Source organism: Marinobacter sp. (genome assembly GCF_034669625.1).
In the GTDB taxonomy this organism is placed as follows: Bacteria; Pseudomonadota; Gammaproteobacteria; order Pseudomonadales; family Oleiphilaceae; genus Marinobacter.
Map to the genome: position 1 here is coordinate 172,214 of NZ_JAXMOY010000004.1, position 57,671 is coordinate 229,884.

Annotated in this window: 47 protein-coding genes (2 of these 47 running past the window's edge); 25 read left to right on the plus strand and 22 right to left on the minus strand. The window is 52.3% G+C overall.

Features of this window, described 5'->3' with window-relative positions; translation table 11 throughout:
- Window positions 1-573: the 5' end (the start) of a sensor histidine kinase gene (locus VOI14_RS05415; protein ID WP_323751012.1), read on the minus strand. The gene continues 1,149 nt to the left of window position 1, outside the view; 573 of the gene's 1,722 nt are visible here — the first part of the coding sequence; it begins with the start codon at window positions 571-573; its stop codon lies beyond the left edge, outside the window.
- A gap of 330 nt (window positions 574-903) precedes the next feature.
- Window positions 904-1,944: a zinc-binding alcohol dehydrogenase family protein gene (locus tag VOI14_RS05420; RefSeq protein ID WP_323751013.1), complete on the minus strand. Its 1,041-nt coding sequence runs from the start codon at window positions 1,942-1,944 to the stop codon at window positions 904-906.
- Window positions 1,945-2,045: 101 nt separating this feature from the next.
- On the opposite strand from VOI14_RS05420, the gene VOI14_RS05425 reads away from it, so the two are divergent.
- A complete protein-coding gene (locus VOI14_RS05425) occupies window positions 2,046-3,002 on the plus strand; it encodes a LysR family transcriptional regulator (RefSeq protein ID WP_323751014.1) in 957 nt (318 codons plus the stop codon).
- Here VOI14_RS05425 and ccoG read toward each other — a convergent pair.
- From ccoG to VOI14_RS05450, 5 genes are all read right to left on the minus strand, one after another.
- Window positions 2,982-4,376, minus strand: coding sequence for a cytochrome c oxidase accessory protein CcoG (gene ccoG / locus VOI14_RS05430; RefSeq protein ID WP_323751015.1), 1,395 nt, complete (start codon window positions 4,374-4,376; stop codon window positions 2,982-2,984). The genes VOI14_RS05425 and ccoG overlap by 21 nt on opposite strands.
- Window positions 4,377-4,485: 109 nt before the next feature.
- Window positions 4,486-5,892 (minus strand): PLP-dependent aminotransferase family protein, encoded by a 1,407-nt coding sequence (locus VOI14_RS05435; RefSeq protein ID WP_323751016.1) that lies wholly within the window; start codon window positions 5,890-5,892, stop codon window positions 4,486-4,488.
- A 134-nt stretch (window positions 5,893-6,026) separates the two neighbouring features.
- Entirely contained in the window at window positions 6,027-6,764 is a 738-nt protein-coding gene (locus VOI14_RS05440) for a copper resistance protein B (RefSeq protein WP_323751017.1), read from the minus strand.
- On the minus strand, window positions 6,761-8,485 hold the full coding sequence (locus VOI14_RS05445; protein WP_323751018.1) for a copper resistance system multicopper oxidase: 1,725 nt from the start codon (window positions 8,483-8,485) through the stop codon (window positions 6,761-6,763). The genes VOI14_RS05440 and VOI14_RS05445 overlap by 4 nt, the downstream gene beginning before the upstream one ends.
- Window positions 8,486-8,525: 40 nt before the next feature.
- The gene (locus VOI14_RS05450; RefSeq protein ID WP_323751019.1) at window positions 8,526-9,053 is read right to left on the minus strand and encodes a cupredoxin domain-containing protein; all 528 of its coding nucleotides are present in this window, start codon (window positions 9,051-9,053) and stop codon (window positions 8,526-8,528) included.
- A 204-nt stretch (window positions 9,054-9,257) separates the two neighbouring features.
- Between VOI14_RS05450 and VOI14_RS05455 the strand changes: the two genes are divergently transcribed.
- Entirely contained in the window at window positions 9,258-9,923 is a 666-nt protein-coding gene (locus tag VOI14_RS05455) for a response regulator transcription factor (protein ID WP_323751020.1), read from the plus strand.
- A complete protein-coding gene (locus VOI14_RS05460) occupies window positions 9,910-11,238 on the plus strand; it encodes an ATP-binding protein (RefSeq protein ID WP_323751021.1) in 1,329 nt (442 codons plus the stop codon). Before VOI14_RS05455 ends, VOI14_RS05460 begins: the two co-directional genes overlap by 14 nt.
- Before the next feature lie 16 nt (window positions 11,239-11,254).
- Here VOI14_RS05460 and VOI14_RS05465 read toward each other — a convergent pair whose 3' ends face one another.
- From VOI14_RS05465 to VOI14_RS05485, 5 genes are all read right to left on the minus strand, one after another.
- Window positions 11,255-12,913 carry a bifunctional diguanylate cyclase/phosphodiesterase gene (locus VOI14_RS05465; RefSeq protein WP_323751022.1) on the minus strand — a complete coding sequence of 553 codons (1,659 nt, stop codon included), beginning with the start codon at window positions 12,911-12,913 and terminating at the stop codon, window positions 11,255-11,257.
- 472 nt (window positions 12,914-13,385) lie between these two features.
- Complete coding sequence (locus tag VOI14_RS05470; RefSeq protein WP_323751023.1) at window positions 13,386-15,515, minus strand: putative bifunctional diguanylate cyclase/phosphodiesterase; 2,130 nt, start codon at window positions 15,513-15,515, stop codon at window positions 13,386-13,388.
- Window positions 15,516-15,642: 127 nt separating this feature from the next.
- Complete coding sequence (locus tag VOI14_RS05475; RefSeq protein WP_323751024.1) at window positions 15,643-17,112, minus strand: sigma-54 dependent transcriptional regulator; 1,470 nt, start codon at window positions 17,110-17,112, stop codon at window positions 15,643-15,645.
- 30 nt (window positions 17,113-17,142) lie between these two features.
- Window positions 17,143-20,223: a PAS domain S-box protein gene (locus VOI14_RS05480; protein WP_323751025.1), complete on the minus strand. Its 3,081-nt coding sequence runs from the start codon at window positions 20,221-20,223 to the stop codon at window positions 17,143-17,145.
- A gap of 51 nt (window positions 20,224-20,274) precedes the next feature.
- Entirely contained in the window at window positions 20,275-21,024 is a 750-nt protein-coding gene (locus tag VOI14_RS05485) for a phosphate/phosphite/phosphonate ABC transporter substrate-binding protein (protein ID WP_323751026.1), read from the minus strand.
- Window positions 21,025-21,426: 402 nt separating this feature from the next.
- Here VOI14_RS05485 and VOI14_RS05490 point away from each other — a divergent pair, with 402 nt between their 5' ends.
- From VOI14_RS05490 to VOI14_RS05505, 4 genes are read left to right on the plus strand one after another with little or no spacing between them, the layout of a single operon-like run.
- Window positions 21,427-22,701, plus strand: a complete 1,275-nt coding sequence (locus VOI14_RS05490) for a PP2C family protein-serine/threonine phosphatase (RefSeq protein WP_323751027.1) — start codon at window positions 21,427-21,429, stop codon at window positions 22,699-22,701.
- On the plus strand, window positions 22,698-23,108 hold the full coding sequence (locus tag VOI14_RS05495; protein WP_323751028.1) for an ATP-binding protein: 411 nt from the start codon (window positions 22,698-22,700) through the stop codon (window positions 23,106-23,108). Before VOI14_RS05490 ends, VOI14_RS05495 begins: the two co-directional genes overlap by 4 nt.
- A 19-nt stretch (window positions 23,109-23,127) precedes the next feature.
- Complete coding sequence (locus VOI14_RS05500; protein ID WP_323751029.1) at window positions 23,128-23,472, plus strand: STAS domain-containing protein; 345 nt, start codon at window positions 23,128-23,130, stop codon at window positions 23,470-23,472.
- A gap of 28 nt (window positions 23,473-23,500) precedes the next feature.
- Window positions 23,501-24,796, plus strand: a complete 1,296-nt coding sequence (locus VOI14_RS05505; protein WP_323751030.1) for an oligosaccharide flippase family protein — start codon at window positions 23,501-23,503, stop codon at window positions 24,794-24,796.
- 42 nt (window positions 24,797-24,838) lie between these two features.
- Here the strand turns inward: VOI14_RS05505 and VOI14_RS05510 are convergent, their stop codons facing one another.
- Both VOI14_RS05510 and VOI14_RS05515 read right to left on the minus strand, forming a co-directional pair.
- A complete protein-coding gene (locus tag VOI14_RS05510) occupies window positions 24,839-26,335 on the minus strand; it encodes an LruC domain-containing protein (RefSeq protein WP_323751031.1) in 1,497 nt (498 codons plus the stop codon).
- Entirely contained in the window at window positions 26,332-26,808 is a 477-nt protein-coding gene (locus VOI14_RS05515) for a hypothetical protein (RefSeq protein WP_323751032.1), read from the minus strand. The genes VOI14_RS05510 and VOI14_RS05515 overlap by 4 nt, the downstream gene beginning before the upstream one ends.
- A 369-nt stretch (window positions 26,809-27,177) precedes the next feature.
- Here VOI14_RS05515 and VOI14_RS05520 point away from each other — a divergent pair, with 369 nt between their 5' ends.
- The 7 genes from VOI14_RS05520 to VOI14_RS05550 all read left to right on the plus strand — a co-directional run bounded on the left by VOI14_RS05520 (window position 27,178) and on the right by VOI14_RS05550 (window position 36,392).
- Window positions 27,178-28,443: a polysaccharide biosynthesis/export family protein gene (locus tag VOI14_RS05520; protein ID WP_323751033.1), complete on the plus strand. Its 1,266-nt coding sequence runs from the start codon at window positions 27,178-27,180 to the stop codon at window positions 28,441-28,443.
- Window positions 28,440-29,858 carry a hypothetical protein gene (locus tag VOI14_RS05525; protein ID WP_323751034.1) on the plus strand — a complete coding sequence of 473 codons (1,419 nt, stop codon included), beginning with the start codon at window positions 28,440-28,442 and terminating at the stop codon, window positions 29,856-29,858. The genes VOI14_RS05520 and VOI14_RS05525 overlap by 4 nt, the downstream gene beginning before the upstream one ends.
- Window positions 29,828-31,096 carry an O-antigen ligase family protein gene (locus VOI14_RS05530; protein ID WP_323751035.1) on the plus strand — a complete coding sequence of 423 codons (1,269 nt, stop codon included), beginning with the start codon at window positions 29,828-29,830 and terminating at the stop codon, window positions 31,094-31,096. Before VOI14_RS05525 ends, VOI14_RS05530 begins: the two co-directional genes overlap by 31 nt.
- Complete coding sequence (locus VOI14_RS05535; protein WP_323751036.1) at window positions 31,093-32,316, plus strand: glycosyltransferase family 4 protein; 1,224 nt, start codon at window positions 31,093-31,095, stop codon at window positions 32,314-32,316. The genes VOI14_RS05530 and VOI14_RS05535 overlap by 4 nt, the downstream gene beginning before the upstream one ends.
- Before the next feature lie 46 nt (window positions 32,317-32,362).
- Window positions 32,363-33,385, plus strand: a complete 1,023-nt coding sequence (locus VOI14_RS05540) for a glycosyltransferase family 2 protein (protein WP_323751037.1) — start codon at window positions 32,363-32,365, stop codon at window positions 33,383-33,385.
- Between the two features lie 168 nt (window positions 33,386-33,553).
- Window positions 33,554-35,050 (plus strand): WecB/TagA/CpsF family glycosyltransferase, encoded by a 1,497-nt coding sequence (locus VOI14_RS05545; RefSeq protein WP_323751038.1) that lies wholly within the window; start codon window positions 33,554-33,556, stop codon window positions 35,048-35,050.
- Between the two features lie 16 nt (window positions 35,051-35,066).
- The gene (locus VOI14_RS05550; protein WP_323751039.1) at window positions 35,067-36,392 is read left to right on the plus strand and encodes an NDP-sugar synthase; all 1,326 of its coding nucleotides are present in this window, start codon (window positions 35,067-35,069) and stop codon (window positions 36,390-36,392) included.
- A gap of 42 nt (window positions 36,393-36,434) precedes the next feature.
- On the opposite strand, the gene VOI14_RS05555 is transcribed toward VOI14_RS05550, so the two are convergent.
- Together VOI14_RS05555 and VOI14_RS05560 are read right to left on the minus strand one after the other, a co-directional pair.
- Complete coding sequence (locus tag VOI14_RS05555) at window positions 36,435-37,352, minus strand: pirin family protein (protein ID WP_323751040.1); 918 nt, start codon at window positions 37,350-37,352, stop codon at window positions 36,435-36,437.
- A 29-nt stretch (window positions 37,353-37,381) separates the two neighbouring features.
- Window positions 37,382-38,842, minus strand: a complete 1,461-nt coding sequence (locus tag VOI14_RS05560) for a malate:quinone oxidoreductase (protein WP_323751041.1) — start codon at window positions 38,840-38,842, stop codon at window positions 37,382-37,384.
- A gap of 270 nt (window positions 38,843-39,112) precedes the next feature.
- On the opposite strand from VOI14_RS05560, the gene VOI14_RS05565 reads away from it, so the two are divergent.
- From VOI14_RS05565 to VOI14_RS05600, 8 genes are all read left to right on the plus strand, one after another.
- Window positions 39,113-40,168 (plus strand): NAD(P)-dependent alcohol dehydrogenase, encoded by a 1,056-nt coding sequence (locus VOI14_RS05565; RefSeq protein WP_323751042.1) that lies wholly within the window; start codon window positions 39,113-39,115, stop codon window positions 40,166-40,168.
- Between the two features lie 81 nt (window positions 40,169-40,249).
- Complete coding sequence (locus VOI14_RS05570; protein WP_323751043.1) at window positions 40,250-41,218, plus strand: beta-ketoacyl-ACP synthase III; 969 nt, start codon at window positions 40,250-40,252, stop codon at window positions 41,216-41,218.
- Window positions 41,219-41,327: 109 nt separating this feature from the next.
- Window positions 41,328-42,329 carry a thiosulfate ABC transporter substrate-binding protein CysP gene (cysP, locus tag VOI14_RS05575; protein WP_323751044.1) on the plus strand — a complete coding sequence of 334 codons (1,002 nt, stop codon included), beginning with the start codon at window positions 41,328-41,330 and terminating at the stop codon, window positions 42,327-42,329.
- 9 nt (window positions 42,330-42,338) lie between these two features.
- The gene (cysT, locus tag VOI14_RS05580) at window positions 42,339-43,211 is read left to right on the plus strand and encodes a sulfate/thiosulfate ABC transporter permease CysT (RefSeq protein ID WP_323751045.1); all 873 of its coding nucleotides are present in this window, start codon (window positions 42,339-42,341) and stop codon (window positions 43,209-43,211) included.
- Window positions 43,212-44,069: a sulfate ABC transporter permease subunit CysW gene (gene cysW, locus VOI14_RS05585; RefSeq protein ID WP_323751046.1), complete on the plus strand. Its 858-nt coding sequence runs from the start codon at window positions 43,212-43,214 to the stop codon at window positions 44,067-44,069.
- A 1-nt stretch (window position 44,070) separates the two neighbouring features.
- Entirely contained in the window at window positions 44,071-45,192 is a 1,122-nt protein-coding gene (locus VOI14_RS05590) for a sulfate/molybdate ABC transporter ATP-binding protein (RefSeq protein ID WP_323751047.1), read from the plus strand.
- Window positions 45,193-45,313: 121 nt separating this feature from the next.
- On the plus strand, window positions 45,314-46,798 hold the full coding sequence (locus tag VOI14_RS05595; protein WP_323751048.1) for an NAD(P)/FAD-dependent oxidoreductase: 1,485 nt from the start codon (window positions 45,314-45,316) through the stop codon (window positions 46,796-46,798).
- A gap of 14 nt (window positions 46,799-46,812) precedes the next feature.
- Window positions 46,813-47,835 (plus strand): bile acid:sodium symporter family protein, encoded by a 1,023-nt coding sequence (locus VOI14_RS05600; RefSeq protein WP_323751049.1) that lies wholly within the window; start codon window positions 46,813-46,815, stop codon window positions 47,833-47,835.
- On the opposite strand, the gene VOI14_RS05605 is transcribed toward VOI14_RS05600, so the two are convergent.
- On the minus strand, window positions 47,788-48,411 hold the full coding sequence (locus tag VOI14_RS05605; protein ID WP_323751050.1) for a J domain-containing protein: 624 nt from the start codon (window positions 48,409-48,411) through the stop codon (window positions 47,788-47,790). The two genes, VOI14_RS05600 and VOI14_RS05605, sit on opposite strands and share 48 nt — an antisense overlap.
- Window positions 48,412-48,536: 125 nt before the next feature.
- On the opposite strand from VOI14_RS05605, the gene VOI14_RS05610 reads away from it, so the two are divergent.
- From VOI14_RS05610 to VOI14_RS05620, 3 genes are all read left to right on the plus strand, one after another.
- On the plus strand, window positions 48,537-50,732 hold the full coding sequence (locus VOI14_RS05610; RefSeq protein WP_323751051.1) for a TonB-dependent receptor plug domain-containing protein: 2,196 nt from the start codon (window positions 48,537-48,539) through the stop codon (window positions 50,730-50,732).
- A 167-nt stretch (window positions 50,733-50,899) separates the two neighbouring features.
- Complete coding sequence (locus tag VOI14_RS05615; RefSeq protein ID WP_323751052.1) at window positions 50,900-51,706, plus strand: ABC transporter substrate-binding protein; 807 nt, start codon at window positions 50,900-50,902, stop codon at window positions 51,704-51,706.
- Window positions 51,699-53,210: a sensor histidine kinase gene (locus tag VOI14_RS05620; protein WP_323751053.1), complete on the plus strand. Its 1,512-nt coding sequence runs from the start codon at window positions 51,699-51,701 to the stop codon at window positions 53,208-53,210. Before VOI14_RS05615 ends, VOI14_RS05620 begins: the two co-directional genes overlap by 8 nt.
- Here VOI14_RS05620 and gorA read toward each other — a convergent pair.
- The 5 genes in view from gorA to gspJ are tightly spaced (at most 35 nt apart) and all read right to left on the minus strand, a layout consistent with a single transcriptional unit that may run on beyond the window.
- A complete protein-coding gene (gene gorA / locus VOI14_RS05625) occupies window positions 53,188-54,549 on the minus strand; it encodes a glutathione-disulfide reductase (protein WP_323751054.1) in 1,362 nt (453 codons plus the stop codon). The two genes, VOI14_RS05620 and gorA, sit on opposite strands and share 23 nt — an antisense overlap.
- Before the next feature lie 35 nt (window positions 54,550-54,584).
- Window positions 54,585-55,118: a type II secretion system protein M gene (locus VOI14_RS05630; RefSeq protein ID WP_323751055.1), complete on the minus strand. Its 534-nt coding sequence runs from the start codon at window positions 55,116-55,118 to the stop codon at window positions 54,585-54,587.
- A gap of 3 nt (window positions 55,119-55,121) precedes the next feature.
- Window positions 55,122-56,429 (minus strand): type II secretion system protein GspL, encoded by a 1,308-nt coding sequence (gene gspL, locus VOI14_RS05635; protein WP_323751056.1) that lies wholly within the window; start codon window positions 56,427-56,429, stop codon window positions 55,122-55,124.
- A gap of 2 nt (window positions 56,430-56,431) precedes the next feature.
- Complete coding sequence (gene gspK, locus VOI14_RS05640; protein WP_323751057.1) at window positions 56,432-57,439, minus strand: type II secretion system minor pseudopilin GspK; 1,008 nt, start codon at window positions 57,437-57,439, stop codon at window positions 56,432-56,434.
- Window positions 57,436-57,671: the 3' end of a type II secretion system minor pseudopilin GspJ gene (gene gspJ / locus VOI14_RS05645; RefSeq protein WP_323751058.1), read on the minus strand. 508 nt of this gene lie beyond the right edge of the window; only the last 236 of its 744 coding nucleotides appear in the window; its start codon lies off the right edge, out of view; its stop codon occupies window positions 57,436-57,438. The genes gspK and gspJ overlap by 4 nt, the downstream gene beginning before the upstream one ends.

Here is a 57,671-nt window from a genome sequence, read left to right on the forward strand (position 1 = left end):
CGTTTCGCCCGCGTTCATTGGGAGCGGCGCTGCCAACAGGAACCAGCCTGAAAGACCGGGCCGAGGTTCTTGGGGCCCGATTAACCAGAAATCAGCAAACTTTCGTCTGGGCAACCCATCCAGAGAAAGCTCCATGCCTCCCCAATAAGGTGGCCCCGACGATGCCACACCCGGTAACGCCGTTTGTAATTGCCATTGGGCGTCAAAGAAAAGCACGCCATAGATATCGAAACTGTCGGTTTCAAAGCTGATGAGCGCATGCGTCGGTTCCAGTTCCGAAGACATGGGATCCTCAGACACGAACCGTTCGATATTGGGTAAATCGGCAATCGTTTCTAGCTCGAACTTCCGTGCTTTCAGAAAACCAGACAGCGCAGCGCGGGTGGCGTTCATGGAATATTGAACTTTCTGCTCGCCTAAATCTTCAAGCAATTCGCCGGTGAATCGATCATAGAGCCAGGTGACCACTACCAGTGGAAGCACCGCTATCAATAACGCAATGACCAGGTAACGCCGTACAAAACTGTGGCGCCACAAACTGATTTTCTTTTGGCTTCCGGTAAGTTCCTGCACAGTCGAATCACTCTCAAATATTGGCCTGAGCCAGGTGGTTAACTCTCAAGTGACAAGCAATTTATGGGCCAGCGGGAGTGCCTGTGTTGCTCTGGACACCCTGTGAGCATACACCCGCACGGCATCCCGGGACACCTGTAGCAGGCAGCATCGGCGATACTCTGAGTAGACAGATTCCCATTTCAGGCAGATGTCATATTGCTTGAAATGGGAATCTAGTGAGGCCGTGGTGCGGTGTGAGAGCGACCTGCTCCGAAACAGTTCGCCCGCGCTGCTATCAACAGATAGCGGTCACGGGCTAAAGCCAGGCATTATATCCAGAAGTTCTGATTACTCGAAGCCTTCCAGAACGATCTTGCCTACCGCTGTTCCTGCTTCCAATTCGGCATGTGCTGCACGCAGATGTTCAGCATTGATTGCCCCCAGATTCTTCCCGGCGGTGGTGCGAATGTAGCCCTGTTCCACGAGACTCGCGACCTTGTCCAGCAGCTCGTGCTGAACCTGCATGTCTTCGGCGCTATGCATGGAACGGGCGAACATAAACTCAATGTGAAGCGACAGACTCTTCGGTTTCATCTTCATTACATCCAGGGCCGCTGGATCGTCAATCAAGGCAATTTTCCCGAACGGCCGGAGCAACTCCACATAATCATCAAAGTACTGATCGGTGGCGTTCAAACTGGCCACGTGAGAGATCGAGGTGATTGATCCCTCCAACACCAGTTTCTCGATCTGCGGCTGCAGCGGCTCACGATGATTCACGACAAAATCTGCCCCCAATGATTCCACCCATTGGCGCGACTCAGGCCGCGAGGCGGTCGCCACCACGGTGGCACCGGTCAGTTTCTTGGCCAACTGGATCAGTATGGAACCAACCCCTCCGGCGGCGCCAATCACCAGGACTACCTCATTACTTGGGGTAATGTTCCCTGGGTCCTGCTGCACAAGACCGAGATGGTCGAAAAGCATTTCCCAGGCGGTGATGCTTGTCAGGGGCAGTGCTGCCGCCTCCGAATCGCTCAGGCTCGCGGGCTTTCGGCCGACGATGCGCTCATCAACGATCTGGTACTCCGCGTTACTGCCCTGACGGGTAACATCGCCTGCGTAGTACACCTGATCGCCAGGCTTGAATAATGAGACGCCCTCGCCCGTCGCGACGACTTCTCCGACGGCGTCCCAGCCCAAAACCTTAATCTGACCCGCCTCTGCTTCGGCACGCTGGCGCACCTTGGCATCAACCGGATTGACGCCAATCGCCCTAACCCGGACCAACAGATCCCTTCCTGTAGCAACTGGCTGTGGCAGTTCAACGTCCTGCAAAGATTTTGGATCGTTGATGGGTAAAGAGTCGGTGTATCCAACAGCTTTCATGGGCTTCTCCCGAGTGAGTTGGTAGTGGCACTCAGTTTGATCCTTAATTACACTACGAAAAACAGGCTAATCTCATAAACATATTCAAATAGTTTTTGAAAATGACCTTCGACGATCTGACCGTTGTGCTCAAAGTGGCCGAATTCCGAAACATTACGGCGGCCGCTACCAGCCTTGATATGCGCCCTGCGACCGCAAGCGCGGCCGTCAAACGCGTTGAACAGACATTGGGGCTTGAACTGTTTGTTCGCTCTACCCGCCACCTTCGTCTTTCAGCGGCCGGCGAAAAGTATCTGCCTCAATGCGAGCAGGCACTGGCATTGCTGGACGAGGCCCGACAGAACATTCGCTCCGGCGAAGAAGCCGTTGCAGGAGAAATTCGGCTATCGGTGTCATCCGATCTTGGCCGGAACCGGGTAGTCCCGTGGATCGACCAATTAATGACCTCTCACCCAGGGCTGAGCTTGCGCGTTCAAATTACCGACAGCAACGTCGATTTTTTCCGGGATTCCGTCGATATGGCTCTTCGCTACGGCTCGCCCGATGACTCCAATCTGTATGGTTTCAAAATCTGTGACATTCCACGCCTCCTCTGCGCTACACCGAGTTACCTGAGCGAGCATGGAACCCCCGCGCACCCACACGATCTGGCCAACCACAACGGTCTCTTCTATCAACTGCAGGACATTCCCTACGATTTGTGGACCTTTAAGCGGGGCGACGAGGAGTTTCGAGTAAAAATGAAAGGCAACCGGGCGTCCAACGATGGCGATCTGGTTCGGCGCTGGTGTGCGGCGGGACACGGCCTGGCCGTGAAATCCTGCCTCGACATCTCGGACGACCTGCTGGCGGGAAGAGTCGTCAATGTCATGCCTGAGTATGCGCCACCGGTCTCAGAGTTATGGTTGATTTGCCCAACACGGCAATCGATCACGCCAGCAGTGCGATTGCTGAGGGATGCTCTGAAAGAGCATTGCCAGGACATCATCCAAATGATGAACCTTAAAGGAATGCTCTCAGGGAAGAGCCCATTACCCTCACCGGGGAGCGGGCGTTAAAAACGTAGTAGGTGCGACAATCCGCCGATCGGGCTCTTCGAAAGTGGTCACTTCAAAGGAAACATCGGTAACGGCCCCTAGGACGCTTGAGGCATCTTTTTCCAGTACAACCGGAACTTCCCTCTGTTCGCCGGCGTTAAGAGTCACTCCATCCGGCCCACGCATGTTGAATCCTTCGGCACCGTAGACCGCAATGAAGGTATGCCGCGTTTCATTGGATTTATTGGTTAAGTTGAGTAGGTAACTGTTTTCAATCAGTCCCGAGCCGTTATAACGGAAGAGCCCCCTATCTTTTTCAACCTCCATTGTTAATAAAGGCCGAGAGACCAAAGCCCAGGAAAACAAACCAATCATGGTTGCCAGTATAAAAAAGTAGGCGACAAGGCGAGGCCTGAGGATATGCCTCGTGCCGCTATTCAGCTCATTGAAACTGGCGTAACGAATCAGTCCCTTTTCGTAGCCCATTTTGTCCATGATCGAATCACATGCGTCGATGCATGCGGCGCATCCAATACACTCCATTTGCAGGCCATCACGAATGTCGATGCCAGTCGGACACACCTGCACACACATTTCGCAATCTATACAATCGCCCAGCCCTTGAGCAGACGGATCTGTGCCCATGGATCGGCTACCGCGAGGGTCGCCCCGGCCAGCATCGTACGCGACCACCAATGATTCATTATCAACCATGGAAGACTGGAAACGACCGTATGGACACATGTGTAAACACACTTTTTCACGAAACCAGCCAGCATTCACGTATGTTGCTGCGGTGAAGAAAAATACCCAGAAGAGCGCTGACCCTGAAAGATTAAACGACAGAAGATCCGGCACTAAGTGGCGTATCGGGGTGAAATACCCAACAAAGGTCACCGCGGTCACGACACTGATTAGCAACCAAAGGCTATGCTTCAGCACTCGTCTCAGGATTTTTTTCTGACTCAATCTTGCGTCATCTAACTTCATGCGCTGACGACGGTCGCCCTCAGCCAGTTTTTCAGACCAGAGAAAGATCCACATCCAAACACTTTGTGGGCAAGCATATCCGCACCAAACTCTGCCTGCGACAGCGGTTATGAAGAAAAGTCCGAACGCGCAGATGATCAGGATGGCCGACAACAGAACGAGATCCTCCGGCCAGTAGGTCGCGCTAAATATGTGAAATTTTTTGTCTGCGATATCCCATAGAACAGCCTGTCGTTCGCCCCAGTTCAACCAGACTGTTCCAAAATACAAAGCGAACAGAATGGCGCCGCCGCCCATTCGGATTTGACGGAATATGCCTGAAAAGCTTCGTGGGTAGATCTTGCTGGACGCCCGACTTGGCGAGGAGCTCGGTGAAACCTGTGTGACCGGGATCAGTCGATTCATTGACCGTTTACCTTCCCAAAGTTGTATGAAACTGATCGGGAAAGTATGGAGGCCTGCTAAAACTAGAGACAGGCCCAATTTTTTTAAGTTTTATAGGTACAGTCAGCCGTCACTGGTCTTGAACCAGCTCCAATATGCGTTTGAGGGCGCGCGTCCTTTGCTCGTCCCAAGGGTGAGCAAAGCTGATTCTTAAACAATTACCAAACCGCTCTGACACTGAGAAGAGGCTTCCTGGTGTGATGACGATGCCCTCATCCAGCGCGTTAGAATAGACATCAATTGTATTGATCTGTTCTGGTAATTCGACCCAAACGGCTAAACCGCCTTGAGGAGCCGTTGTCCGCACAGCCAATGGCCATGCAGCCAAATGCTCCAGTAACTGGTCCCGCTGCTCTCGTAATCGAAGACGAAACTTGCGCACGAACGCAGCGTAATCGCCCTCTTGGATAAAGCTTGCAACACCTTGTTGAACGAAGCGACTGCTCGCTAATTGAGAGGTCAGTTTCATTTGCAGAATGTGAGCGTGCCACCGGCCCCCACTTACCCAGCCGAGCCTAAGATCGCGAGAAAGTACTTTTGACAGCGAGCTGCAATGAATAACCCGGCCCGATTGGTCCAGAGATTTAAGTGTGTCTGGCACACCAGACCAGCCCGTTTCGGCGTAGATATCATCCTCGATAATGGCTAGGTCATGCTCCTCGGCTAGTTCGAGTAGCCGACTTCGGGCGGCTCTTGGCATAACCGCACCTCCTGGTGTCGCGAACGCGGGTTGTACTACGCAAGCGCGAACGTCCCAATGGTCCAGAATATCGGATAACGCAGCGACATCCATGCCTGTCTGCAAAGAGGTTGGCACCTCGATAACCTTTAATCTCAATTGCTCCAGCAACTGCAGAACGCCATAGAAGCCCGGTGATTCTACGGCGACAACATCGCCTTCGGAACAAACCGTAAGCAAGGCCAGAAATAGAGACTGTTGGCATCCCGAGGTAATGCAAAGTTCGGATGCATCCGTCTTCCAGCCTCTTTTGGAAAATAGCGTCGCAAGCTGATGTCTCAGGCCGGGGTCGCCCGCGGGTTCATCGTAGTATTGAAAATCGCCTTTCTGACGCCGTAATGCCCGACCAATTGAACGGTTAAGCTGGACGATGCCTTGAGGCATTTCTCCCGAGTGAAGACTCGGCGTCAAATCAAACGCCGCACTTCTCGTCATAATATCCCGAAACAGCTCGCTTACCGATACGGGCTTGGGTGATTCAATGCGCTCCATCCGGCAGGGCGTGTCGAATTCTTCGTTCTGATAAGTAACAAAAAAACCGGCCCGCTCACGGGATTCTATCAATCCCTTGGCTTCGAGCCGTTGTAGCGCGTGCTGAATGGTTATCTTTGCGCAACCGTGCAGGTCGCACAGCGTTCTGATGGAGGGCAATCGCTCGCCACATTTCCACCGGCCAGCCACGATACCTTGCTCTATTTCATCTTCCAGTAATTGGTACTTCGGGAGGCTACTATCCATGGTGTCGGCTCAACAGGTACAACGTCGGGCCATAATATAGATTCAAACGATCTTCCAAGGCTACACCGAGTTCCAAAACGTCGCCGTCACCGAATGGGCCTCGATTCGGTGACGGCGACGCGACTAGCGAACGGTCAGAAAGAGATTCTGGCTCCAACAGCCACAAACCAGTCCTCAGTGCTACTTCCTTCAGATTCTGCGAAATCTGCCGAATCGCCATACTTTCGCTCGTGGACAACGCCTAAATAGGGTGAAAAAGAGCGGTCGATCAGATCATAGCTCAACCTCAAGCCCGTTTCGGTCGAAACCAACCCTTTGCCGATGCCTATTTGCCGATCCTCACTGAAGGCTATAGAAGCATCCACGGTTGCAGCCAAGATCCAGTGGTTGGTCAACAGAAGTTCGTATTCAGCGTCCAGCTCGGCGGATGCGTCTCCCTCATCGCTCACATACAGGCTCGCGTCGATCTCAAACCACTGGGGAGCCAGTCCGGAAACACCCAATACTGCGTAAGTGCGATCTGGACCTTCCGGCGTGTCAAAGCGCACACCTGCCTTGGCGTCAAAGAAGGTTGAAATTGGAATCTGACCGACCACCTGATTCTCCAGGCCTTCATAGCCTTGCTCCTCGATAGCGTATTCACCCTTGGACAGCCAGCGAATTTTTAGATCGTCAGTGCCATAGAAGAAATCGCCATTCCAGACCCCCCACTCTTCATCGTCATCGCTGTAGCGGTATTCAAACTCTTCAAACTGGACACCCCAGATCTTCAACGGTTGCTTGCGCTCAGTGTCGTCTTCGATCATTCCCTGAGCGGCGGCCAAACCAGGCATTAGCACCAGAGCGCTGAGCCAGAATTGAGAAAGCCTCATACGCCTTCTCCTTCGTTCGTCACCCTCTCGGCGGATGCCTGTGAGGACTGCGGGCCACCTTCAACAACGACCTTACGGAACATACCGGCAGCCGCGTGATAAGACAGATGACAATGGAAGGCCCATTGCCCGGGTGCATCCACTTCAGTTTCCATGAAGACAGTGGTGCCGGGCTGAACGCTCACAGTATGCTTCACCGGGTTCCACTCACCTGCTCCCACATCGAGAATGGACCACATGCCGTGGAGGTGCATAGGGTGTGTCATCATGGTTTCGTTGACGAATTTAAAGCGGACACGCTCGCCGTATTGCAGCCGGATTGGGTCTGCATCCTCGTATTTGATGCCGTTTATGCTCCAGGTATACCGCTCCATGTTACCCGTCAGGCGAAGTTCAATTTCACGGGTCGGCTCCCGCTCTTCATACAAGGGATTCTGAGCTTTAAGGTCAGCATAGGACAGGAACTTCCCTCCGTTGGCGGCTTCGGGCGTGATGCCGCTGCCTTGGGCATAGAACGGATCATTTGGCTTTTGCTTGTCGGTCCCCATGTTGCCGTGGGCCGAGTGGTCCATGCTCTCCATCGATCCATGGTCCATCCCGGCCATATCACCATGATCCATTTCACTCATGGTCCCGTGGTTCATGTCTCCGTGACTCATGCCGCCATGATCCATGCCGTGCATACCACCCATATCGGCCATCGTGAGTCGTGCTGGCTCCCGCATGGTTGGAACTGGCGCTTCCATGCCTTCTTCCGGGGCCAGCGTTGCGCGAGCATACCCAGAGCGCCCCATGGACTCGGCAAAAATCGTATAAGCCTGTGCGTCGCGGGGCCTAACGATCACATCGTAAGTCTCGGCAACCCCGATGCGGAATTCATCCACGTTAACCGGCTGTACGTTATTGCCATCAGCCTGAACCACGGTCATATTCAGTCCGGGAATGCGAACGTCGAAGTAGGTCATGGCAGATGAGTTAATGAACCGCAACCGAATACGCTCACCCGGCTCAAACAATCCGGTCCAGTTCTGCTCTGGTCCCCTTCCGTTAATCATGCCGGTGAAACCCTGAACATCCTCGACATCAGCCTTCATCATCCGCATATCGCCCCAAGCCATGCGATCCTTGAGCGTATTTAAAAAGCCTTTCGTCTTGGCATCATCAAAGAATTCCCCTACCGTTTGCTGCTCTCGATTGTAATAATCCGGCATCTTTTTCAGGTTGCGCATAATCCGGTCCCCGGTGTGGGGGTGTTTGTCCGTTAACTGAATGACGTATTCCCGGTCATAACGGAACGGCTCGCGTCCTTTGGGCTCAATAACGATAGCGCCGAACGCCCCATCGGGCTCCTGGAAACCAGAGTGGCTGTGGAACCAGTATGTACCCGCCTGGGCCACCGGGAATTCATAAGTAAAGGTCTCACCGGCTTTAATGCCTGGAAAGCTAATACCCGGAACACCATCCTGTTGGAACGGCAGAATAAGCCCATGCCAGTGAATGGAGGTCATCTCATCCAAATTGTTGGTGACATTGATTTTGACCGTTTCCCCTTCTTTTAAGCGCAGCACGGGCCCCGGGGATTTGCCGTTATAGCCAATACCTTCTTTGATGAAATCGCCGGTATCAATCTGTACCCGGTCGACCGTCAGGTTGTATTCGCCAGCGAACACCAATGCCGACAAAAAAAGCCCGAAAAGCCCTGCCAGAAGGCGTTTTGTCATGGGATTACTCCGTATATTTATTAGCGACTGAAGAAACGGCTTACTTAAAGGTTATTTCGCCATACATTCCAGCCTGATAATGGCCAGGGACATTGCAGGCAAATTCAATGTTGCCTTCATTACTGAACGTCCAGATGATCTCCTCGCTCTTGCCGGGTTCAACCAAGACACTGTTGGGATCATCGTGTTTCATGGTGTGGCCATTCCCCATGTCCATTTCCATCATGTGGTGATTGAGCGTGCCACCCTGAATGACACCGTGCTCGACCATCATCGCCATTTCTTCTTGATGTGCTTCATGCATTGATGGGGTTCCGATATTGAACTCGTGAACCAAGTTCCCCTTGTTGGTCAAGACAAACCGAACCGTCTCCCCTGCACTCACTTCAATTTGCTCAGGCTCGTAATAGTTATCGTGCAGCTCCACCGTGATCGTACGACCGGCTTCCGAAGCCATCGCGGGTTCACCAATCGGAGACCCGTGGCCCTGACCATGGGTTCCCGCTGCAAAAATTGCCGGTGACAATGAGACTGCGGTTGCCAGAACCATGCTTTTTGCCAGAGTCATAACTATTCTCCTATCAAGGGTTTCGAAGTGCGCCAATTCGTGGGGTTTTCCAACCACATGCGTCACCAGGAATTAAGAGCTTCATACTTTCTCGCACCAACCTGAATTCTTGCTGAAAATTTCAGACGTTTTATCATTCAGCCTCGATTCAGGAAGCTCCCCCATACTTGCCGACAACAGATCTCAAGGAGTAAGAACCAATCCATGCGCCTACTATTGGTAGAAGATGATCATTTGTTAGCCGACGGGCTTATGAGCCAACTTGAAAAGGCGGGGTTTAGGGTCGATTGGGCAAGAACAGCAAGAGAGGCCATAAGCTTGGGTGTGCAAGAGGACTATCGCGCTGTCGTGCTGGATCTGGGTTTGCCAGACGGAAATGGGTTGGAAGTGCTCAAAAAGTGGCGTGGGCATCAAATCGGTTTTCCGGTACTGATTCTCACAGCTAGAGGTGACTGGCAGGACAAGGTCGGCGGTCTTAAAGCTGGTGCAGACGACTATCTGGCCAAGCCTTTCCAAATGGAAGAGCTCGTTGCCCGGCTCAATGCCATCATTCGACGCAGCGAAGGACGTGTGGAGTCCACGCTTAAATCCGGTCGTTTCGAACTGGACGAGAATCGCCAGATTTTAAAAATGACCGACGGTAATGAACACACTCTGACAGGCACCGAATTTCGTTTATTACGCTGCCTGATGAGCCGCCCAGGCCAGGTGTTTTCGAAAGAACAGTTAATGGAGCAACTCTACAGTCTGAATGACACACCAAATGAAAACGTTATCGAAGCTTATATTCGAAGGTTGAGGAAGCTGGTAGGAACTGACTCCATCCTAACGCGCCGCGGTCAGGGGTATCTTTTTAATGAAGTTGTTTGAGAGACCATGGTCTGTAAAAGGCACTCTGTTCGTGTGCTTGCTGCCTGCCGGCATTGGGTTGATGGCACTCGCTTGGATGGTTCACGGCTATTTGCTCGACCGAATGTCCCGGGATTTTGTTGAGGAACGGCTCAAAGATGAGGTCGCCTTTCTGGAACACCAAATACGAAAAACCGACGGGAAGGTTGATCTGCTTAATACCGGCGATTACTTTCAGGACGTGTTCCACCATGCGTTCGCCATACAGTCTCCATCACAAACCCTCGTTTTGCCAATAAGTTGGAAACCACTTTTGATTCCATTTCTGGGAAATGAGGTAAGCGGAACCATTCGTGTTCAAGGCAAAACGACGGCCGAAGCACCGTCGGATGTGCTGGCCTACCGAAAGGCTTTGTCAGTGAGCGGAATGCCGATTGTTATTATTGTGGCGGAAGATTTTGGTGCTCTGAAGCACAGCCAAATGGAACTTCATGTTTGGACCGCTGTTATTTCCATTGTCTTAATTTTGATGTTAATCGTCGTGATATGGCTCGGAATCAGCTTGGCCATGCGCCCTGTCACCAAGATTAAGAGAGATTTAGCGAGCCTACAGAGTGGCCAAATCAATCGTATTGACATGCAGGCTCCAGAAGAGTTCGCCCCCTTGGTCAAACAACTTAACCAGTTAATGGACTCCCTTGACCAGCGACTCGAGAAATCACGAGATGCCATGGCCAATCTCTCCCACAGTATCAAAACTCCGATTGCCGCCGTCCGTCAGGTCCTTGAGAACACTGATCGACCGCTAGATTGCGCGCTGCGTAAGCAACTGGCTGAACGGCTGGACGGTATCGACACTCAACTTGAAGCCGAGCTGCGCCGCAGTCGGTTCGCAGGGCCTCAGGTCGGGATGAGTGCCGACCCTCTAAAGCAGGCCCGTGATTTGCTCTGGATGCTGGGTCGTCTCTATCCCGACAAGTCCTTTGAACTTTCCAGTACGTTACCGGAAGGCTGCCGCTGGGCCATTGAGGAACACGATCTGAACGAAATCATCGGAAATCTTCTGGATAACGCAGGAAAATGGTCGACAAATTACGTCGAACTGTCTTTAGCCCAATCGGCAGGAGTCCCGCAGATCATTGTGACCGATGACGGCCCAGGGGTTCAGAAAACCGAACTTGCTATGCTTGGAACACGAGGCCTGAGACTGGACGAACAGACACCAGGCCATGGCTTGGGTTTGGCTATCGTTCGGGAAATCGTTGGACGCTATGACGGTAACCTGAGTTTTTCAATGTCTGGGCATAGGGGCTTAAAAGTCTGTGTGAATCTCTAAACCCGTGCCATGGGCACTATCCTGCAGCCACCAGCAGTGGAGCCTTAAACTCATTCGTCTTCGGGCAGACATTACTCTCAAGCCAGTCCGAAAACTGACTAAGCGGTAAAGGCCGGGATAAAAAATAGCCTTGTATGGTGTCGCACTGATTTTCACTCAACCACTTAAGTTGCTCCGGCTTCTCTACACCCTCGGCAACGATAGGCATGCCCAGGCTGTGAGCCATAGCAATAACAGTAGACACAAACGAAGCTTGGCGTTGGTTTTCAGGTATCGGGTCAATGAAGGACTTATCCAGCTTCAGCCTGTCGGCCGTGAGGCTGGTCAGATAACTCAGAGAGGAATAGCCTGTACCAAAGTCGTCCAAGGCGATCTTAACGCCCAGCTCAGAGACCCTCCCCAGGATCTTTCTGAAAATAGCCTCATCAGTTATCATCATACTTTCGGTAATCTCAAGCTCCAGCGTGCGGCCGGTGCCGTGCAGCTGACGAGCGAATTCCTGAATATCGGGGACAAATCGTGGGTCGGCCAGCTGCTTGACCGATACATTCACGGCTAACGAGAACTTTGACGGTAAGCTTGTCCCCCTCAATATACGAGTCGCTTCCTTCAGCACCCACCGGCCTAACGGCACAATGTCGCTGGTTGATTCAGCAACGGGTATAAATTCTGCCGGGCTAACCATTCCCATCGTCGGGCTATTCCAACGAACCAGCACTTCAGCACTATCCACCGTATTCGATTGAAGATTCAGCTTCGGTTGAATGTGTAACGAGAACTCTTCGTTTTTTATGGCGTTTGCTAGCTGGGAGCGAACAAAAGCTCTGCGATTCAGCTGGATCGCCATGTCGTCGGTGTACAGTTCCAGATGATTCCCCGCGTGACTCTCTGCAGCTTTGAGCGCGGTTAACGCGTATGGAATCACGCCCTGTTTGCTCGTGGAATGCTCGGGGTAAAGCGCACAACCAATCGCCAAACTAAAGGTCATCGGGCCTAGAAGACTGTTGAAGGGCTCTTCGAAAAGCGTAAAAAAATCCTGCCCGAATGAATCCAGATTTTCGCTGTCCGCTCCCGGCACCAAAACCAGGAACTCGCCCAAACCCAAGTGAGCGATTGTTTTTTGATCGAAACTACAACCTTGCAAACGGGCCGTAAGATCGCGAATAAGATCGTCGATGGACGCCTTACTATGGCTTGAATAAAGCGTGTCGACATCCCGAACTTTCAACGCAAAAATCATGAAGGTTGAATAATCCTCGCCGGTGCTGCGCAGATAGGTTATCAGCCCCACTTTATTGAATAGATCGGTCACTGAGTCGTGGTATCTATCGCGTTTTAGCCGCCTAATGGTTATTCCACTTGTCTTTAAACGACGCTTATCTTCGGCGGAATTGAGGATTTCTTTTGCAATCCCCCGCTGCTCATACAAATAAATCAATGAACCCAACAAAACGACCATGACGAACACTGAATGGCGATCAAACCCCTCATGATGCGACAGGAAAGCAATAGCGACTAACAAGATCAGCAGGGTTGAGTAAATCATGATGAGAGGTAAACAGCGGGAAAGCGCTGGCGCCGGAACCGACAGTATGGCGAACAACATCATGATCAGTGCCAACTGCTCCGAATGACTTATAGACGGAAAGATAATCGTTGGAAACAGGCCCCACATGAGCCCCGCCAACCAGCAGGTAGCGGAGAAACTCCAGGTCCAGGATATGTAGGTTTCGCTACAGGGTTTCGCAGCCTTGCCAAAAAAACGAAACTGCATGAACAAGTAGATAACAGTGAATGTCGCAACCCAGGATATTAACGGAAAACTGATTTCTGGCTTATAGAAGTAGCTCGATAACAAAAATACAACAGATAATCCAAGTGCCGGTATAAATTTCGCGCGCAAATGAAGCTCTCTCGCGAGCTCCAACCGGAAATATTTCGTTGCCCAGCCATCTGCGTACCTTCTAAATAACGCCATAGTCGAATCGTCCCAGAAATAGTCTTACATCTTCCCTACCGAAACGAGCTAACCGAGATGGCGAGTCTTGCGGGGTTCGCTTCGAGAATCTCCTCTTAAGACTATACACCGACTTTTTGTTACGCAAACTACATGATCTTTAACCGGTGCAGAAAACGCCTCTTACGGCTTAGTCTGCGCTATCAAAAAAGCGAGTAAATTCTGCACTCGCAACAGGGCGCCCGGTGAAGTACCCCTGCACTGAGTCGCAACCCAAATTTGTTAGGCATTCAAGCTGTTCGTGGGTTTCCACACCTTCAGCAATGACGTGGAGGTTTACGTCGTGGCCTACCGTAATGATCGCTTTTGCAATGGCTTGTGCCGTGGAGCACGTGGTGATGGAACTTACAAAACTTCGGTCAATCTTCAGGCAGTCAATCGGCAAGGAACGTAGGTAACTCAGGGACGAATAGCCGGTTCCAAAATCATCAATCGCAACTCGGACCCCCATGTCCCTCAGGTCTGTCAGGTTTTTAAGCGCCTTCCCGGTGCCATCGATCATGATGCTCTCGGTCACTTCCAGCTCTAGCAAATGAGGCGGAATATTCCGTTGTTTGATGCCGGCCTGCAGTTCTTGGACAATGGTGCGGGTGTTTAGGTGAATACCGGAAATGTTGATCGAAACAGGCACCTGTTTACGATCTTCTACTCGCCAAACCATCATCTGATCTAATACTTTCTCAACCATAACGTGACTTAACGAAACGATGAGTCCGGATTTTTCAGCAATTGGTATGAAGCGTGCTGGTGACACAACCCCCAGTTCGCTGTTTGTCCAGCGCATCAGTGCCTCCATCCCGATTAGTCCGAGGCCGGACAGGTCAAATTTCGGTTGGTAATGCATTTCAAGCACACCATCCGCAATATCTCGGCGGAGAAGCCTCTCTATTTCAATATCCTGACACACCCGTTCACGAAGCTCGGTGTTATAGCGGTGGATTCTGCGCCCACTGGCAAGGGCGCCTTCAGATTGAATTGCATAAGCGGTCGCGCTAAGTATCCCGTCGGGTGTCGCTGAACTGTCTATGCTGTCAGCGACCCCAACAGCCCATTCAACCGAACAAGTGAAACCATCAATTTCGATGCCCGCGGTCACCCTCCTCAGCAATACGTCTGCAAGTTCATCGGCAAACCCCACCTCCTCGAGTCCGGACAGAACTACGATATAGTCAGAATCCGAAAGGCGTGCGATCAATGCGTTACCGGGTTCTGAAATCTGCTCCCGTGTAAGCAGAAAATTTTCGACACCGACGCCCAAACGTTCAACGATCGTCCGGGCCAGCCTACCCATACCTTGGCGCCCAATTCGCGGCTCAAAACAACGTAAATCCGAAGCCGAATACCGCAACAAAACGGAGTGTGTATTGGTTTCTACACCATCCCTCAGACGCTGCCGCAGTTCGGACATCAACTGTTTTTCGTTAGCCACACCGGTGGACGGGTCCTTATGGACCAAGTCGAACATTTGTTTCTCAACCACAAACGCTTCACTTTGATCCTGAAGTAAGCAGATGAGTTCATTCTCTGAACCGGCAATAAAGCGCCCTTGTACCGTGTGTGCCAATCCATCCTGTGAACTGTAAACCACAAACGAATCGAAGCTATCTCCCTTCAGAGCCTCTGCTCTGGCTTGTTCAACCACCAAGGCGGAATCCGTTTGCAGGCAATCAATCAACCGGTTACCGGGGGTCACATTGCGGCTCAATTCCGAGGGCAAGCGCTCCAGCAAATGCGAGGCCTGGATAACACCGTTATCATCCAGAACCAGCATCGCTTCAGAGGATGTTTTGAGCATCGAGGAAATCTGATGGCTACGGTCGTTTAGATTTTTTTTGACCGCACGAGCACCAATTAGTGAGTTAAGGCGCTTGGTAATGATGCGCCAATTCAGAGGCTTGGTGGCAAAATCGGTGGCGCCACTTTCGAACGCTGCATCGACGGAGTCTTCGTCGTCCTGACCGGTCGCAATGATAATAGGGAAGGAATCATCATTGAGGAGTTCGCGAATCTGCCGACAGGTCGCGAAGCCGTCGATACCCGGCATCCTGGCATCCAGTAATACCGCATCAAAGGCATGGGATTTCAGCCAGCTTAACGCAGTGAAGCCATCGGAGGCGTCGGTCACTCCAAAGCCCGATTTCTCCAGGGCATACCGGGACACCATACGTACCGCCAGATCGTCATCTACAACCAGCAAACGATGGGCTTCTGAATGAGTTGACGATGAATCAAGGGTGACTGAAAGTTCAGACTGGAACATGGTTATCTCCGTTAGCGTTATTGCTAACAAAGAGATTGCACGTTGTGTGCCATTTTAAAACATCGTTTTAAAACAGCTAATTGCAGGCTTAAGTTTTATTGAAGACAATCTTTTTGCATTTTGCGAATCAAATTGAATCGCTGGATAGTTCGGCTTTTTCCCACTGCAGTTTCTTGCGATAAATCGTCGACGCACTGATCTCCAGAAAAGCTGCGGCTCTGGGCACGTTGCCTCCACAGATATCGATGGCTGACTCGATGATGCGTTTTTCTTCAAGCCAAAGTGGAATAATCTCCGAACTCTGCGCCTGCCCCTGACGCGGGGGCCGGTCGACCGACAGCCCATCCGCGGCTGTCCAACCTGTTGAACTCTCTTCGCGCGCCGAACGATCAATAGGCGTATCACTAGCGATCGGCGTTGCTGTCGCTGCGATGGTGGGAAGCATCGACATTCCCACGCTCGTCCCGTCGTTCAATACCACAACATTACGAACTACGTTACTGAGTTCCCGTACGTTTCCGGGCCACGAGTAATGGGTAAAAAACTCTTCTACCTCGCGGCTGAACCCTTGAAAGGATTTACCCTCATCGCTGGAGTATTGTCGTAAGAGCGCGCGCGCAATGAGTAAAATATCGCTGCCACGCTCCCGAAGCGCGGGCATGTGAATAGGGATGACGTGCAGGCGATAGTATAAATCTTCCCGAAAGCGCCCTTCCCTAACTTCCTTGAGCGGGTCGCGATTGGTGGCGCAGATGAACCGAATATCCACTTTAACTTCTTTGCTGCTCCCAACCGGCTGGAAGGTGCCGGACTGGATCAAGCGCAACAATTTACTTTGCAGATCGAGCGGCATTTCACCGATCTCGTCGAGGAACAGCGTACCCCCGGATGCCCTCAACGCAGCGCCCTCTCGTGAGGCCGAGGCCCCGGTGAAGGCCCCTTTTACATGACCGAAGATTTCACTTTCAATCAATTCTCGGGGAATCGCTGCACAGTTAAGAGCGATAAAGGGTTTGTCTGATCGAATACTTTCAGCGTGCAACGCCTCGGAACACAGCTCCTTGCCGGTACCGCTTTCGCCGGTAATAAACACTGAGGCACTGCTACCAGCAGCGCTCTCCACAATCCGGTAAACGTTCTGCATCGGCAGGGAGGCGCCGATCATGCTATGGAAGAATTCTCTGCGGTAAACCTTTTCAAACTCCTGAACCACTTCTTCGAGGTGATGTTTCTTCAGGATATTGTTCAGCGTTACGCTGAGACGGGCCTTATCGAAGGGCTTGGTGATGAAGTCGCTGGCGCCGCGTTGCATCGCATCAACGACCATGTCCACCGAGCCATGGGCGGTAATGACGATAACCGGCAGCGTCGGCTTCTCAACTTGCACTTTGTCGAGAATCGCCAGTCCACTCATGTCCGGCAAACGCACGTCGGTGATCACCACATCGAAGCTTGCTTGGTCCAGGTAATCCTGCGCATCGCGCCCGGTGTTGGCGACCTTAACCTCGTAATCGTCTTGGAGATAGCTGCGATAAACCATTGCATTGGAGGGGCTATCTTCTATCAACAACACACTCGGGCGGTTTACACTCGGCATTCAAATTCCTTTTTGTTTGACACAATCCGTTCAGGTAAATTCTGACTCTAAGCGTTTGTGATATTCAGAATAAGCCATGAGCGTGTCATCTGCTACTTTTCCAACCTGACGAATCAATGCGGGATTCTCACAGGCTTTGGATTCACCGGCCACATCTTCCAGATCTTTTGCTGCAGCCTGCAAACGCAAGCCGCCAAAAGTGCCTGCGCAACTTTTCATGGCGTGAGCCTGTTCCCGGATTTCGCCTTCATCTTTGCTATTGTGCGCCTGAGCAATGCCTTGGGCGCGCTTTTTGATTTCATTGATGAACACCGTAAGCATCATCGGTACAGCTGCCTCCGAGGTATCCCTGGCCAACTGTTTCAACACTCCGGCAGACATTACCTCAAACTCCGCGTACTTCGTCTCCATGTCTATCATCGGGTCATCTCCCGAGCCTGACTCCTGCGGGCAACTTTCGATAACCGCCGTGAGTTGCTCAATTTTGAAGGGTTTGCTGACAAAGTCATTCATCCCAACCTTGTAACAACGCTCAATTTCAGACTTCTCGGCATTTGCCGACAGTGCAATGATGGGCGTTCTGGCATTCAATCCGCCCGTTGAACGGATCTGCTCGGTCGCCTCCAAGCCATTCAAGCGTGGCATTCTCATATCCATCAAAATGACGGAGTAAACTTTTTCGCTGGCCAATTCAACAGCTTCCACACCATCGCAAGCAATATCGACGCGGTACCCTTTGCTTTTCAGAAGCTCTGCTCCAATGATCAGATTGGCGTATACATCATCGACCAACAGGATTGTGCTGCCTTCAGAAACACGGGGGCTTGATGAATCATCCAGATTTGTCGAAGCCGGTGTATGCTCTGAAGTGGCGGTGTTCGTCAGATCCGCTTCTTCCTCGTTAGCTTCTGAATACGGTATTTCCACGAAAAAGGTGGTACCAATACCCACGGAGCTTTCCAACCAAATCGTACCGTCCATACCTTCGACCAGTTTTCGTGCGATGGCTAATCCGAGGCCCGTGCCTCCATAGCCTGTGTCGCGCATGGCATCGACCTGCTCAAATTCGGAGAATACATTCTCGGCGAGATCTGCCGGAATGCCCGGCCCCGTGTCGCGAACTTCGATCCGCATCCGGTTTTCATCAGACTCGGAATCGGTGGCCGCTACACTTGATACATGCACGGCCACTTCACCCGCCTCTGTAAACTTGTAAGCATTGTCCATAAGTATGGTCAGCACCTGCCGCAAGTGATCTCGGTCAGCCTCAACTTGCTCTGGTAGTTCAGCGCTCACTTCAGTGCGAATATTCACCTGTCCCTTAATACCTTTGGCTTTAATCGATGCCGTCACACCGCCAAGAAGGTCTTCTACCGGGAACGTCACTTTTTCAAAAGCGATATGGCCCGCTTCGATTTTCGAAAAGTCGAGAACTTCATTTACAACCTGTAAGAGCGCATCCCCGGATTGACGGGCGAGATGCACATACCGCGTGCCGGCTTCGCCCAAGCCGGCCTGATCTTGGATCAAAGCAAGCGAGCCCAATACGGCGTTGAGCGGTGAGCGTATTTCATGACTCATATACGACAGAAAGCGAGATTTCGCAGTAGAGGCCTCCTCCGCCTGCGCTTTTGCTTCGATCAGTTCTTCTTCCCGGTTTTTTCGTTCTGTAATGTCTCGAATAGCGGCGGTTACGAAGATCTCGTCATCAATCTTAGTGGGCGTTAACACCATTTCGATAGGAAAAGATTGACCACCTCTGCGCTGAGCTCTGGTTTCGATCCGCATACCAAGTATCGGCCCCTCGCCTGTGGCAAGATAATGCTGCATCCCTTTGTAGTGAGCTGGCCGGGATTCCTCAGGAATTACATGGTCCGCCATAGGCTTGCCAATGATTTCCTGCTTGCTCCACCCGAACAACTCCTCGGCTGATTGGCTGAAATCGGTTACTAACCCATCCTGGTTGATGGTGATCAGTGCATCCAGGCTGGTCTCGATCAAATTGGCCCTCAGTTTGTCACTGACCTGGGCGGCATGGGCTAATTCATGCTCTCGAGTTCGGTCGCGGATGATCAGAATCGACAAGCCGGAACTGCCGGTCCGGAATGAAGACACGCTGATTTCCAAACTAAGTCTGCGGCCCGCAAAGGATGAGAGTTCAGTAATCGTTCGGCGGGCCGGCCCTTCATTTTTTGTTGGACCGGAATCAAGCGCCAACACTGCGTCCTCACCCAGAAACTCGGAAATCGGCTGGCCAACGAGCGTTTGCTCTTCAATCTCAAGCAGTTCGCCCAGAACTTTATTGGCATACACAACACAGTTGTTTTCGTCGATGGTTGCGATCCCGTCAGGTGCACCCGCTAACAATGCCTGAACATCATCGTCGCGCTGGATTAACTGCTCGTTTTTGTTCACGAGCTCGTCATTGAGCCGGTTCAAAGCTTGTTCCCGATCCAACAGTACCTTCGACATGTTGTTGAAGGCGTGCATCGTCTCGGAAACCTCATCTTTGCCCCGGACAACAACAGGCTCGGTGAGTTCTCCCGCCTGCAGTTTTACGCTGGCGTCGCGCAACACCAGAAGCCTCTTTGTGAGGTAGTGCCCTAAAAACCAGGCAGCCAGAGCAACGAGCAGAGCTTGGGGAACCGCGATAAAAAACAGACGGGATTTTGCCTCACTTGCGAGTGCATACAGCTCTTCCAGGGAAAAACCTATGCTCAGTACGCCAAAGGTTTCGCCCCCGGCCTTCAACTCATGCTGTACATGGTGAATACCGTCCTCTACGGCACTCAAACCAGTATCTGATATCACCGTTCCGTCAGCGCTCAGAGAGACGTCGGCTAATGTTTTACCGTAGCCCTCTACCTTTACATAGCGGACGCCATCCAGCGTACCGATTTGGAGAACATGCTCCTCCAATGAGGCCAGGTCGTAGGAAATCAGTGAATCCAATATGACGGAGCCAGCCAGAAATGTTGTGTCATCAGCACGCTTTTGGATATCCGTCTCCCCCACACTCTGGATAAACTGGGAGGCCTGCCATACGAGTATCACGAGAAAGAACAACTCGATCAGCGCTATACCAAGAATGGTTTTCCATCTGAATGACATCAATATATCTCCGTATACTATTGGCCCTGCATACGCAGGTCTCGGAAAACGCTACTCAGGCTGACCAAGACCCAGTTCACGAACATCGTCCCAATCCGAATCCTTAGCGGTCTGCAAAGCCTTCATCCCTAATCCTTTAAGGATATCTCTGCCTGTCTCAGAATCCGCCAGCTCAATCATGGCCCGTTGGACCGTCGCTGCAATATCTTCTGGTACGCCTGGATGAACAGTAATAGCGTGCCCGGTATAGCCGGGAGACAACCAAAGAACTTCAAGCTTTTTTCTAATTTCGTCAGGCATCTCATTGAAAGTTCGCACTATTCCTCCACCACCCATTAACAGACCGCTGGCCACTGCCCGGTACACCGAATCATGGGATTTTACGAAAGTTGCCGTGTAACCCGGTGCCGCGTCATCCAGAAATGCGCGTGTAATCATGGTGGCGGCAAAGGCTCTGGGAGCCGGAAATGCCAGGTCAGCACCGGCCAGATCCTCAAGCGTTTCCGCCTCAAGACTGGCCGCAACAACGATAATACCTCTGATCACGTGATTCTTCTGGCGCGCTATCGCCCGGTATCCGGAACTCTCGTTGAACAGCACAAAGTGATAAGGGTTCATGTATGCGAAATCGTACTCTCCCGCAGCAAGCCGTTTTTCAAATTCGGGGATATTAGGCGCTGTGGCGAACTGAATGTTGTAACCGGTCTTCTCGGACAAATAACGTGTTAAGGGTAGCCAGTTTTGAGCCAGTTTCTCCATGGCCTGTTGCGGCACCACGCCAAAAGTTAGGACGTCATCCATTTTATGCGCTGAGGTCACATGCCCACTGAATAACATTAGCCCACTCAGTAACAATGCAACGACATATCTTGGCAAGGTCAACATACAATTACTCCACTTAATTAAATCCCCTACAGCCGAATCGCAGCACGTCCGTAAGACTCAAGCATAGACAAAGCATAATTCGAACCAAGTCATGGAATACCACTGTTACACAGTTGGTTAGAGTTCCAATTTGCAAACAACTATAAGTTAAAAGCCCAATCTGATTTGCAAATTGCGAATCAAACTACGAGAAACCCACACAAACTAACCCTGTTTTTTCCTTCCAGCCCGCTCAGAAACCACAGCGCACAGCGTTGGCACCAAACTTGCGATAGCTGTCCTGACCTGAACGTTTCCCGAGGGACTTACACGATGCACGTGGCAGAGCTGTCAAAACAAAATCCAACAAGTGTTGGCTGTCAGGTGCTGGTGGTTGAGGATTCCGTCGCTGAACGATTGAGGCTGGTCGCAATGCTGAATAATTTGGAGTACTCCGTGACGGAAGCCTCCAACGGCATCGACGCTATGTCCAAAATGCAAGCCACACGATTCGACATCATCATTAGCGACTGGCGCATGCCGCTCATGACCGGGTTCGACTTCTGTAAAGAGGTTAAGAAAGAACCTGAAACGGCCCCGTATTTTATCTTGCTGACTAGCCAAAAAACGATACAGGATCTGGTGGCCGCTATGGACGCCGGTGCGGACGACTTTATCGCCAAACCTTTTGCGGTCGAAGAACTTCGGGTGCGCCTGGAGGCCGGCCGGCGGGTTATTGAATTGCGTCAATCTCTCGCTGTACAGAACCAGGAAATCCAAAAAACATTAACCCGTGAGTCGTCTGTTTTAACGAAACTTCGGGATGACCTGACAGCGGCGGAAACGTTGCAAAGGGCGCTGTTGCCAGATGCAATCGATCTGCCCGCCGGTGTCGATATTCTGCACTACTTTCGTGGTGCCCACGGGGTGGCAGGAGATGCCTACAACATCATCAAGCTCAGCCCTACGGCGCTCGCGTTTTATTTGCTCGATGTGTCTGGCCACGGAGTCAAAGCAGCCATGCTGTCGTTCTATGCAACCCAGTTACTGACCAGTGTTAGCCGACTTTCGTCAGACACAGACGCCATGCCAAACCCGGCAGAGGTTGCTCACGAACTTAATGAGCGGTTCCTTAACGAATTTAACGGCAACGATTACCTGACCATGGTGTATGGCGTGCTCGACCTTGAAACGGGCGAGGGTTCTCTGTGCCAGGCCGGGCACCCCCACCCTTTTATTCTTGAACAGGATTCAGGCGACACCTGCACACTGGGACAGGGTGGCTATCCGGTTGGCATGCTGCCCCATGCCACGTTCGACTCAATCTGCTTCGAAGTGAAGCCCGGCGATGGCATCGTGCTTAGCTCAGACGGCATTTTCACGGTAAGGATGAAGTCTGGCGCAGAGATACAACAGCGACATCTTGCAGGGCTTCTAAACCTTGTCTCCTGCGTCGAGCCGAGCCATCAACAAAGCAAGCTTTCGAATGTACTGGACGCTTTGCTGAGCAAGTCGGATTTGGAAGATGATGTTTCGATGCTCCTGATCCGACGGCCACTGCCCCAACCGGAATACAAGTCTCAGCCCGAACTTGAAGCGGGGCTGTCGTTATGACACCCATTTCCAAGACCTATCCGGTCTCGTTTGAAGCCATTGAGGAAGCTCTCTCAGCGATTCAATCACTTTTACAAGATCTGTCGAGCAGCGAGGAAACAACATTCAAAATGGTGACCTGTTGCCGAGAAGCTCTGAACAATATTGTCCAGCATTCTGGGCAATTTGAGTTCACATCGAAGGTTCGCTTGTTTACCCGATCTCAAGGCACGTTGATGGTCATTGCTTTCGAGCACTTGCCCACCGTGCATCAAACTCCTGCCGACTCCTCTATGCCATACGACAGCCTGTCAGGTCGAGGACTGCCCATTATGGACGCGTGGATGGATCGCTTCCGGCTGAGACAAACCGCTCAGCGAACCCAAACCTTACTGATGAAATACCTGATTTCAGACGAACATCACTAATACGAATTGGAGAATAACCATGAACACTCAACAGACAAACACCAACCAATCCACCGTTGAAGTTGTGCAGCTGCCAGAAAAACTGGTGATGGCTAACAGCGACGAAGCCCACAAACGTCTTCAGTCTCTGATTGCCGAAGGCAAAAACCGGCTCGTGATCGACCTTGGCTCCATGCAGTTCATGGATTCCAGTGGCCTGGCCGTGTTGGTGGGTGCCTGGAAAACAGTGAGGAATGACGGTGGAAAAGTGCATCTTGTCAGCCCGTCCCCGAGTATCCGGGCACTACTTGAACTGACACGACTGCACGAAATCTTCGAGATCTTCGAGGATCTGGACGCAGCCCGAGCAGATGCCATCGCGTGATTGCCGCCCCTAAAACGAGAACGTGCCAATGGGACGAATTAATTTTCAAACACTAAATCATCTGGCCGGTTCGTTCAGGGCTAATGCTTTTTTCAGGAATGTCGGGTGGCTCACTGGCAGTATGCTTTTGAGTCGGGTTTTTCGCCTTGCCATCACCGTGGTAGTGGCTCGTACATTTTCCACGGTGGACTACGGGCAGATTGCACTGATTTTTACCGCCCATGAAATCATTACGCTGTTCATGCAGCGCTGCACTCAGGTCAAACTCGTTCAAGCACCGCTGGAAGCATTGGCGGCACTTTGCAAAACAACCTATTCGTTGAATTGGTTACTAGGACTGGGTCTATTGCTGGCCCAATGGGTCACCGGTTTTATCATTGCAACAGTCTATGATGCTCCGGATCTCTGGCTCCCTATTGCCTTACTTGGACTCTGTCATCTGTTAATGCCCATTGGCATGGTGCATGCCGCACTGAACGTCCGACAAAGCAAACTCAAACTGGTTGCCAAGATTGAAGTCTCGCAAACGTTTTTTGAGGTGGTTGGTGTTCTTTTGCTCATTGCGTCCGGTTTGGGCATCTGGGCTTTAGTGATCCCCAAGCTTTTTGCGCCATTGATTTGGGTCTTCGGCCATCGTTCCCAATGCCCTTGGCGTTTTGACCGCCAGCAACCAGGAACCGATTGGCGTTCAATCCTGAGGTACAGCGGAAACCTCTTGGTCGTTGATGGCATGCAGGTGATTCGGCAAAATCTGGATTATCTTTTGGTTGGTCACTTCCTCGGGCTCGAAGCCCTCGGTTTGTACTTTTTCGCCTTTAATGCAGGGCTCGGCATTGCGACAACCTTTGCCAACGCCATCAATAGCGCGTTCCTACCGCACTTATGCAATGCAGACAGCCATGATGCCGCCTCGGCTCGTGCGGGCCGTTACCGCAATGGCATCCGCATGATAGGTATTGTTGTAGGCGGGACCGTAGTGGCACAGGCCGCTGCAGCGCCTTTCTATGTGCCGTTGGTCTTCGGTGAGAAATGGGAAGCAGCCGGAAGTATTCCGCTCATCGTTATCCTGTGCTTAACCGCCTTGCCGAAAACGATGTTTGAATCCAGCAGTCAATTTTTGCGCGCTGTTGATCAACCAAAACTCGACTTACAGTGTCACCTGAAACTTACGGTGTTACTCGTCATCGGTCTGATACTCGCGGTTCCCTTTGGCCTCACTGCCATCGCCCTGTCCATCCTGGTGACCTACACCCTGGGTGCCTTATTGATGCTGCTCACTTGTCGCCGGGTAAGTCAGCTGCCAGCGACCATTGTCATGGCATAAAAAAATGCCCGCTGTTAGGCGGGCATTTTTTAAATCTCCTTCTTACCAATTCTTGAACGGTATTTTCTTAACCTTGTTCGCAACACCTCTCTGGTACCAGTCTTTCTGGCTTGCGCCCTCTGATTCCACGTACTCGACGAACGAAGGGTAAGCCAACCCGATATCAATGGCAGCCAATGGCGGCTCAAAGTCATCCGGGATGATCATCGCGAAAGGAAAGTTGCTTTGGTCACGGAAAGACCCGGTACCATCCAAACGATTGCGAGAATGGCCCAGCACGGGGTTCTTACCGGCCAAATGGATTTCATATCCCGTTTCATGGACGTAGATGAAAGGATCGAATGGCGCCGGGGCAACCTCATCCGCCGGTACGGGTACATCCAGGGTTAACGAAAACTCGAACCGTGGGCCTTGCTGAACGGTCTGCTCTTCGAACGTATTAACATAGGTGGACGTGCCATCCATGAACTGGTCTGCGATATGCTCGGCCAACAACAGGTTGGCGCTGCCTAAAACAGCGATATCTTTCGGGTAACCTGCCAAAGGCGCCTCACTTCCCGGCTCAAAAAACAGGGTCTTGCCGTGGCCCACGGCCCATTCCGGCAGTTCGATTAGCAGGTGCCAATCGTGATCGTAGGCAGCGCCTCGCGCAATCAGGTGTCCGTTCCCACGAATGTGCTTAACGCCGTCGCCTTCGCTTCCCAACGCAACCTGATAGGCCACCACTAGGTCATTAAAGTCGTAATCACCGCGGTTGGGATAAAGATCTTCGTACGACGCGATGTAATAGCCTGTACTGGAAGGCAGATAGGTCCAGGTTGTCAATGTGGAGCCGGACTCATCCAAAACCAGAGGCGCGAACGCTCGACCCGGGACGAGTTCATCCAATGAGGTGGCGTCATTGGCCGTCAGTAACGCAATGATTTCATCCCGTCCCCCAAAATCGTAAAAACCTTCCGGGTCTCCGGCTTTCTTGTCGACCGGAAGAAAGCCGACTTCCAGCTCTGCACTCACCAGGTCTTCCAATGAACGGTCAACAGGAATTCGCAATACCGAATCCCAGGACGAACCGTTTAACTCACTGTTCGCGTTCGATGACACGCGGTTTGAATTGGCGTCTCCGATCATGGTGCCGTATAGCACTGGCACATCGCTCCCTGCCCGCTTCAGGAACGAATAAGTGGGTGTGATGAAGCTGTTATAGGAAACCACCTCTTCAGGAAAGGTAAGTTTCAAGGTTACATATTCCAGAGCGACGCCCTGACTGGTCGGAGTTTCGCTGCCGGAACTGGGCTCGCTGATATCAACGGCGAATACCAGATTGCCGCCATTATCATTTCGAAACGCCTCGAGCAAAGCGCCATTCGATTTTTTCCCCCTGTCACCCGGTGTAAATAGGTTAATGGTGCCAACACCATCACTGCGTATGTTGTCTTTGAAGCGGAACGACGCAAGTTCACTGTGGGCCAGGCTGGGTAATAGCAGGCAAGGAAGGATGTATTTCAAACCGGACGACTTCAACATTGAGCGCTTCTTCATAGTGCTATTTCCCGGGTAATAACGAGTTCGCTGGCCAGGACATCGAAGACATCGACAACAAGCGTGGACAATGCCAATGGAACCGACACAGAGGTTTCGAACAACTGGCTATTAGTAACACTGGTTAACAGGAAGACTTCGCCTTCAGGCTCAGATACCTTCAAAACGTATTGCCTTCCCGGCGTGAGGAGGGCCAGGTCTGCATCTGGCACCGACACCAGAAGGTGCTGGTAGTTACTGAACGAGAAATCTGCCGGTGCCTGACGGCTGGCGACTGCAGTCGTGGTTTTAATGTCGGTCGCTGTCGGCTCGGAAATCAACTCAGATACGCTTTCACTTGGAGCGCTCGTGGGGGTGCTTTCACTTTTACTGTCGCTACCGCCCCCACATCCGTACAGAGTCGTGATCAGAATCAGGCCCATGGCCGGGGCCACCCTGGATATCGGTCCTTGATTAGCTTTGCGTGTTTTCATACTCCACCTTTTAAGTAGTTACACGCAAAGACAGAGCAGTAATTGCGCCATGAACGCTGTTCCCTTGTTTTGATTTACTTTTCCCAGGATCCACCATCAAAACCTGGCGTTTAACCCCGATCTCTCGCGCAGATTTATGAAGTTCGTTTCGATGTTTCGCAAATTGCAAACTTATCCAGCCAGCCCGGCATTTTCTCCTCCTAAATTAATTCGCATTATGCGAAACATCGAAGCTCCAGCGACTTACAAGTAATTTTATTATCTGTTTTCAATGTGTTACTAAAACCTCAAAGGCTGGCATGCTTTTTGGAACAGTTCATGAACGGGCTCCTCACCAGAGGGGCTATTCGGATGAAAGAGACTGTTCCTATGAAAACCCTGTCACTCATGATTGCGCTACTCATCGCTTTGTCTGGTTCTGGTTGTGCCGCACCCGGTCTCAGCAATGATCGGGATGAGAGCTCTATCCGTGGAAGCCATTGGATTCGTCATTCATCTGACCAGCTTGCAGGGCCTGCTCATTACCTGGGACCGCGTGATGCCTACATCGCATACGACCATGCTCCTGATGAGCAGCGAGCCCCGGCAAACCGAATTACTGCCGGAACTTCTCAGCTGACAGAGGGATTATCTGTTTCGCCACCGCTGTCACCCGGAGATCGGATTCGCATTGATCTACCGCCAAAGGGTTTCTTTCACGGGGTATTTGAAACCACGGACGCCGCACTCGCGGGTGTGTATGAGGTCGATTTTGACGGCACGTTAAAGTTGCCCTACCTGAACCCTATTCAAGTGGCAGGGCTTCCGCTGGCGTACGCCGAAAAGGCAGTGAATGAAACGCTGGAAGCGTCTGGCTATTTCAAGCGGGGAATGGCGGCTCTGAATCTTTCGATTCAACAATGGGCCCCCGTTCAGGTATCCGTCGCCGGTGCGGTTTTCAACCCTGGCCGGGTAGCGGTTAATCCGCGAACGGCTGAACTCACCGGGCAGCAGTTAATGCTCCGAGGAGGAAGCACATCACTGAACCGATTCATGACCACGGCGTTGCTGGCGGCTGGCGGCGTTCGGCCGGATGCGAACGTGCAACAAATTGAATTACTTCGAGGCGGCGTCGTCTACCCAATTGATTTGAGCGGCGCTATCGCCGGGCATCACATTGAAGATGTAGCTTTGATCCAAGGTGATCAGATTCGAGTACCGAGCCTGGGCTTACCGGACGCGCGCATCATCAGGCCGACGTCCATTACACCTCCCGGTATTCGCGTGTTCATCTCGAATCTGACGGTACCGGCAATGAACAATGCCAGCTCCGCGGTCGGCAGGCACGCCACCAGTCTGCCCTACGGGTCGCAACTCCACACAGCCGTCGTATCCGGCAATTGCGCTGGCGGTGCAGCCTCAACCAACAGCGACCGATACGCGGTACTCGTAACGACAGACCCCGTTACCCGGCGCCCTATTACAGTCGAGCGTCGGATTGAGCAGGTGCTTAGCCAGCCCGGCAGCCACTCTGTTAACCCCTACCTAATGCCCAACGACAGCGTGGTGTGTTACGACTCTGAAGTGTCAAACCTGCGCGATATCGCTCGCACCATTTCCGATGTTCTGTCCCCAATCGGGCTGATCTTTCGATGAATACGCAGACGACACCTGAAGGTACCCAGCGCAGCGCACTCGTTCGTTTCGTGGTGTACGGCCTGAGTCTTCGTCCGGCCGCACGCCGCCTGATGTATCTGGCTTTGATGTTGATACTGCTCGCCGTTATCTGGGGACCGATCGGCGCCTTGATCGCATTAAAGCCAAAGACATACTCCAGCGAGTGGACACTGATTCTTCCGGGCACAGGCAATGGCCTGGCAGTGAGTCTTGAAAGCATTGGCCAGGCTTCGGCCAGTGCTTCATCACCTTTCGCCAGCAGCTCGGTTGATCCGGTGGTGAATTACAAGGCAATTGCCGCCAGCAAGCCTGTACTGGCGCTCGCAGCGCAGCGTTTGGGTATGACGGTGCAGGCATTTAGTCAACCGAAAATCAAATTGGTGGATCAGACCTCTTTGATGGAATTCACCATGAAGGGGTCTTCGCCCGAGCTGGCATACGCCAAGTCTTACGCACTCTATGAGGCGCTCCAGTGGCAGCTTGACCAGCTTCGTGACGACGAAACAGACCATCTGGCGACCTCTGGCCTGCTCATGATCGCCGGTTTTAACGATAAGCTGGAAGAAGCTCAGCAGAAGAAGCTCGCGTTTCAGGTTAAGGCCGATATTGTCTCGTTGGAGCAATTTCAGGGGCTCATCACAAGACTGGAAGATAGCAAATATCACCATGAAAGCCTGGTGTCCGAGCACAGAGCGTTGGTGTCGCGGATTTGGACCCTCCAGCAGGGGCTGAACCTCTCGGAAGAAAACCTGAAATCAGCCATCGCACTGCGCAGCGACCGAGCCTTTCAGATCCAACTTGAGCGCCATGCAGAGGTTCACACCCAAATGTCCTCACTTGAAGGCATCTGGGGGCATGATCACCCACAACTGAAACAACTGCATGCGGCCCACCATACCGTTGATGAAGAACTGAATCGCCGGGGTCATCTAATTACTTCAAGACCGGAGTTAAGCAACAAAGAGCTGATCGATCTTGGCAATCAAACGGCCCACGACCAGGTACTGATCGAGCTACTGATGCTGATCTCGGAGAAAAACGGCCTTGAGCAACGCATTCAATCGGACGCAGCCTTCATTGCTAACTTGAAGCGCCGGATAGAAGCGACCACTGAGGACTCTGTTGCTTTGGAGAACCTGAGTCGGAAGCAACAAGTTGCAACAGCGGTGTTTTCAACGGCGCTGGCCAAACAGGATATTGGTAACGCCGACCGCTATTCGTCATATCCTTTGATTCAAATGCTGGCGCACCCCACCCTTCCTGAATCTGCGGACTCGACCGTCAAAAAGCTTGCTCTCATCGGTGGCCTGGGCGCCACCGTGTTCATGATCACAGGCCTCGGCCTACTTTGGATACGGAAGCCATGGCTCCAGAAACTACTGAAGAGCGCATAGTTTGGGTCGGACTCAGCTTGACCTACGCCTTCTACTTGATAGGCGCGCTCTATCTGGCTGGCCCGGTTATCGGCTGGCTGCTGGTTCTGACAATGGTGAAGCGTTTGCTTTCAACGGAGCAGCCATTTCGCGTGCCAGCACCGGCCATGGTATGGATTCTCGGTATGCTCACAATGCTCGTTTGCATCATTGTGGGCCACATACTGCAAGGCCTCGGCACCGGACAACTGATCAAATCCTCAATTGGCTGGGCCAAGGGTTGGGCCTTGCTCGCCATATTCATACTGGCAGGCGCCACCCTTAACATCAGGCCCGAACTCATAGCGCGCGCCGCCATGCGGGTTTGCCTGCATACCTTGTGTCTGCTGCCTTTGTTTGTCGCCGCCTGGATACTGCGCCTGCCGGAAACACCCTACGTGTCACCGCTGAAAATTATCGGTGGCCCGGGCCCTGAGTTCTTCGCCATGTCACTTTACGAACTGGATCCGCAAAGCGGGATGCCTCGCTGGCGCCTTTTCACTCCCTGGGCACCGGCTCTGGGATTTGTTGCAAACATCTTTTTTCTGCTGGCGTTTGTCGAACAAGACAAGAAATGGCGTCGGATCGGAGTATGTGCAAGTGTCGCCATGATCTTGATGTCGCAATCACGCCTGGCCATTCTGGTCCTGTTACTGCTCATCGGGGTGATGTTTACTCTCAAGTATTTCAAAGGCCCTTTGCTCGCGTTTGCCGCGATGGTGGCGAGCTTGCTGTTCGCATTTTTCGGCGGATGGGTGCTGGAGACGCTTGGCTCTACTTACGAATCCATAAAATCCGCCAGAGCCGATTCCACCCGTGTACGCGCCGCCCTCGGGCGCATTGCCGTGCATCGGTGGCAGGGCGAAGCACCCGTTTGGGGGCATGGCGTCGTTGAGCGGGGCCCCCATCTGGTGGAATACATGCCCATCGGAAGCCATCACAGCTGGTACGGATTGCTCTTCGTGAAAGGGGTTGTGGGATTTGCTGCACTAGCGATTCCGTTGGCTACCTCAATCTTCATTCTGGGCTGGTGTGCAATCCGCAGGCCCGGCATTGAACGTACCGGGTTCTTCTGCGCACTGATGCTCTTCCTGTACACCTTTGGCGAGAACCTTGAAATTCTTGCGTACCTCATCTGGCCCGGGCTCTTGTGCATCGGCATAGCTCACAAACCCGATTTAGGCCGCGACATTACGAACAACCAGGAGATTCCGTCATGACCTTTAAACCAAGTGCGACGCTGGTGGTTCCGCGGTTCTGGCCAGCTCGAGGCGGCTCCGAATTACATTCCCGCGAGCTTGCTCAGGCCCTGATCGCTGCCGGGCACCCGGTGAATGTGGTTTGCCACAGCTCAACGGATGAGTTCTCTCCCGAACTTGCAATCACGAGGCAGATATCCGGCCAGCAACAAGATGGCCCCTGCCCCGTCCACCGGGTTTGTCCTACGGGTCTGCGCCGCAATGTTATGGGTTGGCTGGCGGAGCGCCACGCGACTGTTCGCCCGCTTCGACCACTATTTGATTTTCTGTTACGAAAATTCAGCAAACGAGCAATCGCACATCACGCTCGCGGCCAACAGCTTATCCATTCCATTTACAACGGACTTACGTCTGCGGCCGAAGCCGCCTTAATGGCGGCTCGGGAACAGGACGTTCCTTTCATTTGGTCGCCATTGGCCAATACCGACTTGCCGGAGGGACAAGGCTGGTCATCGCCACGGTTCTGCAAACTCTATCAACAGGCGGATGCCCTGATCGCACTGACACAGCATGAAAAGGAATGGCTGGAGGCCCACGGCGCGCCTGCGGAACGAACTTTTGTATGCCCGATGGGGCCGATGGTCAGTGCGCCGTCATCGACGGCAGAATTCCGCAACACAAACCAGCTCGACGATAACCCCGTTGTTTTATTTCTGGGTCGACACGATGAAGCCAAGGGCTACCATCTGTTGCTGAATTCAGCCCGTGATATCTGGTCAGCACACCCAGACGTGCAACTGCTGTTTATCGGGCCGCAAACCGAGGAGTCAAGGAAACGCTTCGCGGCGATCAAGGACTCCCGCATTACCGTCATCGAAGACATTAGCCAAGCGGACAAAAACGCAGCGCTGGCTACCGCGGACCTGCTATGTGTTCCTTCCATCCGCGAGTCATTGGGTGTGGTGTACCTGGAAGCCTGGCATTACCACAAACCCGTTGTCGCCCTGGATATCCCGGTTTTGCGATCGGTCATCGCCGATGGTCAGGATGGTGTCCTGTGCAAAACGGACGGTTCGGATCTCGCACTTAAGGTTTCACACCTATTGGACAACGCGGCCGAACGCAATCGTTTAGGCGCCGCAGGCCGGCAAACACTGGACAAGCAATACAGCTGGTCATCCATCGTCCAAAAACACCAGGAAATCTATTCTTTTGCACTGAAACATAAAGAGCAGGCATGAATTCTGCTTTGTACGTCAGTGAGTCTTTCAAATCAGGAGCTATAACATGCCCAAAGTCAGTGTCATCATGCCCGTTTACAACGTAGCCAGTTTCGTCGCTCAAGCCGTTCAGTCAGTATTGGACCAATCTTTTCCAGACTTTGAGCTGCTGATTGTTGACGACTGCTCACCCGATAACAGCATCGCCATCTGCGAAGCGTTCAGTGATGATCGTATTCGTATAGTCAAACACACGGTCAACCGCGGTCTGGCCGGCGCTCGAAATACGGGAATCCGCAATGCTGAAGGCAAATATCTGGCATTCCTGGATTCCGATGACTACTGGGATATGGAAAAACTGAGGCTGCATGTTCAGCATTTGGATGAGAACCCGCACATCGGGATTTCCTTCAGTCGATCGGCCTTTGTGGATGAACACGGAGCTCCAACCCGCTTTTATCAAATGCCTAAACTGACGGACATTACGCCGGAACACCTGTTTTGCCGTAATCCCATCGGCAATGGTTCAGCGCCGGTGATTCGCAAGGCAACTTTCGACCAGATCGGTTACCAGTCCTGGTTTGAGGGCGAACCGGAAATACGTTATTTCGATTCTGAACTACGTCGCTCTGAGGACATCGAATGCTGGCTGCGCGTATCACTGCAAACAGGCTGGACCATAGCCGGCATCCCGCAGCCACTGACCTATTACCGCCTCAATGCCGGCGGCCTTTCAGCCGTGCTCGACAAGCAGCTGGAGTCCTGGGAGGAGGTGGCATTGGTAACGGCGACCTATGCGCCCACGTTCGTTACGAAACACTATCCCCATGCGAAAGCCTATCAACTGCGTTACTTATCGCGCCAAGCAATTCGACTGAGGGATGGCCGCGCCAGCGTCGATTTGTTCAGGAAGTCCATGCTTACCAGTAAAAAGCCTTTGCGCGAAGAATTCGGCCGCACCCTCACGACGGGCGTCGCCGCGTATATTCTGAGAATGATTCCGACTTTCTATCGCACTATCGAAAGATCCGCTTCGCTGTCTATCGGTTGGATCCAGCGCAGACGGATTGCCCAAGACCTCGCGGCCTGATACTTCTCCCCGATTGCTTTGCAAAATGCAACGCAATCGGGGGGCCTCCTTCCGACCTCATCTGAGAATTACAAAAACCCATCAATTTCAATATTTTAAATAAGCAAAAGAATTGGCACGAAAAGTGGAATGTTATGAGGTATCGCCACTTATATCGGAAGTGTTTTCATGAACCAGTTATCCCGACCCGTGCCCTCGACCGAAGCGCAGGACGCTCCAAGCCAACACCAGTTAAGCGAACTGCTCGGCGTATCCTTTTCCAATATCTCGCTGGACGATGCCTTGGAAAGCCTGACAGCGGTTCTTAAAGAACCAAGCTCCACCAACCTGTTTTTTGTAAACAGCCACTGCCTGAACGTCAGTTTTGATACACCGGAATATCGCCAAGCTTTGAAGCGCGCCGATCTGGTTTTCCCCGACGGGAGCGGCGTCGCGATGGGATGTGAGATGAATGGCGAAACACTGAAACACAACCTAAATGGCACCGATCTTTTCCCGTTGATCTGCCAACTGGTTGCAGCTCAGGGTAAACGCCTGTATCTGCTGGGAGCAACGTCCGGCACGCCACAACGAGTGGCAGCATGGGCGACTGCACAATATCCCGGCCTGAAGATTGTGGGCACGCAACATGGGTATTTCACTCCCGAACAAGAAACAGCGATCGTTGATGACATCAATCGCAGCGAAGCGGATGTGTTGCTAGTAGCTATGGGAGTGCCCACCCAGGAACTTTGGCTGGATCGGATACGACCTCAACTCAACACAAAACTGAATGTGGCGGTGGGCGGACTGTTTGATTTTTATGCCGGCAATGTTTCCCGCGCGCCACTTTGGATGCGCGAACGGGGGTGCGAATGGATTTGGCGCCTACTCCAAGAACCAATGCGCATGTGGCAAAGATACATCATCGGTAATCCCCTGTTTGCGCTCAGGGCGCGATACGAGGCCAAAACGCGGGCGTTCATCAAACAGATCCCCGACAAATTTGCGAACGAATCACGGCGTTCCCGTTTAGCCTGGCAGGCTGGCTTCAAACGATTTTCAGACAGCCTTCGCCTGATGCGCTTGACCAGCACTAAACGTGTAACAGACCTGACACTGGCCTGCGCTGCGCTACTGGTTTTGATGCCGGTACTTCTGATCGTCGCTGTGGCCATCAAGCTTGAATCCCCGGGCCCCGTATTCTTCAAGCAAACCCGAGCGGGTTACCGAGGCCGGCCGTTCTCGATGTGGAAATTTCGCTCGATGGTCGCGAACGCCGAATCCTTGAGATCGGACCTTGAGGCACTCAACGAAATGTCCGACGGCGTGACCTTCAAGATCAAATCAGATCCCCGCATTACTCGGGTGGGAGCCTTTATTCGCAAGTACTCCATCGACGAGCTCCCGCAGTTCTTCAATGTACTTAAAGGCGAGATGTCCATCGTTGGCCCGAGGCCAGGCCTCTATTCGGAATTAACCAAATACAATCCGGAGCAACGGTATCGCCTCGATCTCAGACCGGGCCTGACATCTGAGTGGGTTGTTGCGGGCAGGAACGATCTCAGTTTCAGCGAGCAAGCCGCCCTGGATGTCGCCTATCGCAAACACCGGTCGTTCTTCGGCGACCTGAAGCTAATGATTAAAACCGTACCAGCGCTGCTTTTAGGCCGTGGTGCCAGCTGACTTAAGGAAAACACTCATGAAACAGGCTTTGGTTTTTGCGGATCGTTCAGGCACCGAGCTCTCACCACTGAATGAACACTACTGCCCGGCAATGCTTCCTGTCTTGGGGCGCCCCGTGCTCGAACATAATCTGGCACACCTGCAACAAGCCGGTGTTGAACAAATCTTTTTGGTGGTACCAAACGGCGATACCAGCATCCGGAACTACTTCGAAAACGGCGCTCGCTGGAGCCTGGATATCCGCTACCTCAGCGCTCGCGAATCCGACAGTGCAGATCGGGTCCGGGTGCGGCTGGGTAATTGGCTGGCAGCACCGTTCATCGCTATTCGTGGTGATGTATGGCGCTCAGAGCTGAGTTCTGTCTCTGAAGCAGCCGCGCCCTACTGCAGGGTGTCAGATCAGCAAGGCAATCTGTTTGAGCTCTGGCACACTGACCAGAACTCTCTGGATGTGCTTGACTGGAACCGAGAGTCCAATCAAGCACCTACGCATAGACAGAACATCGTTGATTTCGACCCTCTGTGTCATCTGAAAAATTACCACCAGCTAGTGACCTCAATGGTATTGGACGAAGCCTCGACGCACTCAACCTTGGCTCCAATGGCCTTGTACCTTGGTGCCCAAACCCGCGTGCATCCGATGAGTGTGAATGATGGCACCACCACCGTTGGGGACTTCAGCTGTATCGAGATTGGTGCACAGCTCAGCGGTATCAATTACGTTGGGCGCCACTGCTTCATCGCACGAGGGGCGGCTATCAAAAACACAGTGATACTGGACAAAACCTATGTAGGCGCAGGAATGAGTCTGGAAAATGCCATTGTGGTCCAGCAGCGGGTGATACGGGTGGACCTCAATGCGAGCCTGGATATTAGCGATTCATTCATTCTGGCCTCAAACCGCCAGCCGTGGCTACAAAAATGGGGCTATCAAGCGGCCGAGCGGGTTGTAGCGTTTGCACTGTTGCTGGCTGCGGGGGTGGTGAACGCTTTGAGTTTGAGGATTTACAATCACTCACTGACCTCTCGCCCAAGTCGCGACGCCTTATATGCGGCCGTGACCGGAAAGGTTCGACTCTTTGGAAGGCTACCCTGCACTGAAGAAATGTCAGGGCTGACGGCAAACTATCCATGGGTCGCCCAATACTACAAGCTTGAACCCGGCGCCCTTAGCCCGGCCAAACTTGTTTATCCTAACACCGAGGATTCCATTCTACTCACGCTGGCTGAAATCGAACTATCCAAGAAGGATTCCTGGAAGGCCCTGATGGTTAATTCACTTCGCGCGATGAGAGCCATGGTGCGGGCAGAGCAACACGCCGAACAGGCGCTTGGCGCATAACGAAAAAAGCCCAGCAACTCACTGGGCTTTCACTTTCTCGGCTCACTCCGGCAACGGAATAAACTCTTCCTCATCCCCGGCAACTTTTGGGAACTTTTGTGCTTTCCAGTCAGCTTTCGCTTGCTCAATGCGCTCGCGCCGGGAGGAAACAAAGTTCCATTCGATATATCGGTGACCCAGGTTCTCTCCTCCCACAATTGCAATGCGGGAATCACGCTTCGCCGTTAACTCGATTCCCGGAGCATCGGTGAAGACCGCCATGGAATACACAGGCACCGTGGCATCGTGAACGGCAACCTCTCCCTCAGCAACGTAAACGGCACGTTCTTCAGCCTCAGGAACCACGATCCGCTGACCAGCTTTGAGGTGTGCTTCCACGTAAAGCGTATCCGCATACACTTTGACCGGAGAGGTTTTACCGTACGCACTGCCCATGATCACTCGAATGGGCACGCCATCGACCTCCACACGGGGGATCTCGGCATCCGGATAGTGGTAGAAAGCGGGATCAATTTCTTCGTCCGCTTCAGGTAGAGCCAACCAAAGCTGCAATCCGTTCAGACGACGTGCTGCCTGAGTTACTTCAGGACGTTCTCGTTCAGAGTGAGTAATCCCTTTCCCTGCGACCATAAGGTTTACATCGCCGGGGCGAATTGGCTGATAACTACCCACAGAATCCCGGTGCAGTATCTCGCCTTCGAACAGGTAGGTCACCGTTGCCAGATTAATGTGCGGATGAGGCCGTACGTTAATGCCATCGCCGGCAGGAAACTCCGCGGGCCCCATATGATCAAAGAAAATCCACGGCCCCACCATGCGGCGCTTTATCGTTGGCAGAACGCGGCGAACTTTAAAGCCACCGAGGTCTTTTTGCCGAGTTTCAATCAACAGATCAATCGTCTGGCATCCATCCGGTTTAAGACACTCTTGGTCAAGAACCTCAGTTCTTTGCGTACTCATTATTTCTCCCCTGTTGGCAGTTTCCGCGTTCAGTCCCCCAAAGCGGTTATTCCCAGCGTCTGATTGACCGAATCGCGAATTTCCCGGTAACGATCTGGGTTGTGTGCCAAAGCTTCCAGGTCATCTTCCGGGAACAGTTCTGATTTCCTGCGTTTGACTTCTTCATTCGTGAAAACCGCCGGAAATAAACGCTCCAGGCAGCGTAGCATAACCTCTGGCGAAACTGAGGCCCCAGGGGATGCACCGAGCAGGGTTGCGTAGGTCTTGTCAGTAGACACTATGATTTCTGTCCCCATTTGCAACGCGCCGTCTTTGATAATTTGTACCCGTTGGCCGGCTTCAATTGGCGCCCAATCAAATTTGCTGCCCAGCCCGGGTGCAAACTTTTCCAACTCGGCGAACATACTTTTCTTGCCTTTGAAGCTCTCCGATACCAGATATTTCACCAGCGGAAAGTGGTCGAACGTGACATTCAGTAGCCCGGGAATGTCGTGCAGCCGTAAAGAGGTCAAGTAATCGAAAAAACCACGGCCTTTTTCGAGCACGGGTTTAAAGGAAGCAAACGGTCCGAACAAGAGATAGTGCTGACCATCCACCAACCGTAAATCCAGATGCGGCACCGACATGGGAGGCGCGCCCACTTCCGCCTTACCATACGTTTTGGCCCGGTATTGCTCGGCCTGCTCAGGTTTGATCGGTGCTTGTAAGAAGCGGCCACCGACCGGAAAACCGGTGAATCGGCTGCGAAATGGCATCAGGCTTTTCTTGAGAATAGGAAAGGCTCCACCGCCAGCACCCACAAAAAGCACATCCGCTTTATGCTGAATAGGGCCCGCATCGTTTTGGGCCTCGACCAACCACTGGCCAGTGGGGCTTCTGTGCACTCTTTTCACATGCGTGCCAAATTCAATTTGAACCCCTAATTCGCGCACCGCGTAGGCAGCCATTTGCTCAGTCAAGGCGCCAAAATTGACGTCGGTTCCGGTTTCGATGGCTGTCGCCGCCATTTTTTCATCGCGTGCTCGCCCCTCCATGGTAAAAGGAATCCAGCTTTTGATTTCGTCGAAATCTTCCGAAAACTGCATCTGTTCGAAGAAATGATGGCCTGACATTTCCTTGAAGCGCAATCTCAACATTTCTATGGACTGCTCTGAAACGATGGTGCAGTGCTTGGTGGGGTTAATAAAGGATGAAGGGTCTTCAACGGCGCCTTTCCGAACTAGATAGGCCCAAAATTGTTTGGCCACATTAAATTGGGCGTGGATTTTTAAAGCTTTATCTACTGAAATGACCTCTTCATCAACCGGGGTGTAATTCAGCTCACAGTTTGCCTCGTGCCCTGTGCCCGCATTATTGAAGGCCCAGGAGTTGCCAGCTCCGGGGCCATCCAGCCGCTCCAGAATGGTAATGTCCAAATCGGGAACCATCTCTTTTGCCAGCACAGCAAGGGTGGTCCCCATAATGCCAGCACCGATGATGATTAGATTCATAGATTCCACTCGCTCCAGATGAGTTTACAGGGTTGTTTATCAGCCCTCTCACTCAAAAGTAGCACGGAACATTTCGCCCGGGAGCAGCAATTGATTTTTTATCATCCGCTCTCGCCACTCGGATTTCTCAAAGATACAGTGGTATTCATTCGGGAATTCGGCGTAGAGTTGCGTGAAGTTGTCGCGAACCTTGGCTTTATTCGTTGATTTCCGGCGCGACGCTAATGGCTATGTTGGGTAAGAAAACAAACAATTATTCAGGAGTTTTACATGTCTAATACGCGTGCCTACGCAGCCCAATCTGCAGAATCCGAATTAGCACCCTACAACTTTGAACGTCGCACTCTTCGTGATGACGATGTGGCCATCGAAATTGATTACTGCGGTGTGTGCCACAGCGATATTCATGTTGTAGAAAATGACTGGGGTGGTTCTCAATATCCGGTCGTTCCCGGGCACGAAATCATTGGCCGCGTCACGGCGGTGGGCAGTGGCGTCACGGCTTACCAATCAGGTGATCCCGTCGGTGTTGGCTGCATGGTCGACAGTTGCCGCACATGCTCTGCCTGCGATTCCGGGCTTGAGCAGTATTGTGATGAAGGCATGACTGCAACCTACGGCGGTATTGATCGGCACGACGGTTCGGTCACCATGGGCGGCTATTCGGACAACATTGTTGTCAGTGAACGGTTTGTGGTTCGGATTCCGGAAAAGCTCGACCCTGCCAGTGCAGCGCCCATTTTGTGTGCCGGCATTACCACCTACTCTCCACTCAAGCACTTCAAGGTCGGTCAAGGTCATAAAGTGGGAGTTCTTGGCATGGGTGGCCTCGGCCACATGGGGGTGAAGTTTGCCAAAGCACTGGGGGCTGAAGTCACTCTGTTTACCCGCTCCGAAAGCAAAGTCGCAGAGGCCAGGAAGCAAGGCGCTGATCACGTGGTAATCTCAACCGATCGCGATCAGATGAAAGGCGTGGCGAATTCCTTTGACTTCCTCCTCGACACCATTCCCGTCGCCCATGATCTGAATCCTTACCTTAAGTGCCTGAAGCACGATGGCATTCATATTCTTGTAGGGCTACTGACCCCCATTGAGCCTCCAGTGAATGCTGGCCTATTGCTGCTGAAGCGCCGAGTGATTGCAGGGTCTTTGATTGGCGGGATGCCGGAAACCCAGGAGGTCCTGGATTTTTGCGCCGAACACGACATTACCTGCGACGTGGAGATGCTGGATATCGGGGATATCAATGATGCGTATATACGCATGAAAAAAGGTGACGTGAAATACCGTTTTGTCATCGATATGAACACCCTCAAAGAGAGCTGAGACGAACCGCTAATAACGATTCCGGTGGCGCAAGGTTAGCATGAGGTCAATACTGATCGCATATGACCTTGGACATCACCCATGACTTACGCACGCATCGCCGGAACCGGCTCTTACTTGCCGGACAACGTTGTCACCAATCTTGAACTGGAAAAGACGGTTGATACTTCCGACCAGTGGATTCGCGAACGCACCGGCATTGAGCAGCGGTATATTGCCCTCCCGGGCCAAACCACGGTGGATCTCGCGGAGCAGGCGGCATTACGTGCCATTGAGGCCTCCGGCGTTGATGTTTCCGAGATCGATCTGATCATCTTTGCCACCACCACGCCGGATAAAATATTTCCTAGCTGCGCCTGCATTCTTCAAGCGCGTCTGGGCCTCCAGGGGTGTCCGGCTTTTGACATACAAGCTGTGTGCAGCGGTTTTGTCTATGCATTGGCGACCGCTGAGAAATTCATTCGCTCTGGCAGCAGCAAAAAAGCTCTGGTGATCGGGGCTGAGGTGTTCTCGCGTCTTTTGAATTGGGAAGACCGAACCACCTGCGTGTTGTTTGGTGATGGCGCTGGCGCGGTTGTACTCGAGGCGAGTGAGGAAACGGGGATTCTATCCACCCATTTACACGCCGATGGTCGCTACGAAACCTTGCTTCACGTTCCCTGCGGTGTTGCCAATGATTTTGACGCGGTAAAGGCCGGCACAGCGTTTGTGGAAATGAAAGGCAATGAGGTGTTCAAGATGGCCGTGAACACGCTTGGCAAGATTGTCGATGAAACCCTTGAGGCGAATCAGATGCAGAAATCCGACATAGATTGGCTGGTTCCGCATCAAGCTAACCTTCGTATTATTTCCGCCACCGCCAAAAAACTGAATATGTCGATGGACCAAGTGGTGGTTACGGTGAATCGTCATGGCAACACCTCGGCCGCCTCAATCCCTTTGGCACTCGATGAAGCTGTGCGTGATGGACGCATCCAACGCGGCGAAGTCGTGCTTCTGGAGGCCTTCGGAGGCGGTTTCACTTGGGGTTCCGCCTTATTGCGCTACTAACGCATATTCGAAAATGTAATTTCAATAGTTACTTAAAGTCTTTTTAGTTCTTAGCAAGCTTTGTTAAATTGCGCCTCAGATTCACTTAATAGGTTCTGAGGAGCTCTACATGAAAACGTTGTTTAAAGGCATCGCACTTGGCGCTGCCCTACTCTCTGCTCAGCCAGCTGTTTCAGCCGATCGGGAGCTTCTCAACACCTCTTACGACATCGCTCGGGAACTCTTCGCGGCCTACAACGTTGAGTTCCAGAAGCATTGGCAAGAAAAGACCGGTGAGACCGTTGAGATCAAACAGTCTCATGCCGGCTCTTCAAAGCAGGCGCAAGCCATTATCCAGGGCCTGAAAGCCGATGTTGCTACGTTCAACCAAGTCACTGACATCGACATTCTGCACACTCGGGGTCGATTGATTCCTGAGAACTGGGCAGAGCGCCTGCCCAACAACAGCTCCCCCTATTACTCCACCATGGCGTTTCTGGTTCGCAAAGGTAACCCCAAAAATATCGAAAACTGGGATGACCTGATTCGCGAAGACGTCTCATTGGTAATGCCGAACCCGAAGACATCAGGCAATGGCCGTTACACGTATCTGGCGGCTTTAGGCTTTGCACAGGAGCAGTTCGGCGACGATCAAGACAAGGTTGATGACTTCCTCGCGTCTTTGCTGGGGCAAGTACGCGTATTCGACAGTGGCGGACGCGGTGCAACCACCACCTTCGTTGAGCGTGGTATCGGCGATGCCTTGCTGACCTTCGAATCCGAAGTACTGAACATTGCCGACCGCCTGAAAGGTGAGTACGAAGTCGTTACCCCGAACGTCAGTTTTCTGGCCGAGTTCCCGGTTACCTGGATTGATGACTACACCAAGCAAAACGGTACCGAGGCGTTGGCGAAAGAGTATTTGAGCCACCTCTACGCTGAAGACTCCCAGCGCCTGTTGGCCAGCTTCAACTACCGAGTTCAGAACGAAACGGTTCTGAAAGAGAACGCTGACCGGTTCCGTGACTTAAAACTTAAGTCGATCGACGAAATCGCCGGCGGTTGGGAAAAAGCGATGAAAGAACACTTCGCCAGTGGCGGCAAGCTCGATCAACTCCAGCGTCGACGGTAAGAGACTCTAATGTCCGCAGCTGCTCAAACAAGCGTCGCCCCAGTGCGGCGCTTTTCCGGTCGTAGCAAACGAGTATTGCCCGGGTTCGGGTTAAGTCTCGGTATCTCCCTGTTTTTCGTCAGCCTGGTTCTACTGCTGCCGCTAACCGGGTTGGTGGTGGAAACGTCCGGCATGACGTGGGATCAGTTCGTGTTCACCATCACGGACCCGCGTGTGATTGAATCCTATAAAGTGACGGCTTGGACAGCCCTCGCAGCTTCGTTATTCAACGGCGCGTTTGGCCTTCTTCTCGCGTGGGTTTTGGTGCGCTATGAATTCCCCGGCAAACGTTTGATTGATGCGGTCGTGGACTTGCCGTTTGCGTTACCGACTGCCGTAGCCGGTATCACCTTGGCAACACTGTTTGCCCAGAACGGTTGGTACGGCCAGTGGCTGGACAAGCTGGGTGTCGAGGTCGCATTCACACCCATCGGCATAGTGGTGGCTATGGCCTTCACGAGTATTCCGTTCGTAGTGCGCACCGTTCAACCGGTGCTTGAAGAATTATCGCCCGCAGATGAAGAAGCCGCTGTGAGTCTGGGCGCTTCCGACGGTCGGGTGTTCCGTCAAGTGATATTCCCTTCTTTATGGCCGGCACTGGTAACCGGTGTCGCGTTATCGTTCACGCGCAGCTTAGGCGAGTTCGGCGCCATTATTTTCATTGCCGGTAACACGCCTTACGTCAGCGAAGTGACCAGCCTGATGATCTTTATTCGATTGCAGGAATACGACTATGCGGCCGCCAGTGCCATTGCGTCTATGGTATTGCTGGCTTCCTTGATTTTGCTGTTCGCGATCAACCTCTGGCAGAGCCGTTACTTACGTCGTCTGGAGGGCCGCTAGATGTCAGTCCATAAAAACAGAGTCGGCGACCAACCCTGGGTGCGCCGGACGCTGATCGGCTTGGCGCTGATCTTGACCGTGATCTTGCTTGTCATACCGGTTGTTGTGATCTTCACTCAGGCACTGAGTGCCGGTTGGAGTACCCTCGCGGGCAACATCATGGATGAATACACCCTGCACGCGATTGGGCTAACGCTCTTCGTCGCCTTGCTGACTGTCCCTCTGAATTTGATTTTCGGTACGGCACTGGCTTGGTCGGTCACACGATTCAAATTCCCCGGGCGCAAACTGCTGATCACTCTGATCGACATTCCGTTTGCTGTATCACCCGTTGTGGCAGGCCTGTTGTATTTGCTGCTTTATGGCCGTAACGGTTGGCTCGGGGGCTGGCTCAGCACCCACGATATTCAACTGATGTTTGCCTGGCCCGGCATTGTGATGGTCACCGTATTCGTAACCTGTCCGTTTGTTGCTCGGGAACTGATCCCGTTGATGCAACAGCAAGGTAGTGAAGAAGAGGAAGCGGGAGTGGTTCTCGGTGCGTCAGGCTGGCGTATCTTCCGGAAGATCACACTGCCCAATATCAAATGGGCGCTGATCTACGGGGTCATCCTCACTAACGCGCGTGCCGTTGGTGAATTTGGTGCGGTTTCGGTGGTCTCTGGCAATGTTCGCGGCCAAACCAATACCCTGCCCCTGCACGTCGAACTGCTATATCAGGATTACAACATTGTCGGGGCATTCGCCAGCGCCTCGTTACTTGCTGCCATTGCCATTCTTACGTTAGTAGCCAAAGCCTTTGTCGAATGGCGACAGGCTAAATCAGAACATTCCGCGCCGGAAACAAGAGGTGTCTGACATGAGCATCACCATCCAGAACATCAACAAAACCTTTGGAAAATTTCAGGCGCTGAATGATGTGTCTCTGGATATTCCGGAAGGTAAACTGACAGCGCTGCTCGGCCCATCCGGCTCGGGTAAAACCACGTTGTTAAGGATTATTGCCGGACTGGAATCCTCCGATGCAGGGAAAATTCTGTTTGGTGGCGAAGACGTCAGCAATTTGCACGTACGTGACCGCAATATCGGCTTCGTGTTTCAACATTACGCGCTCTTCCGCCATTTAACGGTCGCACAGAACATTGCGTTTGGCTTGGAATCCTTGCCGCGCAAAGAGCGCCCCTCCAAACACGAAATCGCCCAGCGCGTAGAGAAACTGTTAGAGATGATCCAGTTGCCGCAACTGGCTGACCGTTACCCGTCGCAATTGTCTGGCGGCCAGAAGCAACGTGTGGCGCTAGCCCGCGCTTTGGCCACACAACCACGCATTTTGCTGCTGGATGAGCCGTTCGGTGCATTGGATGCCAAGGTTCGAAAAGACCTGAGGCGCTGGTTGCGCGCACTGCACGACGAATACAACTTCACCAGCATTTTCGTGACGCACGATCAGGAAGAAGCGTTGGAACTTTCCGATCAAGTGGTCGTGATGAGCCAGGGTAAAGTCGAACAAGTGGACAATCCGGCGCAGCTCTACGCTCGTCCTGACAGCCGTTTCGTGTTCGATTTTCTTGGGCATGTGAATGTGCTTTCGGGTGTCGTAAAAAATCAGAAGCTGGTGCAAGGTGATGCTTGGGTCTCACTTCCAGCTACCAAGGGCGACCAGGAAGCGCAGCTTTATCTGCGGCCACACGAGGTGCAACTATCTCGCGAACCCAGCACACACGCACGCCTGCCCTTGCGCATACAGTCCATCAGCCTGATCGGCTCGGAAGTTCGCCTGGAGCTGGCCCCTGAGGGCTGGCAAAGCCCGGAGCTTTGGGAGACAGGTATAAGCCATGCCGAGTTCGCGCAACAAAACCCCACCCGCGGCGAGCTCTGGTACGCCGTCCCCAATGTTGGCCACCTGTTTGTAGCAGATTGCCAGCAGCCTCGCACGGTAGACTGGAATTTCCAGGACGCCGCGAACGCCAGCAGCATGTAACCGCTTGGTCACATGACATTATTTCGACAAAAGCCCCGGGGCCAGGAAACAGCCATCGGGGCTTTTTGTTATCTGATTTGAGCGCTATAGTCTGGCTACAAAAAATAACCAGGCAGTCACCATGAAACAGCGTCAGCAGCAAAAACCCTCCATCATTATTATTGGCACTGGCTTTGGTGGCATTGGCATGGCCATTCAGCTAAAGCAAGCCGGCTATACGAACCTCACTCTGCTGGAAAAGGCGCCTCAAGTGGGCGGTACTTGGCGCGACAATACATACCCGGGCGCAGCATGCGACGTGCAATCCCACCTTTATTCATACTCTTTCGAACCCAAACACGATTGGAGTCGGAAATTTGCGCCGCAACCCGAAATTCATGGTTACATTGAGCACTGCATTGTTAAATATGGATTGCGGCCATACATCCACTTCAATCAGGCAGTAACCGAAGCAAGCTTTGATGAGGCAGAAAACTCGTGGACGGTGACTACCGAGTCTGGCGACTTATTCAGCGCCAATGTTTTGATCACAGCCACCGGCCAACTTAATCGGCCGGCATTACCCAAGATTCCCGGACTTGATCGCTTCAAAGGTCGAACATTTCATTCGGCCACTTGGGACCATGATTTCGACCTCTCAGGCAAGCGTGTCGCCGTGATTGGCACAGGTGCCAGTGCCATCCAGTTTGTACCCGCTATTGTCCCTAAAGTTGCGAACCTCGATTTGTACCAGCGCTCGGCAGCCTGGGTCATTCCCAAAGCCGATCGTTCGTTTTCCCGGTCAGAGCAGACCTTATTTCAGAAGTTACCAGTTTGGGATCGGCTCTATCGGGGACTAATTTATGTGAAGAATGAATCCCGTGCCTTGGCGTTTACCCGATTTAGTCAATTTTTGAATGTTGTAGCGCAGCAAGCCATCAAAGAAGCCAAAACGCATGTGACGAATCCGGCCAAGCTCAAGCGCATCATTCCTGACTATCAAATCGGCTGTAAACGCATTCTGATCTCCAATGACTGGTATCCAGCGATCAATCAGCCTCATCTTGACCTGATTTCAGAAGGCATATCCCACATTGATGAAACCGGCGTCGTTACCACTGGCGGCCATCACCGACCAGCTGACGCCATCATTTTTGCCACAGGGTTCCGTGCGAGCGAATACTTATCACCCATGACCATCACCGGGCGTGATGGTGTGTTACTGAATGATGTTTGGTCGCATGGTGCAAAGGCCTTTAAAGGGATTACGGTAAACGGGTTTCCCAACTTTTTTATGCTCTATGGCCCGAACACGAACTTGGCCCACAACTCGATTCTCTATATGCTCGAATCGCAATTTCGGTATGTCATCAGCGCGCTGAACGCTTTGGCAAAATACCCGAATTCAGCGATGGATGTGCGGGAAGATCGCCAAACCCGTTATTGCTCGGTGGTTCAAAAAGGCTTGGACGGCACGGTTTGGGATTCCGGGTGTCACTCTTGGTATTTAGATGATCAAGGAAGAAACACCGCCATTTGGCCCGGCTTTACCTTCAGCTACCGATTTGCAACACGCTCTGTCGATACCGCTGATTACACGTTTATCACTCCGGACCCCGGCAACTGACTTAAGGTCTGATCATGAAATTTCGTATTGATACGTTTACCTTGCTACTGCTGGGGGCGATTTTATTAGCCTCATTTTTACCGGTAACCGGAGCGGGTGCCGATGCCCTTGCTACGCTCGGCACCTGGGCTGTGGCTTTATTGTTTTTTCTCCATGGAGCTGCCTTATCCCGTCAACAAATTATCGACGGGGCGACGCATTGGCGACTGCATATTCTAATCACATCGCTGACCTTTATTTTCTTCCCGCTGGCGGTTTTGCCGATAAACGGCCTCAGTAATATCGTGCCGGAATGGATGCCGAAAGATCTTGGGCTTGGCTTTCTCTATCTTGGGGTGCTGCCTTCTGCCGTGTCTTCGTCCATCGCCTATACCGCTATGGCAAGAGGTAACGTGCCCGCAGCCATCTGCAGCGCGGCCGCATCTAATGTGTTCGGCATGATGCTAACGCCCTTTCTGTTGCTGTTATTGGTCTCAACCTCAGGCGGCGGCAACTTTTCTGTGGCGGAAGCGTTGAAAGACATTGTTCTACAACTCTTACTCCCTTTTGCCGTGGGGCATGCTATGCGGCCGTGGTTGGGTGGTTTTTTAGCGCGCAATGAATCCCTCATGTCACGATATGACCAATGCGTTATCTGGATCATTGTTTATTCCGCCTTCTCGCACTCCGTGGTTAGCGGCCTATGGCAGAACCTTCCGGTGCAGGCCATCATTCTGGCAATCCTGTTGTGTTTCGGACTGCTGGGCTTTTTTATACTGGCGGCGACCCTGATGGTCAGGAAGTTCGGGTTCAGTTTGGAGGACGAAGCCGCAGTGGTCTTCTGCGGCTCGAAGAAGAGTTTGGCATCCGGTTTGCCGATGGCCAAGGTGTTGTTTTCCGGGCACCCTGGCTTCGGGATGATCGTGCTGCCGATCATGTGTTACAACCAGATTCAGGTCATCGTTGGTGCCATTTTGGCGCAGAAATATCGAGTTAAAATCGAACAGGCTTCAGCCGCCAACACCCATGCCACCGAAGATCATGGTCAGAATCACTAAGCCAATAATCCAGCCGACAACCGCTGGCCAAAAATTGGTTGTTTGAGAAAGCGGTTCTTCTTCAACACGTGGTTCATTTTCTTCAAGCTCACGTGAATGCTGTTCTTGCTCTGTAACGGCTTCCTGAACGCTGAACCACTCAAACCACTCTCCCAAAAAACGGGCCACAGGCTGGGGGAAAGAGCCGTTCTCAGCCAATGGCCGAATCCAGGGTTCAAGCTGTTGGCCGATTTCGCGACGGAGTGGTATCTGATCCGCAGGTGGTTCACACAGTATCGCTTTCCAGATACCCGCGTCCTGCTGGCGGCCTGAATCATTCATCAGTGCTTTTATCTGGATGACCACTTCTCGCACAATTTGGGATTCATTCGCGTCCAACTGAGCATCCGCTACGGGACTTGGTTCTGGTGACGGAACCGGATTAACCCGGGGTTCTCCTCCAGCGGCCTCACGATAGGCTTCGTCCAACTTTCGAGCCTCTTCAGCTGACGCAAACTTCATCTGGCGCTCATAAGCCTGACGAATCTCTTCGTGATCGCCCGTCGGCTCAATACCCAGAATCTCCCAGCAGCTCATACAACACTCACTCCAAATATGTAGTCTCTGCAAACTTTCGCGAGACAAATGGTTTTGGTTCTCCTAGGATTGGAGAATATATACATCTAAATATACGCTGAACATCTGATTATAGAACGACTACTATGCCTGATACGAATTGCTTGCACTCATCAGTAAAAGCCAAGAAATTCGCGAGACATATCAGCTGGTCAGTGTTCATCAGCAGTGTAGGATTTGCGATACCGTTATCCGCGATGGCCGAAGAGCCGCCCTTCTCTAGTGAATTTCACACGTTTGACACTGAAATTCCTCAAGTACTCTCCACAACCCGTCTGAGGCAGCCGAAAACCCGCGTACCAGGCAGCACGACCGTGATTCAGGGTGATCAGATTCGGGATTTAGGCATCATGAATCTGTATGAAGTGTTTCGGCTCGTGCCCGGAATGACGGTTAACTTCGTTGGCAGCCATCAGCCCGTCGTCACCTATCACGGCACAGTGCACTATGAACAACGGCGCATGCAAGTGCTGGTTGATGGCCGCACGGCTCACCGGGCGACACTTTCCGACATGGATTGGGAAACCATGCCGGTACCACTGGAGTTGATCGAACGGATCGAAGTGGCGAGAGGGCCAAACTCCGCAGCATACGGCATCAATGCGTTTCTCGGAACCATCAACATTATTACCCGCGATCCGGCCGACACGGCAGGTGCTGAAGTGCGGGTAACCCGAGGTTCGAGAAATCATATACGAACATTCGGCTCAGTTGGCGGCGCTGGACAGGACGTTGATTGGCGGCTTTTTTATGAGAAACGTAAATTTGGCGGGTTCGATTACCAAGTAGAAGATGATGAGGAAGTTCCGTTCAATGACGGCCACAACATCAACACGTTCGGATACGACTCCCGGTTCAAGTTCAGCAAGCATACCAATATCGAAGTAAAGGTCGGGGTCACTGACGGTATCAAACAGCAGGACAGGGAAAAGAGCAGTGAACTGGAACTTATTGAGCACCCAAACATTGATGTCCGGGATTACTTCCTCCTGTCCCAGTTCAACCACAGCACCTCGGAGAACCATTTTTTCCATATTCTCGCCAGCGTGTCGAATTTTGATCGCAGGGATCGCTATGACATTGAGCTCGGTGAGTCCGTCGTTAATTGCTTACGTAATCCCAGCAAGACAGGAGCTGGTTTTGAAGCGTGCCAAGTCCCTGTCGCCGATGAGACTCCGCTGCTGGCCAGAGTTAATGCGGATTATGAAGACACCAGGCTCGAGCTGGAGTTTCAAGACACCCTGATTTTTAACGATGACCTGAAGCTGGTGTCCGGGGCAGGGTTTCGGAAAAACACCTTGCGCTCTGAAACCTATTTCAATGGCCGGGAACACAGCTATCAGTCTCGCTATTTCGGTAATCTGGAGTATACGCCCTGGTCCTGGATGACCCTTAACGCTGGTGGTAACTGGGAACATTCCAGCACCACGGACGAGGGATACTTTTCACCACGGGTAGCGGCCAATTTTATTATCAATAGCCATCATGCTATCCGATTCGTGTTTTCAAAAGCGGTACGCACCCCGGATACCTTTGAGCAGAGCCCCGATACAGGTTACACGCTAACCAATGTAACCCCGGCAATGTATTCTGATCTCGAGGGGCGTCGGATAACGATAACAGATGTGGCTCAGACGCCCAGCGCTCTAACGCTCGGCAGACACCTTGAGGAAGAAAGAATTACATCTCACGAGATCAGCTATTTCGGTCAGTTCCCTATACGATCTGCACTTCTGTCTTTGGAAGTTCGTGGTTTTAAAGATGAAATGCGGGACATGATCAGTGGTGTCATTCAGCTGACTCAATGGACGCTTGGCAACAACGTGGATGTCGACCAACAGGGATTTGAAATCGAAGCCACGCTTGATTATCCAAGCACAGCACTGCGCGCCACATACGCCTACCTTGATCAGGATTCACGCTACACCGGCCCCCCTATTCATGATCCTTCGGGTGCGGTGGATACCAACCAGCAGGAGTACCAAACTGAACTGCTTTCCAGAATGTCCACGCGGCACTCGGGCAGCTTCGCAATCATTCAGGACTTTCCGTTTGATGTTAAAGCGTCTTCCGCATTCTATTGGGCCGACGAGTTTCTCCGCACTGAGAATCAGTTTGAGCGCATAGATTTGCGGCTTGCCAAGCAGTTCTTTCGTTCGGACTACATGGCAGAAGTCGCGTTCACTATGCAGCATTACCTCAATCGTGAGCCGGAACTTAGCTCCGACAACAATATCGAGGATCATAATCAGTTCTTTATCGAAGCGGGCGTCCGATTTTGAACTTGAGATACGTCCCGAATCAAACCGGACGGGCGCTTTATTCCGTCCGCTGTTTGATTGCCCTTGGGTGCCTATTGGTTACTTGGCCTTTCAATGCCTATTCCCAATCCGAAGACAGTCTATCCCGACAAGTGTATATAGTTGGCTCCGGCAACCAGCCTCTGGACATGTATTTTGTGGGCCTTATTGAAGACCGGTCCAGCCCAGGTATAGAGCTGAAACTGATACCGGACTCACAACTCGCGAAAATCAAAAATGAACCGGTGGTTACGATAGGACCGGGAGCCTTCGAACGATTGCTCCGGGAAAAACCAAATGCAGCGGTTTTGGGCACCTTGGTTGAACAGCAGTATCTAGATGCTTTCCCCCACGAAACAACCAGCAACATGAGTGCTGTGTATTATGACGTACCGCTGTTGCGTCAAGCTCTCACGGGCAAAGCCATTCTGCCCCACGCAACCAAAGTTTCTATATTAGCCAGTCCGGATGACATCTCGCTCTATGATCCGTTGTTAGCACGTCTTACGGACTTTGGTCTCAAAGGTCAGGTGTTCATTGTAACGTCAAAAAATCAGCTCATCCCCACTCTCATACGAGCTTTAAACTACGGTGACCTACTCTTAGGGACCCCGGACCAAGACATATATCACCCCAGAAACATCAAGCACATTCTCCTCACTTCCTACCGGCGGAACAAAATACTGATAGGACCGAGCCAGGCCTACGTGAAAGCCGGCTCACTGGCATCAAGCTATCCAACTTACTCATCAATGGCTGATAAAACAGCAGAATATCTAACCTATTATGTAGAGAACGGTACATTTCCTCCGGCAAGCTATCCCGAGACCTATAGCGTTGAGGTCAACAGACAGGTAGCACGGTCACTCAACATACCCTTGACTCAACCCGAACAAATCTCCAAACGCATTGAGGAACTGCTCCTAAGCCCGCCTCAGGCGACTTCAGATGACTAATGGCCCAAAGAAGGCATCATCAGCCTCTCTCTCCCGGCGTTTGTTGCTGCTTGGTGTGTTGCCTGCGGTACTGATGTTTAGCGTTCTTGTCGCATATTTTACATCGGTCCGGCTGGGTGATGCGCGCGACGCGATGGCGCAAAGTAGCCAACTGCTGGCCGATAACCTCGCCCCTGTTCTTGAATACGCGATCGTGTCGGGTAACAACTCTGCGCTCGAACAGGTGCTTGATAATGCGCTCGAGCATAGCGATGCGCATTGGGTCAGAGTGACCGATGTTGTGGGTGAGGAAATCGGATTTTCCAGTGCGCAGGGTCAGCAAATCGATATCAACGATCCCCGTTACAAAGTATACGAATCTGAGATTCTTCAAGAACCTTTGTTGCTTGACGAAGAAAACAGAACAGCGTGGTTTCGAACAGGCTGGGACACTGGCACGGGTATCCTTCGGATCGGTAGTGTTCAGGTGGGTGTGCGAACAGCAACCCTGGATCTGAAGCTTCGAAATATTTGGTGGTCGTCGTTGCTGGTTGGCGGGGGCATGTTGTTATTTACCATTATTCTAGTGCACATTTTTCTCGGTAACCTACTTCGCTCTATGCAGAATCTGGGCTCCCGTGTCGATAACCTCATTGGCGGTGACTACCGCGCTGAAACAATCGACCAAAATGGTGTTGCGTCAGAAATTATCGATTTACAACAGAAACTCAATGAACTGGCGCAGCGTCTGGAACAGCTTAAAAAAACTCGTGACGAAACCCTCGCCGTTTCTGAATCCGAGCGCGACAAAGCTGAGCATGCGAGTAGAGTGAAATCAGAATTTTTGTCGAGTATCAGGCACGAACTCAACACGCCTCTGAACGGCGTGGTCGGAATGATCAAACACCTCGAGCAGGAACCACTCTCCGCCCGTCAGCAGGACTACCTCAATACCGCAAAGCAATCCCTTCAGGACTTATTGACGGTTATCTCAGACATGTTGGATTACGCGCATTTGGAGAGTGGCACTAAGGCACTAGACGCGCAGCCCTTTGATCTCCGAGAGCTCATTTCCAACTGCATCGCATCTTACAGGCATGCCGCAGAGCAGCAGGAGCTTTCGTTAGAATCTCATTGTTTAGGAGACTGGCCGGACAAAGCAGTGGTGATAGGCGACGCGCCCAGAGTTAGGCAAGTGTTAAGCGGCCTGTTAGACCACTCCCTTGAAATGACCAGCAACGGTTTTATTATAGTGCGAACCAGTTGGGTGACTGTCGATGCGCAGCACGCCCTTATCACTTGTACCGTTCGCGACTCTAGTTCCAGTATGGGCAATATCAACAATCTCCATAACCCGAACACGCACTCACGATTTGGTGGAGCAGGTTTTAATTTATCGATGGTCCAACGGTTAGTCGAACTTATGGGCGGGCTTGTTCACATTGAATTGGATATGGGTCAGGGTACCTCGTTCCGTTTCGAGATACCCTTTGATCTGCCGTTTACTGAACAGGCTCCCGCATAGTCACGAATTCTTCCGCTGAGGTCGGATGTATCCCCAAAGTTGAGTCAAACTGCGCTTTGGTTGCACCCGCCTTAATGGCGACGGCCAGACCTTGGGTAATCTCCCCGGCATCCGGCCCAACCATATGAGCTCCCAGCACTTTGTCGGTTTGATCGTCTACCACCAGCTTCATCAGGCTTCGTTCCTCGCGACCGCTCAAGGTGTACTTCATCGGACGGAAGTCTGAACGATAAATACGCACGCTATGACCGGCTTTAACCGCTTCCTCTTCGGTCAGGCCGACGGTTCCGATGTTAGGCTGACAAAATACCGCGGTCGGAATGGCGTTGTAATCCATCTCACCTTGACCATCACCGAATAAACGCCGGGTCAACACCATCCCTTGAGCCAAAGCAACGGGCGTAAGTTGGGGCGTACCAATCACGTCGCCCAGTGCTGAAATAGACGGAACGGCAGTGCGGAAATCTTCATCCACAACAATATGACCCGAGCTATTAAGCTCTACCCCGACCTGTTCAAGCCCCAAGCCATCAACAAGCGCACGGCGACCTGTTGCCGCCATCACTAAACCTGTCTGCAGGCTGCTGCCATCACTTAGATTCACCTTGTAGAGCGCGTCGTCTGGCTCAACCGAGTCGATGGTCACATTGAAACGCAGATTGATGCCCTTTTTACGCATTTCCTGCTCAGTGAATCGACGAATATCTTCGTCAAATCCACGTAAGAACAGATCCCCGCGATACAACAAGGTGGTTTCTACACCTAACCCTGCCAGAATCCCTGCAAACTCAACGGCAATGTAACCACCACCCCATACCACAGCGTGGCGCGGCAGTTGGGGTAGATAAAACATCTCGTTTGACGTGAGCAAGCATTCTTTACCCGGGATGTCCGGTGTAACAGGCCAGCTGCCGGTAGCAACGGTGATATGCTTGGTGGTGTATTGCTTATCCCCTACCGCAATCCTTTCCGGATCGACAATACTGGCGGTGCCCTCAATGATGGTGACACCGGCACTTTCTAACATTCGGCCGTAGATACCATTAAGCCGCTCGATTTCAGCGTTTTTATTGGCAACCAATGTAGGCCAGTCGAAACTCACATCTTCAGATGGGACGTTCCAACCGTATCCTTGAGCGTCTTCCAATTCATCCTTGACGTGGGCGCCGTAAACAAACAGCTTTTTGGGTACGCAACCTACGTTTACGCAGGTTCCTCCAAGGTACCGGGATTCTACAACGGCTACCTTAGCGCCCGTTTGAGCAGACATTCTGGCCAGGCGAACGCCACCAGAGCCGGCACCAATAACAATCAGGTCAAAATCGTGGGAATTAGACACTCTGCCTCCTGTATTTCATTTAAATGGTCACCAAGTCAGATGGCGAGAGTGAGCCGGACGGATACTATTCCGGGCTCGTTACCTTTATCCATGGCGGCTTGATCTATGAGAACTCCATGTTGGGCGTCTAAACGTTCCAACCAGGCGGCCACATCCGCGTACGGGACACCTTCCATCCAAACTCGAATAGCGTTACTGCCAGAGGGCTCAAAACGCTGTAACGAAAGGCCGGCTTCTCCGGCAGACCGAGTAACCAAGGCCATTAGCGCCCGGCCATCTGCGGGCCGATCAGCGACACTGGAGGAGGAACTACCTGCTCCCCCATTGCCAAGGCGCTGAATGGTAGCCTCATTGGCCTGCATCCAAGCTAATAACTCCCCGGCATTTTCACGGCTGGCCTCGGCGCTGTTACGATAATCAGTAATGGGCCGCCACACAGCAAAATATAATATTGCAATAGCCAAGGCTATAAGCAGAACTGTCAAAGCCTGACGGTCTCTTTGCGGTAATTGATCGTATCTCGCAATCAGTTTTCCAACGGCGGGCTGATCCTTTAGGCGTTGAAACATTGCTTACCCTCCTGAAACCGTCAAGCGGCCACGAGCGCCGTTGGATTCGTTAACTACCGAGCCGATCTGGGCTTGCAACCCTTCATTAGCCAACCCATTACGCAAACGGCTCAGACGATCGTAGCTGTCGGCCCTGACATCAACGACCAATTCGCCGCGATTTCGGCTGTAATTAATGGAATTGAACGTCACGTCGCCAGAGCCCGCCAAACGACCGTATTGGTCCCCGGTGAACTTCATCAGCGTGATGAAATCGACATCCGCCCCCTGTGAGCCGGCGACACGTAACTGCCCTTCAATGACCCGGCGAACATTTCCAGCATGGGTACGGCGGTCCGAGGGATAAGCCTGTCGGTAGATCGCCATGGCTTGCGATTTCAGCTCATCGGCCTGTTGCTGGTGATACATCCCCATCCCGACGTCCAAGCCAAGCTGTATAACAAACCAAAGTGACGCAACAGCAATCAGTGGCTTCCAGAGTTTCAACGGACTGGAGCCAGAGACTTTGATGGAGAATGAACCCTGGCACAGATTGACCGGCTGGCATAAATGCTGATGGTGCGACCACGCCAGGAATTCAAGGACTGAAAGCTCTAACGGTTTCTGCTGAACGTGCACTCGCCCCGTTGAACCGGAGAGTTCATTCACCAAGGGCTGCTGGCGCTCTAATTCAGTTTCTATTCCGTACAGCTGGATGGGTATTTCCGCGACAACCTCCTCGGTTGAGGGGGCTGCCATGGTCATGGCAAACAATGGCAGGTTGTCTGCCTGCATTCTCAACCATTCGCCTCGTTGGCTCTGCATCAGCACGAAGTCGTCATCCAGGCACATCATCCAGCCCGAATCGGGTGCCGGCAAGAGCGACGCATCGGGGTAAATGGCCTCAAGCCGTACCTGATCCCAGCCTGAAAACAGACTTTGCCAGCGTTCCATTTGTGCCAAATCAATCGCCGCAACCAGATACCCTTCGTCAGAATGATTTCCGAGTGCCAGATGGACTGTCTCAATATCCTGCGCAATCTGCTCTTCCACTGCGTACGGCAGTGCCTGCTGAACGAAGCGACTTTGTTTCGCGGGAATATCAGCCATGCAAAAAGCTGCTTCGTCTCCAGGGATTAGGCCGACCAAAAGGACCTTATCTAACGCGTTCTGCGCCAAAGTCTGTTCAATGATGGCTTTGGGATCAGCACTGCCCCGTGCTTGAGCATCACCACTGGCATCGTGCAACACCCAGCTGTAAAGCTGGGCGTCCGGGCTTTGCTCCGGGTCCGCAAATGGCGACAACGGCCGCACATAAAGACGATAAGACATGGTTATCCTTCTGAGAAAGTGTAAGGTTCCTTGGAGATCCTATTCTTTTGTCCAGTATCCCTGTGAACCGTTCGGACCTCACCTTCCGGATTACGAAACACCGTGCTGACCATATTTACGACACGATTATCGTAGGTAATCCGTGATACAACTTCAAAAAAACGGGTTTGTAGCGTTAAGCCATTCCCCTTCAAGCCCAGCCCCGAGAATTCAGGTAAAGCCAAAAAGTCCTGAAGGTTCTCGAACCGCTCCTCTTCTCTTTTCGCGATAATGGTCTCGGCTTGGGCCTCGTTCAGCTCGCCATGGAGTGACATCAGCACTGGAGCCGCAGCGCTGTTGACGTTAATACCAATGCCGCTCACTGGCAACGCCGAGACATACGGGCGAAGAGCTACATAGATTTCTTCCGTCATGCCCTCTATCAATCTTAGCTCAGTGATCGATACAAAGGGCTGATTTGCAGCTCGGAATCCGGGGGCTGCCATCAGATATTGGCCGTCTTCAGCCCCATATGCGCTTGCGGTCTGGTCGTCGGCGTCAATCCAGTCAATCAGTGTGTCGACGTTTAGCCCAGTGATACCCAGAGCAACCAATAGCCTCGAGATACGATCTTTGGTCAGCGTGTCCACTTCACCACTCGCGGTTATCAAGTCATTCAGGTTGATACGTCCACCCAGATCGTCGATCTGAACCTCAACGACGCCGTTTTCATCAAGCGGTAAAACAGCGGCGTGCATGGCCCAAAATTCGTCCGGGCTATCAACCATGCTGCCGTCTTCTTTGTCTTCTTCGTAATCGCGAATCAATATCCGCTTAGCAAATTCTTCTGCCCCAAGGGCAATGCTGTGTCCCTGTTGTTGCGCCAGATAATGTCCGGCCTTATAAATGCGCAAACTTTGTTGTTTGGTCATGCCAGTAGCCAATAACACCACCAAAGCCATCGCCAGCAGCACCATGATCAGCGCTACACCCGACTGAAATCTGGGGTTGATGCGATAAACCGAGTTCAAGACTCACCCCCGACCGAACTTTCATCATCATCTTCGTTTGATGAGGTCTCGGAAGCGGCTTCTTGTTGCTGATTGACCACCGACTGAGCTTGTTCTTGCGAGAACTCTGGAAGCGAAAACAGCCGAACGATCTCACCAAACCGCTCGTGTTCCAGTGTTATTTCGAGGCCCAAAGGTAGCTCAATGTCCGGCCTCGCCCCAGGGGTAAATGACGCCATAGCTTGATCCGTTG

Excerpts from the sequence above, each read along its gene's own strand:
- VOI14_RS05420 (WP_323751013.1), bottom strand. The coding sequence starts at position 1,944 with ATGAAAGCTGTTGGATACACCGACTCTTTACCCATCAACGATCCAAAA.
- VOI14_RS05425 (WP_323751014.1), top strand. The coding sequence starts at position 2,046 with ATGACCTTCGACGATCTGACCGTTGTGCTCAAAGTGGCCGAATTCCGA.
- ccoG (WP_323751015.1), bottom strand. The coding sequence starts at position 4,376 with ATGAATCGACTGATCCCGGTCACACAGGTTTCACCGAGCTCCTCGCCA.
- VOI14_RS05435 (WP_323751016.1), bottom strand. The coding sequence starts at position 5,892 with ATGGATAGTAGCCTCCCGAAGTACCAATTACTGGAAGATGAAATAGAG.
- VOI14_RS05440 (WP_323751017.1), bottom strand. The coding sequence starts at position 6,764 with ATGAGGCTTTCTCAATTCTGGCTCAGCGCTCTGGTGCTAATGCCTGGT.
- VOI14_RS05445 (WP_323751018.1), bottom strand. The coding sequence starts at position 8,485 with ATGACAAAACGCCTTCTGGCAGGGCTTTTCGGGCTTTTTTTGTCGGCA.
- VOI14_RS05450 (WP_323751019.1), bottom strand. The coding sequence starts at position 9,053 with ATGACTCTGGCAAAAAGCATGGTTCTGGCAACCGCAGTCTCATTGTCA.
- VOI14_RS05455 (WP_323751020.1), top strand. The coding sequence starts at position 9,258 with ATGCGCCTACTATTGGTAGAAGATGATCATTTGTTAGCCGACGGGCTT.
- VOI14_RS05460 (WP_323751021.1), top strand. The coding sequence starts at position 9,910 with ATGAAGTTGTTTGAGAGACCATGGTCTGTAAAAGGCACTCTGTTCGTG.
- VOI14_RS05465 (WP_323751022.1), bottom strand. The coding sequence starts at position 12,913 with ATGTGGGGCCTGTTTCCAACGATTATCTTTCCGTCTATAAGTCATTCG.
- VOI14_RS05470 (WP_323751023.1), bottom strand. The coding sequence starts at position 15,515 with ATGTTCCAGTCTGAACTTTCAGTCACCCTTGATTCATCGTCAACTCAT.
- VOI14_RS05475 (WP_323751024.1), bottom strand. The coding sequence starts at position 17,112 with ATGCCGAGTGTAAACCGCCCGAGTGTGTTGTTGATAGAAGATAGCCCC.
- VOI14_RS05480 (WP_323751025.1), bottom strand. The coding sequence starts at position 20,223 with ATGTCATTCAGATGGAAAACCATTCTTGGTATAGCGCTGATCGAGTTG.
- VOI14_RS05485 (WP_323751026.1), bottom strand. The coding sequence starts at position 21,024 with ATGGATGACGTCCTAACTTTTGGCGTGGTGCCGCAACAGGCCATGGAG.
- VOI14_RS05495 (WP_323751028.1), top strand. The coding sequence starts at position 22,698 with ATGACACCCATTTCCAAGACCTATCCGGTCTCGTTTGAAGCCATTGAG.
- VOI14_RS05500 (WP_323751029.1), top strand. The coding sequence starts at position 23,128 with ATGAACACTCAACAGACAAACACCAACCAATCCACCGTTGAAGTTGTG.
- VOI14_RS05505 (WP_323751030.1), top strand. The coding sequence starts at position 23,501 with ATGGGACGAATTAATTTTCAAACACTAAATCATCTGGCCGGTTCGTTC.
- VOI14_RS05510 (WP_323751031.1), bottom strand. The coding sequence starts at position 26,335 with ATGAAGAAGCGCTCAATGTTGAAGTCGTCCGGTTTGAAATACATCCTT.
- VOI14_RS05515 (WP_323751032.1), bottom strand. The coding sequence starts at position 26,808 with ATGAAAACACGCAAAGCTAATCAAGGACCGATATCCAGGGTGGCCCCG.
- VOI14_RS05520 (WP_323751033.1), top strand. The coding sequence starts at position 27,178 with ATGAAAACCCTGTCACTCATGATTGCGCTACTCATCGCTTTGTCTGGT.
- VOI14_RS05525 (WP_323751034.1), top strand. The coding sequence starts at position 28,440 with ATGAATACGCAGACGACACCTGAAGGTACCCAGCGCAGCGCACTCGTT.
- VOI14_RS05530 (WP_323751035.1), top strand. The coding sequence starts at position 29,828 with ATGGCTCCAGAAACTACTGAAGAGCGCATAGTTTGGGTCGGACTCAGC.
- VOI14_RS05535 (WP_323751036.1), top strand. The coding sequence starts at position 31,093 with ATGACCTTTAAACCAAGTGCGACGCTGGTGGTTCCGCGGTTCTGGCCA.
- VOI14_RS05540 (WP_323751037.1), top strand. The coding sequence starts at position 32,363 with ATGCCCAAAGTCAGTGTCATCATGCCCGTTTACAACGTAGCCAGTTTC.
- VOI14_RS05545 (WP_323751038.1), top strand. The coding sequence starts at position 33,554 with ATGAACCAGTTATCCCGACCCGTGCCCTCGACCGAAGCGCAGGACGCT.
- VOI14_RS05550 (WP_323751039.1), top strand. The coding sequence starts at position 35,067 with ATGAAACAGGCTTTGGTTTTTGCGGATCGTTCAGGCACCGAGCTCTCA.
- VOI14_RS05555 (WP_323751040.1), bottom strand. The coding sequence starts at position 37,352 with ATGAGTACGCAAAGAACTGAGGTTCTTGACCAAGAGTGTCTTAAACCG.
- VOI14_RS05560 (WP_323751041.1), bottom strand. The coding sequence starts at position 38,842 with ATGAATCTAATCATCATCGGTGCTGGCATTATGGGGACCACCCTTGCT.
- VOI14_RS05565 (WP_323751042.1), top strand. The coding sequence starts at position 39,113 with ATGTCTAATACGCGTGCCTACGCAGCCCAATCTGCAGAATCCGAATTA.
- VOI14_RS05570 (WP_323751043.1), top strand. The coding sequence starts at position 40,250 with ATGACTTACGCACGCATCGCCGGAACCGGCTCTTACTTGCCGGACAAC.
- cysP (WP_323751044.1), top strand. The coding sequence starts at position 41,328 with ATGAAAACGTTGTTTAAAGGCATCGCACTTGGCGCTGCCCTACTCTCT.
- cysT (WP_323751045.1), top strand. The coding sequence starts at position 42,339 with ATGTCCGCAGCTGCTCAAACAAGCGTCGCCCCAGTGCGGCGCTTTTCC.
- cysW (WP_323751046.1), top strand. The coding sequence starts at position 43,212 with ATGTCAGTCCATAAAAACAGAGTCGGCGACCAACCCTGGGTGCGCCGG.
- VOI14_RS05590 (WP_323751047.1), top strand. The coding sequence starts at position 44,071 with ATGAGCATCACCATCCAGAACATCAACAAAACCTTTGGAAAATTTCAG.
- VOI14_RS05595 (WP_323751048.1), top strand. The coding sequence starts at position 45,314 with ATGAAACAGCGTCAGCAGCAAAAACCCTCCATCATTATTATTGGCACT.
- VOI14_RS05600 (WP_323751049.1), top strand. The coding sequence starts at position 46,813 with ATGAAATTTCGTATTGATACGTTTACCTTGCTACTGCTGGGGGCGATT.
- VOI14_RS05605 (WP_323751050.1), bottom strand. The coding sequence starts at position 48,411 with ATGAGCTGCTGGGAGATTCTGGGTATTGAGCCGACGGGCGATCACGAA.
- VOI14_RS05610 (WP_323751051.1), top strand. The coding sequence starts at position 48,537 with ATGCCTGATACGAATTGCTTGCACTCATCAGTAAAAGCCAAGAAATTC.
- VOI14_RS05615 (WP_323751052.1), top strand. The coding sequence starts at position 50,900 with ATGTATTTTGTGGGCCTTATTGAAGACCGGTCCAGCCCAGGTATAGAG.
- VOI14_RS05620 (WP_323751053.1), top strand. The coding sequence starts at position 51,699 with ATGACTAATGGCCCAAAGAAGGCATCATCAGCCTCTCTCTCCCGGCGT.
- VOI14_RS05630 (WP_323751055.1), bottom strand. The coding sequence starts at position 55,118 with ATGTTTCAACGCCTAAAGGATCAGCCCGCCGTTGGAAAACTGATTGCG.
- gspL (WP_323751056.1), bottom strand. The coding sequence starts at position 56,429 with ATGTCTTATCGTCTTTATGTGCGGCCGTTGTCGCCATTTGCGGACCCG.